Source organism: Pseudomonas sp. RIT-562, assembly GCF_026241895.1.
Classification (GTDB): domain Bacteria; phylum Pseudomonadota; class Gammaproteobacteria; order Pseudomonadales; family Pseudomonadaceae; genus Aquipseudomonas; species Aquipseudomonas mandelii_F.
This window is the reverse complement of the sequence record NZ_JAPJIV010000007.1, coordinates 1-54,290: the sequence shown is the minus strand read 5'-3', so window position 1 is coordinate 54,290 and position 54,290 is coordinate 1. Positions and strand designations below refer to the sequence as shown.

Here is a 54,290-nt window from a genome sequence, read left to right as displayed (position 1 = left end):
AATTCACGTAAAGTTAAGGCCGTACGCAAATCTTCTGGAAGTTGCTGGATGGTCCGATGGACGGTGCCTTCGATCTCATCCCGCAGCAATGCGCGTTCTGGGGACTCGAGATCCTTGAGGCCATGATCGCCATCGTAGAACTCTGCATCTTCGGAACTGACATCGCTATCCGGCGGCCGACGGCCGCGTGAAACCAGATAGTTCTTCGCCGTGTTGATGGCGATGCGGTAAAGCCACGTGTAAAACGCGCTGTCTCCGCGAAAATTACCAAGTGCACGGTACGCCTTGATAAAGGCTTCCTGTGCCACATCCTGGGCTTCATGGGTGTCGTGCACGAACCGCACGATCAACCCGAGAATTTTGTGCTGATATTTCAGCACTAACAGATCGAAAGCTCGCTTGTCGCCGCGTTGAACGCGCTCAACCAGCTGCTGATCCTCTTCCTGGGTTAGCATGAACACTCCTCGATAAGCTCGAAGGAGGCTTGCATAACTAAACGACCAGACTTGCAAACATAGACTCGGGCTTTTCGCAAAAGTTCTCCCCCTCCAAGCAAGTTTCCTGCGGGCTCTGATTTGGCACGCACGAAAAGCGCAGCGCGGGTCAACCCGGCTGCGCGAATAATCTTGTCGCCGGATTCACGTGGCAGGCCTGTGAAACACAAATCCTGCACTGAAGCCGACACTGTCCCTTGATTCGGGCAACGGTCTATTGATCTTGGCACTTTGGCAAAAGTTCCAATTATTTACAGCCTTGCACCCGCAACAATGGGCAATTGTGTACAGAAAACGACTGTTAAATCCACGATACAGTCGCCCTGTCGCCGAACCGGTGAAAAAAACATCCGACGAAGCGTCTGATTTTTCCTGTCACGGTAGTTTCACAATGCCATGCCACCTCGGCTATTGTGCCGCTCCCCCCCTCTATATACTAGTGGGCTGTGTGGCTGCCTCGACTCGCCGTTGCGGAGTCTTGCGCCAACCCCGACTCGGGTCGCTTTGTGCGGAATTCTGAAATGAGCCAACAGTTTCAACACGATGTTCTGGTAATTGGCAGCGGCGCTGCAGGCTTGAGCCTGGCGCTGACCTTGCCGGGTCATCTGCGCATTGCCGTTCTGAGCAAGGGCGACCTCGCCAACGGCTCGACATTCTGGGCCCAGGGTGGCGTCGCGGCGGTCCTGGATGATACCGATACTGTCGAATCCCACGTCGACGACACGCTGAATGCCGGTGGCGGCCTGTGCCACGAAGATGCCGTGCGTTTTACCGTCGAACACAGCAAGGAAGCCATCCAATGGCTGATCGACCAGGGCGTGCCCTTCACCCGGGATGAGCAGTCCGGCACCGAAGATGGCGGATTCGAATTCCATTTGACCCGCGAAGGCGGCCACAGCCATCGGCGCATCATCCATGCCGCTGATGCAACCGGCGCGGCGATTTTCCGCACCCTGCTCGCCCAGGCCAAGCAACGGCCGAATATCGAACTGCTGGAACAGCGGGTGGCGGTCGACCTGATCACCGAAAAACGCCTGGGCCTGGCCGGCGACCGCTGCCTGGGTGCCTACGTACTCAACCGCGGCACCGGGGAAGTCGACACCTACGGCGCGCGTTTCGTGATCCTCGCATCGGGCGGAGCCGCCAAGGTTTACCTCTATACCAGCAACCCCGATGGCGCCTGCGGCGACGGAATTGCCATGGCCTGGCGTTCAGGCTGCCGGGTGGCCAACCTGGAGTTTAACCAGTTCCACCCGACTTGCCTGTATCACCCCCAGGCCAAGAGCTTCCTGGTGACCGAAGCCCTGCGCGGTGAAGGTGCGCACCTGAAACTGCCCAATGGCGAACGGTTCATGCAGCGCTTCGACCCGCGTGCCGAACTGGCGCCCCGGGACATCGTGGCACGGGCCATCGACCATGAAATGAAGCGCCTGGGGGTGGACTGCGTCTACCTGGACATCAGCCACAAGCCGGAAGCGTTCATCAAGAGCCACTTCCCGACGGTCTACGAGCGCTGCCTCGAGTTTTCCATCGATATCACCAAACAACCGATCCCGGTCGTACCGGCTGCGCACTACACCTGCGGCGGCGTGATGGTCGACCAGCACGGTCGCACCGATGTGCCGGGCCTGTATGCCATCGGCGAAACCAGTTTCACCGGGCTGCACGGCGCCAACCGCATGGCCAGCAACTCGCTGCTGGAATGTTTTGTCTACGCGCGGTCAGCGGCGGCAGACATTCTCGAACAGCTGCCTGCGGTAGCCATCCCGATCGACCTGCCGGTCTGGGATGCCAGCCAGGTCACCGATTCGGACGAGGACGTGATCATTGCGCACAACTGGGATGAACTGCGGCGGTTCATGTGGGACTACGTAGGCATCGTGCGCACCAACAAGCGCCTGCAGCGGGCCCAGCACCGGGTACGCCTGCTGCTCGATGAAATCGACGAGTTCTACAGCAACTACCGAGTAAGCAGAGACTTGATTGAACTGAGGAACCTTGCTCAGGTAGCGGAACTGATGATCAGATCTGCCATGGAACGCAAGGAATCTCGGGGTCTGCACTACACGCTGGACTATCCAGAGATGCTGCCAGAGGCGAAGGATACGATCCTCACACCGGCCTTTGAGGCACGTTAGGAGACCGTAGCGTAGCACCATAAGGGCCCGTTTTGTAACAGCTTTGGCTCACATTTGTCCCATCGCTGGGGTCCTTATCGCCTGCCCATGAGGGTCTCTATGGCGCCTGTGCGGACCTGCGCGAGGGCACACGGGGGAATAGTGACGACTGTTCTTTATTAGATGGGGTCTCAGATTTTTGTGGCAAAACGCCAAGGGTCTTTACGGTGGCCTGTGCGCCCACAGCCAGAAGACCAGCCGGACAACAAGACAGACCCAGTAAAGGGCCTGTAAGTGGTCCATGAGGTTCTCCTATTGGTGGGTTATAGGTCGGTGGTGGTCATCCTTGAGGTGTTCTCCCCGGCAATCTCGACCACATAGCCGTGATCATCCTGTACGGCCTTTGGCTTAGCAGCCTCAGTGACAGCAGTGTTCATGGTCGAAGCTTTGGTCTTGAGCCACTCGTTGAGGCCCTTATGGGTGATCTTGAACAGGTGACCACCGTTCCTGGATACGACGAGATTGGAAGGCTTCAGGGTCTTGATGAATCCCGCTTGCTCGTATCGTGGATGAAGCTGGGTGTGACCTTGTGTTGTCTTGCGGGCTTTCCCTTGAGTGACCATCAAGGCCAGCAGCTTGTCAGGGTGGTCGATGTCAGCGAGGCGGCAGGCTTCACGCCAGCTATAACCCACTGTGCGCCCCTTATGAACGTGCTCATCGTAGACCGGGGCCATGGCGTCAACTCGACTCTGTAGATCCTTGAGGGTCTCAGTGATGGCCTGAGCGGCAAAGGCTGGATTAGCCGCCTGTTCCAGTTCGATCCAACGACCCACCACGTTGTGACGGAGGCCAGTGTCGTAGCCGGTGATCAACGTGAATGTCAGGTGCTTGTCGAGGACCAGCATGGGCTTTTCCCGACTACGACCATCGGTGTAGACCGTTTCAATGGCCTCAGATTTGAGGGCATTAACTTGAGAGACAACAGCTCTGGCATCTCGGAGAACGTTGTCATGACGCTTGCCAGTCAGCTCAGCGATTTCAACGGTGGTCATAGTTACGGTGTTGGACATATTCATTTCATGATTTCCTTTTGTTTGCTCTCTGAGTTCGCTCCCACGGACCAGCACACAGACCCCATGACGGGCTCTGATCGGTGGCGCAGAGAGCAAACAGAAAGACTGTGTTTGATGTAGACGCCCAGCGACGGGCAAGAGGGTGAAGCGAGTCCCTGCCGATCCCACATTGGGTCGGCCTTACGGGTCTCTTATAGCCGTCTATCAGTCAGGCCCTAAAGCCCAACCGCTTGATCTCGTTGCGTGCCATATAGGCGCCGCTGAGAGCCTTGGAGCCCTCCCATGAGTGCCCCTCAAGGAGGTTCATCAGAAGGGACTTCAAGTGATTCCGTTGACGGACTGTCATAGTCAGGCAGTCAGCTTCACGTTGGTGATCATCGGGAACGCCACCGTCTCAGTCTGAAGACCATCAGTGGTCAGCTTTACCTTGACCTTGCCGTTAGCCACGATGTCCACGCGAGCCATGATCTCAATGTCCCATGCTTGGGAACCTGCGTTACGGGTCGCTTGGATCTTCCACACGTCACCGTTGCGACCTTCACGGTAGCTCAGAGAGGTGAACATCTTTGGCAGCAGGAACAGACCGTAGTCAGTGCCAGTGTAAGGCTGCACAGAGGCGCCAATGAGGGCTTCGATATCCTCTACACCTGCACGCTGAGCAGCACGTTCAAGGACGGCCACCAGAGACACAGGCAGTAAGACCACGAAGTCAGCCAGCGAGACGCCAACGGTCTGGTTAACGTGCATCGTCAAGATGTCGATGAGGTCCTCAGCGATGGCCGCTGGTTTGCCGGTTGGCTTGGCCTCAGAGAATGTCTCAGTGCTTGGAGCAGTCGAGAGGATGCCTGCGATCTTGCCAGCGGCAGCGAACTCGATGTCACGCATTGCCTTATCAGCGGTCTGCATCAGTGCGCCTTCGGTGAAGCCTGCAATCAAGGTGTGATCGAGGATCGAGACACGATGGCTGATCATCAGAGCGGTATCAGTCGGCTCAGTGAAGATCACAGACCCAGCCAGGACTTCGCCCTTCGCGATGATCTCGTTATCCCAGTTCTTGCGAGGATCGAAGGTGACGGAGCGATCAGCAAGGGTAAAGATCTGTTGACCAGTGGCCTCAGAGTCAGCCGGACGGAACTCGCAAGGGGTTCTCTCAGCAGCTTCCTCACGCCACTCATCGCTGTTCAGGTAGCCCTCAACGGTGCTCACAAAAGCAGTCACATAGGTGCCCGCATCGGTGCCCGCAAGAGTCTCAGAGCGAACGTCAGCCACATTGAAGTGGATAGACCCACCGATATGGTCAGAGCCATCGTCACGGACGGTTACGCGGGAGGTGGTCGGTACTTCGTATTGGTTATGCAGTTTCATAGTTTGGTTCTCCTGAATTAGATGAATGGAGTGGAGTGATGGGGTCTTACCAGCCGGAGGACTTACGGGCAGCCATGATCTTGGCACCGTGCTCACGGATGGCAGCGGCTCGGTCTTCGCGTTGGCGCTTCGCATCGGCGATCTCACGTGGAGTGTCGATACGGCATCGCTCAGCGTTCGCGTTGGCTTCACGTTGGGCTTGCTCACGAGTCACTTCCTGTTGCCGTTTGGTCATGAAGTAGACCTGAGCGTCCTCTTGGATTGCCTTGAGGGACAGACCAGCTTCATCAAAGGCTTTGATAACGCCGAACTTAGCGGCGTTGTTGCGACCACATTGGGCCATCAGCAAGGGCAGCATTACGTCCTCGACATACTCACGGCTAAAAGGTTGACCAGAGACAGTGACTTCATTCTTCAGGACTTCGGTGATAGTGATTTTCATTGGGTTGGATCTCCTGTGAGGTGACCCTTTGATCGACCTTGGCGCCATAGACGCGCACGACAAGACGGCAAGGAGGGAGCCGCATGGGCATCTTCCAAGGTCGATCAAAAGGTTCTTGGTTTGGGTTTTGTGGCTGATGCTGATCACAGGACATGGCAAGCCTGAGAGGCATCTTTAAGGACAACCGTGGCGACGGTCGCTGTGAGCTGGCGAGCAGCTAACGGGTGTGGCGATGTAGCAAGGAGAGAATCTTTTTATTGGTTTGTGTGTCTCTCACAATAGTGAGGGGTTTTAAAGGTCACTTGACGGGCACCTTAAAGCCTGATCGAAATTGGCTCCTTGCCAGCCATCGGGATGTTCAGAGACGACTTGGCGAGCGCCTGGAGGTTGACCCCAAGGGAGACCAGTTCGGAGACCCTCAAGGCGGTCTTTGCGGAGCACTTCAAGGATGCTTCTCGAACCAGAGCGTCAATATCGAAGGAGACCATTCCGTTCTCATAGATTCTGTAGGCAGCTTTGCGGTTATTCAGAAGGTCTCGAAGGATGATCAGTTGTGGACGTGAAGCTGGTGGGAAGACCCGAGACAAGGTGATCAGGTCGTCTCCAGTGAGCGTTTCGTTTGCCAGATAGCCGGTCATGTGAGTTCTCCTTAAAGATGTCTTGAGAGATTCCTTTTGAGATGAGGGTTGTAATTAACAATTACCCTCTCCCTTTGAACTGGTCGATAAGCCTCAATGAGAAACTTGAAGTGGCCCTTTTATATATATAGGCAGTTTCGAGGGCCCACAGTGGCTATGGTCTCCAGCCATGTGTTGGTAGCAGTTTCGGAACCTTGACCTCAATCACCGCTGCCAATGCCGATCCAGTCACCAATATAGGACTGCCGACTCATCAGGTCGCCGCGCCAGCCATACCACGGATGCACAGCCACCTTGGTGGGCAACGTCTTCCCTTGTCGGGTCACACGGATTAAGCCAGCGCGGGTCAAGTCTCCGATCTCCCGCTTGGTCCCGATGTCGGCCAGCTTGCCAAACCAAATGTTCCGGCCAGCCAATCCAAGGAGGATCTGTCGGAATACCTTAACGGCGCCCGCTGTGATCTCTCCCGTTTCGAGTAGGTCCAGCAGCTTGTCAGCTTCGACGGTCAGGTTGTTGATCCACTGGTCGTGAACAGAAAGGCTCTCAAGGAGTTCCTCAGAGGTGCGGGCAGCGATTGGGAACCGGCATTGCGTGCCCACATCGGTGGTGATGGTGTGCTTCTTTATGGTGACCTTTTGGCTCTCAAGGATTTCACCTGTACGGATGTCGAACGTCAGTCCATGCCCCGTCCGGGTGTCGAGGGTGGTCTTGATTATGTTTTGAACGGTAGTCATTGGCTGGCCTCCTATTGCCTGATCGACAAGCTGGGTGCCTGTCGCAATAGTGAGGGTTTTTAAGTCACCGCCGTGTAACCTCTGGGTTCAAACAGCCGCGTCTCTCCTTGAATTCTCCAAGGCCAGGACCCAGCGAGCGCCCTGCTTTTCACGTACAGACGCGCCACGGAGCGCCTTGAGCTCATCCATGAGCCCCATTGCAATCGGGTTGGTGGACTGCTCAGCATCATACTTGCCGGTCTTGCGGATGGTCGGAAGGACTTCCTCGGTGACCCACTTACGGAAGGGCTCAGATTGTGGGGCACTGCCACGCATTAGGATCTGATAAACATCAGCCTCCACGAAGAGCATGGTGGAGTCTTGAAGGGCCTTTCTGTTTCCTGCAATGCTTTCCTGCAAGTCTCTACTTTCGGTATAGGCATCGACGATAGCGCTAACCGTTAGGAACTTACGCCCTGCATTTACCTTGAGGTGCCTGTACTTCGTGGCACTCATGTGCGGGTTCTTCAAGCCAGCCGCTCGGGCCACTTGAGTAGCCACAAACAACAGGTCGTGCTCAGGGTGGCCCACCAGAACGTCCAGCTCGATACCCATGAAATTGCGCTTTTCAAAGTAGGTCCACCGACAAGCGGCAGACCCTTCACCCATCAGAGCAGGGCTGTCTTCAGCGCCTCAGCCATTCTTGTAACCTCTACCCCACTGCCAGCCCCGTACAGGTCATAGCTGATTGACCCCGAAGCGTGACCCAAGATGGACTCAGCGGTGCCCACTGGGACCTCAGCGGCCTTCATTGCGCCTGCCAGCGAATGCCTCAAGGAATGGAAGGTCTGGGTCCGGTCTGCCTTCAAACCTAAGACATCCCGAAGGGTCCCATTGAGCAACACAGAGAACTGACCAGCGCCCAACGTGAACAACCGAGAGTCGGCCTTATCGACAAACTCAAGGAACGCCTGAAGATCAAACCCATACGCCCCATCGGTCAGCGGGACGACCCTCAAGGCGTTCTTGGTCTTGGCTGTCTTACCATCGTTTCGGTTGATGTCGATCACCCAAACACCAGCGACCTGCTTAACGTCAGCCTTGGTCAACTGCCGGAGTTCCTCAATGCGAGTCCCAGTGATAACCCCAAGGGACAGCGCCCAACGTTGCCATGCGTCCACCGGGAGAGTCTTAGCGTGGGCCATGAGGCTGTTGACCTGAACCTGAGAGAACGCCTCACGGGCACTGTCGGCCCCTTTGGTTGGCTTGAGACCCTCAGTAAGCGCCTTATTGAGATAGTCATTATTCACTGCCCATTTCATCACCGTTGACAGAGTGCCCAGAATCTTACCCACCGTCGAAGCCGTCCGACCCATCGAGAGCTTGGCCTTGAGGTTCTTCATGTCCTCCCGCGTGTGGGTCTTCAGGTCCAAGTCACCGAGGATCTCAGCGATGGTCTTACAAGAGGACTTCACGTCTCGTATGGTCCCTTTCCCCGCATGCTCCTTGTGCTCATCCAAGTAGAGCTCTGAGAGGGCCTTGAAGGTCAGCGCCTGAGACGGTAATACAGATAGGGACGGAGACAGGGCTACAGACGTGCCACAACCCTCAGCCTTGAGGTCCCTAACGATCCCTACCAGCTTTCCCGGTCTGCCCTTCATCCGATCCTGAGACGCCTCAATGATCTCCAGTGCCTTGCTCACAGCCCGTTGCTGATTGACGCTCAAGGGCATCTTAGCGCTCGCCTCACGGAGAGCCTGATGGTGCTCATCATTGATCATCTCGTAGGCGACCAGCGAGCTATCCCCGAAGGCCATCGTCAAGCTGTGCTCAGCGATGTCTATGAGGCGCTCACGGAGTTCGTCCCAAGTGGCCTCAGGGTTGTCGAAGTGGTACGCCTTGAGGGTCTGAAGGATTTCTTGGGAGATGGTCATTGCGGTGGCCTTGTCGGTCGTCCTGAGCGATAGCGTGAAGAAACCCTTAGCGGTGCCTTGAGGGCGAAGGCGAAGGTAATAGCGACCAGACCGGCGATAGTGGTACGGCTTGGCGAGGGCAGTTTGTAACAGGTTTGTCCCAGTTTGGGAGTGCTGGTTGATGGTCATCGGCTGAAACCCCTGTATCCATTGGGTTTAGCCTCAAAGAGTCGAGTTCTACAGCAACTATAAAGTCAGCCGGGACCTGATCGAATTACGCAACCTGGCCCAGGTTGCAGAACTGATGATCCGCTCAGCCATGGAACGCAAGGAAAGTCGCGGCCTGCACTACACGCTCGACCACCCGAACCTGTTGCCGCAGGCGCTGGACACTATTCTGGTGCCGCCCACCTACGCCGACTGAACGTCAGCCGGACCCGCAGGCGGCGATGGACATCCGCCGCCTGCGAATCCCGGGGCACGCACACCGAGCGAACCCGGCGCTCGCCGCGCAGGCGAAATCGCAGCACCACGATCAGCGGCAGCGCCAGGCTTTCCGGCCGCAACTGCACCGCTTGCCAGCCTCCAGCCTCACTCCATAATTGCCAGCCATCGGCATCACGGCGAAGCCCGCGAAAGGCTTGCGGGTGGCTAAACAGGATCTGCCGCGGCACCACCCAGATCGCCTGGGCCAAGTACAGCAGCACGCCAAGCGCAGTCGCCCAAAGTGGAATGGTCAGCAGCAACAACGAACCCAGCGCGAGCAGCTGGGCCAACAGATAGGCCGCCAGCAACTGCCTAGAGGCGTGCCAGCGGCATTCGAACAGATTACTTGGGCTGGACACGATCCAGGATCATTCGGACCATGCGCTGCAGCTCCGGGTCTTCCGATTCGGCGCGCTCCATGAACCAGCCGAACATGTCCTGGTCTTCGCACTCGAGCAATCGCACGTAGAGGTCGCGATCAACCTGGTTCAGCTGCGGATAAACCTCCTTGACGAACGGCACCAGCAACACGTCAAGTTCGAGCATACCGCGGCGGCTGTGCCAGTAAAGGCGATTGAGTTCAACTTGTTCGACCATGTAGCGCTCCTCAAATAGCCCGCAAGTATACAGACCCCTGCTCGGCGGGACACTGGGCTTTGGTCGGGCGTCCCCGGGCTTTTGTGAACTACCCATTTCGAGGGCACACCCTTATGATGTGCTCCAGACTCTTTACCCTGCGATGACCCATGGCCGATTCTGCTTTTTTCTGCACCCTGTCTCACGAAGGCGTACTCGCGGTCCGCGGCGTTGACGCCAGCAAATTCCTGCAAGGCCAGTTGACCTGCAACCTCAACTACCTCAGTGATAACCAGGCCAGCCTGGGTGCACGCTGCACGCAAAAAGGCCGGATGCAATCGAGCTTTCGCATCCTGCTGGAAGGTGACGGCGTGCTCATGGCCATGGCCAGCGAGCTGCTGGAGCCGCAGTTGGCGGACCTGAAAAAATACGCGGTGTTTTCCCAATCCAAGTTGACCGATGAAAGCGCCGCCTGGGCGCGCTTTGGCCTGGAGCATGGCGATGCTGCATTGAGCGCCTTGGGTCTCGACCTGCCGGCAGGCACCGACAGTGTCGCGCGCCACGGCGCGATCATTGCCATCCGGGTCTCGCCCGACCGCGCCGAACTCTGGGTACCTGCCGATCAGGCCGATGCGGTGAAAAACCAGCTGGGTTCGCTGCTGGCCGAGGGCGAGCTCAATCAGTGGCTGCTGGGCCAGATTCGCGCCGGGATCGGCCAGGTCATGGCCGGCACCCGCGAGCTGTTCATCCCGCAGATGCTCAACCTGCAAGCCATCGGTGGTGTGAGTTTCAAGAAAGGCTGCTACACCGGCCAGGAAATCGTCGCGCGCATGCAGTACCTGGGCAAACTCAAACGCCGCCTGTATCGCCTGCAATTGTCCGCCAGTGAATTGCCGGAACCTGGCGCACCGCTGTTTTCCCCGAGCCATGGCAGCGCCATCGGCGAAGTGGTAATCGCGGCACAGGCCGGGCAAAACATTGAACTACTGGCGGTATTGCAAGCCGAAGCAGCGGAAGGTGGTGAGATTCACCTGGGCAGCCTCGAAGGGCCTGCCCTGACCTTGCTGGACCTGCCTTACGAGCTGGATCGCGACCGCGAAATCCAGCGCTGAAGGCAGCACCTGTCGCAATACTTCCCCTGGATAGACGAAATGAGCAAGCTGGCGGAAAAGGTCCAACAGGATTTGGTTGCGGCCATCGATAACGATGACCTGGTTCTGCCAACGTTGCCGGAAGTGGCCTTGCAGATTCGCAAGGCTGCGGAAGATCCGGAAATCAGTGTCAGTGCCCTGAGCAAAGTGATTGGCCGTGATACGGCGTTGTCGGCGCGCCTGATCAAGGTCGTCAACAGCCCGCTGCTGCGCGCCACCCAGGAAGTCACCGACCTGCACACGGCGATCACCCGCCTGGGCGTCAACTACAGCAGCAACCTGGCCATCGGCCTGGTGATGGAACAGATCTTCAATGCCCGTTCCGAGGTGGTCGAACAGAAAATGCGCGAAGTCTGGCGCAAGAGCCTGGAAATCGCCGGCGTCAGCTATGCGTTGTGCCGTCGCTACACCCAGCTCAAGCCGGATCAGGCCGCGCTTGGCGGATTGGTGCACCAGATCGGCGTGCTGCCGATCCTGACCTATGCCGAAGACCACAATGAACTGCTCGCCGACTCGGTCAGCCTCAATCACGTGATCGACCAGATCCATCCGCTGATCGGCAACAAGCTGCTCAGGGTCTGGGAATTCCCCGAAAAGCTGGTGCAGATCCCTGGGCTGTACCTGGATCTGCAGCGCGATTCCGATCGCTTGGACTATGTCGATGTGGTGCAGGTCGCCAGTTTGTACTGCCACAAGAACAGCGACCATCCATTGGCCCGGGTCGATGCCTTCGAAGTCCCGGCGTTCAGGAAGCTGGGAATTGATCCGCAGAGCGAGACGCTGGCCAGGGACCTGGAAGAGTCGCGGTCGATGTTTTACTGATCAGGGCTGATAAAACTTACCCGCACTTTCAAACCTGCCTGTTCGCCATCATGCAGGCTGATCTGCGCCAGGTGCGCACGGCAGATCTCGCCGACAATCGCCAGGCCCAATCCCGACCCGGCGACTTGCTGGTTGCGTCGATAGAACCGCTCAAACACCCGCTCGCGTTCCTCAAGGGGAATTCCCGGGCCATCGTCCTCGACCTCCAACACCGCCGGCGCAGTGACCCGCAGAATCACATTACCGCCTGATGGCGTGTGAGCCAGCGCGTTATCCACCAGGTTACTCAGCAGTTCATTCAACAGCGTCGGCTCGCCGCGCAACCACACCGGCTCATCCGCCTCCAGCGCCAACGCGACGCCACGCGCATGGGCCAGGGGAGCCATGGCCATGCCCAATTCCCGGGCCAGCTGGCTGAGATCAAGCAGTTGCGCGCCGCCCTCGGCAATCGCCCGGGCGCCGTTTTCGACCCTGGCCAGTGACAGCAGCTGGTTAGCCAGATGGGTCAGGCGATCGGTGCCCTGGGCGGCGGTTTCCAGGGTGCTGCGCCAGGTCTGCGGCTCGCTCGCGCGCAAGCCCAGTTCCAGCCGCGCCTTGAGCGCTGCCAGCGGCGTGCGCAATTCATGGGCGGCATCGGCGATAAATTGCGCCTGGCGCTCGAACTGCCCGCGCAGGCGCTCGGTGAAATGGTTGAGCGCACGCACCAGGGGCCAGAGTTCGTGCTGTACCTCCACCAATGGCAGCGGTCGCAAGTCGTCTGGTTGCCGCTCTTCCACCGCCGTGCGCAAGCGCTCCAGCGGTCGCAACGCAGCGCTTACTGCAAACCACACCATCAACAGCGCCCCGATCGCCAGCATGCCCAAGCGCAGCAAGGTGTCTGCCGCGAGACTGCGGGCCATATCGACCCTGGCCTCATCGGTTTCGGCGACGCGGATCTCGGCCATGCCGTTCATGTTCGGCTCGCTCACCGGCTTGAGCAGGCTGACCACCCGCACATTCTGGCCCTGGTACTTGGCATTGTAGAACCGCGCGAGGGCAGGATAATCGTCGGTGCGCGGGGTGCCCGGAGGTGGGGGCGGCAGGTTTTCGTAGCCGGAGATCAGTTTCTGGTTGATGTCGTTGACCAGGTAGAAAATGCGTCCGGCGCTGTCGTAGGCGAAGGTGTCGAGGGCGACGTAGGGCACGTCCGCGCTGAGGGTGCCGTCGATCTGGGAGACCCCGGCCGCGATAGTCCGCGCCGAGGCCAGCAGGGTGCGGTCGTAGGCCGTGTCGGCGGCCTCGCGCCCATTCCAGTAAGCGCTCAGGCCGCTGGCCAGCATCAGCACCACCAGCAATAACGCCAGGTTCCACAGCAACCGCCAGCGCAGGCTGCTGGGCTTATGCATCGCGGCTTTCCAGCAAGTATCCGAGGCCGCGGAAGGTCACGATGGCGACCGGTTGGCCATCGAGTTTCTTACGCAGGCGATGTACGTAGATTTCGATTGCGTCGGGGCTGGCTTCCTCGTCCAGGCCGAATACCTGGGAGGCCAGTTGCTCCTTGCTCATCACCCGCCCCGGCCGGGCGATCAGCGCTTCGAGCACCGCCTGTTCACGGGAAGTCAGGGTCAGCAGTTCTTCGGCAAGGGTGAAGCGTCGAGTGTCGAGGTCGTAGGACAGCACGCCGCAGGTCTGCTGGCGCTCGCCGCCCAGCACGCTGCGACGCAACAGGGCTTTGACGCGGGCCTCGAGTTCGGTCAGCTCAAAGGGCTTGGCCAAGTAGTCGTCGGCGCCGAGGTTGAGGCCGTGCACCCGGTCCTTGACGTCGCTGCGCGCGGTCAGCATCAGCACGGGCAGGTTCTTGCCCCGGGAGCGCAGGCGCGCCAGCACTTCGAAGCCATCCATGCGCGGCAGCCCGACGTCGAGGATCGCCATGGCGTAATCCTCGCTGCTCAAGGCCAGGTCCGCCGCCACGCCATCGTGTAGCACGTCCACGGTCAGTCCCGTGCTTTTCAGCGCCTGGGCGACACTTTCGGCAAGCTGCAAATGGTCTTCGACGAGCAGGACACGCATGGATCTTTACCTCGTTCAGGGATGGTCGACGCCATTCTTTGGCGCGAAGTTTACAGCCCGATCCGGCGCTGTGAAGCAGCAAAACCGTGAAAGCTCGCTGAAAGGTTAGCGAAAGGTTGGCCCGTTACAGTCGGCCCACGGATGGTTTCGACTGCAAGCCATCCACCCGTGCTGTGAAATGTAGCTCCCGAAAAACGCCTTGAAGCGTTTTCGCCAATAAGAACAATAACCGAGGTACTGCACCATGCCCTCCCGATGCCGCCAGGCGCCTTCTATCCGCTTTAAAAAACCTATCGACACCGCTTGCCCGGTGCGAAACCGCTTCGCCTGAAACATTCCAAAAACAATAACTCCTGTGGAGACACCATGAATCGATCACTGCGCCGTTTTGCCCTCGCCGCCAGCTGCATGTTCTTTGCTGGCCAGCTCATGGCCGAGCCCAAGCGCCCGGAATGCATCGCCCCAGCCTCGCCCGGTGGCGGTTTCGACCTGACGTGCAAACTGGTGCAAAGCGCCCTGGTCAACCAGAAGCTGCTGAGCAAGCCGATGCGCGTGACCTACATGCCCGGCGGAGTCGGCGCAGTGGCGTACAACGCGGTGGTCGCCCAGCGTCCCGCCGACGCCGGCACGCTAGTGGCTTGGTCCAGCGGTTCGCTGCTGAACCTGGCCCAGGGCAAGTTCGGTCGCTTTGACGAGAACGCAGTGCGCTGGCTGGCAGCGGTCGGCACCAGCTATGGCGCGATCGCAGTGAAAAGCGATTCGCCCTACAAGACCCTCGACGATCTGGTCCAGGCGCTGAAAAAAGATCCGAGCAAAGTGGTGATTGGCTCCGGCGGCACCGTCGGCAGTCAGGACTGGATGCAAACCGCGCTGATCGCCAAGGCCGCCGGGATCAACCCGCGGGACCTGCGTTACGTCGCACTCGAAGGCGGTGGTGAAATCGCCACGGCATTGCTGGGCGGGCACATCCAGGTCGGCAGCACCGACATCTCCGACTCCATGCCGCATATCCAGAGTGGCGACATGCGCCTGCTGGCGGTGTTCTCCGAGAAGCGTTTGGACGAGCCGGAAATGAAAGACATTCCGACCGCCAAGGAACAAGGCTACGACATCGTCTGGCCAGTGGTTCGCGGCTTCTACCTGGGGCCGAAGGTCAGTGACGAAGATTACGCCTGGTGGAAAGACTCCTTCGACAAACTCCTGGCTTCCGACGAGTTCGCCAAGTTGCGCGATCAGCGCGAGCTCTTCCCCTTCGCCCTGACCGGCCCCGAGCTGGACACCTACGTGAAGAAGCAGGTGGCGGACTACAAAGTGCTGGCCAAAGAGTTCGGCCTGATCCAGTGATCGTCCCTGTCTAGCGGCTGCGACCCCGGTTCCGGGGTGGTGGCCCAGGAGTTTTCCATGCTCTTACAACGCATTTTTGCTTCAGTGCTGTTGCTGGCTTGCGTCGGCCTGGCACTCATGGCGTGGCCGTACCAGGCGGCTTTTTCCTACGAACCGGTGGGCCCGCGAGCCTTTCCGCTGCTGATGCTCGGCTTGATGGGGCTGGGCCTGCTGTACATGCTGTTTCGCCCGACGCCGATCGTGCACAGCGACGATGACCCCAAGCTCGACCGCGAAACCCTGAACAAGATCGGCATCTGCGTGGTGTTGCTGCTGATCTTCGCCGGCCTGTTCGAACCGCTGGGCTTCATCCTCAGCAGCATCCTCATCGGCATTCCGATGGCGCGCCTGTACGGCGGTCGCTGGGGGCCGAGCATCATGGTGACGACGCTGATGAGCATTGGTCTCTACCTGCTGTTCGACAAGTTGATGGACGTGCCGTTGCCCCTGGGCCTGCTCGACGTTCTGGAGAACTGATATGGATACTTTCGGCTATTTGGGCCAGGGCTTCGGCGTCGCGCTGAGCCCGTACAACCTGGTGACTGCGCTGTGCGGCACGCTGATCGGCACCGTCGTCGGCCTGTTGCCGGGCCTGGGCCCGATCAATGGCGTAGCGTTGCTGATCCCGATCGCGTTTGCCCTCGGCCTGCCGCCGGAGTCGGCGCTGATCCTGCTGGCGGCGGTGTACCTGGGTTGCGAATACGGCGGTCGGATCAGTTCGATTCTGCTGAACATCCCGGGCGAAGCCTCCACCGTGATGACCACCCTCGACGGCTACCCGATGGCACGCAAAGGCCTGGCCGGTGTGGCACTGTCGCTGTCGGCCTGGAGTTCGTTCATCGGCGCGTTTATCGCCACCTGCGGCATGGTGTTGTTCGCGCCACTATTGGCGAAATGGGCCATCGCCTTCGGCCCGGCGGAATACTTCGTGCTGATGGTGTTTGCGATTGTCTGCCTCGGCGGTATGGCAGGCAACAGGCCGCTGAAGACCTTTATTGCGGCGTTGATCGGCCTGTTCCTGTCCACGGTCGGCATCGACGCCAACAGCGGGGTCTATCGATTCACCGGAGACAACATCCACCTCACCGACGGCATTCAATTCGTGGTGCTGGTGCTGGGCCTGTTCTCCATCAGTGAAATCCTCCTGCTGCTGGAAAAAACCCATCGCGGCCAGGAAGCGGTGAAAGCCACCGGGCGCATGATGTTCAATTTCAAGGAAGCGTCTTCGGTGTTCGTGGTGAACATTCGTTGCGGCCTGCTTGGTTTCATCATGGGCGTGTTGCCGGGTGCCGGCGCCACCCTGGCCAGCGCCGTGGCCTACATGACCGAAAAGCGTATCGCCGGGGCCAAGGGGACTTTTGGCCAGGGCGACATGCGCGGCCTGGCGGCACCGGAAACTGCCATCGGCGCTTCGGCGTGCGGCGCGCTGGTGCCGATGCTGACCCTGGGCGTTCCCGGTTCAGGCACCACGGCGGTGATGATCGGCGCCTTGTCGCTGTACAACATCACCCCTGGCCCCCTGCTGTTCCAGCAACAGCCAGACATCGTCTGGGGGCTGATCGCGTCGTTGTTCATCGCCAACATCATGCTGGTGATCCTCAACATCCCGATGATCCGCATCTTCACCCGCATCCTGTCCGTGCCGAACTGGGCACTGGTGCCGGTGATCGCCATCATCACCGGGATCGGTGTCTACGCGGTGCACGCCACCACCTTCGACCTGTTCCTGATGATCGGCATCGGCATCTTCGGCTACATCCTGCGCAAGCTGGACTTCCCGCTGTCGCCGGTACTGTTGGGTTTCATCCTCGGTGGCCTGATGGAGCAGAATCTGCGGCGCGCGCTGTCGATCTCCAATGGCGCGCTGGAAATCCTCTGGTCCAGCCCGATCACCTTCGGTGTCTGGATACTCACGGCGCTGATGCTGTTGATGCCGTTGCTGCGGATCTGGCGCAAACGTTCGGTCGCTCGTCGCGCAGTCGCCGATGTCTGATCGACCACCTTTCACCGCCTGGTGGGGTACGCCGCTGGTTGGCGCGCTGGGCGGTTATCTTGCCAGTCTGGTTGGCTGGCCGTTGCCGTGGATGGTCGGCTCGTTGCTGGCGATCATCCTGGTGCGCTGCCTGACGCCGTGGCAGTTGGCGGAGATCCCTGGCGGCCGCAAATGCGGCCAGTGGATCATCGGTATCGGTATCGGCCTGCACTTCACCCCGGTGGTGATGGAACAGGTGCTCAGTCACTTTGGCCTGATCTTCTTTGGCGCACTGGTCACCAGCCTGTCTGCGGTAGTCGGCGTCTGGCTGATGCGGCGCACCGGTGAGGATCGCGCCACTGCGTTCTTTTCCAGCATGCCCGGTGGTTCTGGCGAGATGGTCAATCTCGGCGCACGCAATGGCGCGGTGTTGAGCCGTGTTGCTGCGGGGCAGAGTCTGCGGGTACTGGTGGTGGTGCTGTGTGTGCCGGCGGCGTTCAAGTATCTGCTGGGCGACGCAGCACCGGTGTTTCATCCGGCGGCAGTCAGCTGGTGGTGGCTGGCCCTGCTGTTCCCGGCAGGCGCCGCAGCCGCCTGGGTCTGGGAGTTTTTGCGCCAACCCAACCCGTGGCTGTTCGGCCCATTGCTGGTCACCTCAGCCGTGAGTATCGGTTGGGACCTGCACATCGGCCTGCCGGACGGCGGCAGTCAGATCGGCCAATGGTTGATCGGCAGCGGCCTGGGCTGTCATTTCAACCGGCAGTTTTTTCGGCGTGCGCCATCGTTCATGGGCCGTACCTTGATCGGTACCGTCCTGACCATGCTGATCGCCACGCTGGCGGCACTGGGGCTCAGTGCCCTGACCCACCTGGACTTGCGTTCGCTGACCCTGGGGATGATGCCCGGCGGGATTGCCGAGATGAGCCTGACCGCCGAAACCCTGCAGCTGTCGGTGCCGCTGGTGACGGCGATGCAGGTGATGCGGTTGTTGTTTGTGCTGTTTCTGGCGGAGCCGTTGTTCAGGTATTGGAATCGGCAGCCGGGTTCTGTCTGAATAGACCGGGTTGCCCCGATCGCGAGCAGGCTCACTCCTACATGAGCCTGCTCGCGATCGGGGCCAACTCGGTTTATCCCATCAAACCGGCGGCAACCGCCACTCGATCGGCGTCTCGCCGTTCTGCTGCAGAAATTTGTTGGTCCGGCTGAAGTGTCCGCACCCGAGAAACCCGCGATAAGCCGACAAAGGCGAAGGATGCACCGACGTCAGCACCAGGTGCTTGGTCGCATCAATCAGCTTCTGTTTGCTCTGCGCATGCGCGCCCCACAGCATGAACACCAGGTGCGGCTGCTGCTGGCTGACCACTTCGATGATCCGGTCGGTGAAAAACTGCCAGCCCTTGTCCTTGTGCGCATTGGCATTGGCGCGTTCGACCGTCATGGTGGTATTGAGCATCAGCACGCCCTGGTCGGCCCAGCTTTGCAGATAGCCGTGGTTGGGGATGTCGATGTTCAGGTCGCGCTTCAACTCTTTATAGATGTTCACCAGCGACGGCGGCGCCGGTACGCCCGGTTGCACCGAGAAGCACAGGCCATGGGCCTGGCCCGGGCCGTGATACGGATCCTGGCCGAGGATCACCACTTTGACCTTATCCAGTGGCGTCGAGTTGAGCGCGTTAAAAATCATCGGGCCGGGTGGATAGATCTCCTTGCCCGCCGCCCGCTCCTGCTGCAGGAAATTGCGCAACTCTGCCATGTAAGGCTGGTCGAACTCAGCACGCAGTGCCTCCTTCCAGCTCGGTTCGAGTTTGATACGGTCGTCAGCAGTCATGATTACACCCGGCAAAAACAATGGGGGGAACCCTAAGAAGGCCCGTCACGCTTGTCAATTGATCTGACGCAGAACCGGCACTTTCCTGCACAGCGATCATACTGAACGCTCAAATTCCTGATCGAGGTCACGATGAATCTGCACTTCGAAGAACTTACCGGTACCGACGGCGCGCGCATCGGCGTGGCCACCCTGGATGCCGAAAAGTCCCTGAACGCCCTGTCCTTGCCGATGATCAACGCACTGAGCCATCAACTGGACGTCTGGGCCAAGGAACCCCAAATAGTCTGCGTCCTGTTGCGCGGCAATGGCGCCAAAGCTTTTTGTGCCGGCGGCGAAGTGCGCAGCCTGGTGCAAGCTTGCCGCGAACACCCTGGCGAAGTACCGCCCTTGGCTGCGCATTTTTTCGCGGCTGAATATCGACTCGACTTCAATCTGCATACCTATCCCAAGCCATTGATCTGCTGGGGCCACGGCTACGTGCTCGGCGGCGGCATGGGCCTGCTGCAAGGCGCCAGCCTGCGCATCGTGACACCGAGTAGCCGCCTGGCAATGCCGGAAATCAGCATTGGCCTGTATCCGGACGTCGGCGCCAGCTGGTTCCTGGCGCGCCTGCCGGGCAAGCTCGGGCTGTTTCTCGGCCTGACTGGCGCGCCTATGAACGCTCGCGATGCGATCGACCTCGATCTGGCCGACCGTTTCCTGCTCGATGAACAACAGGAAGCATTACTGGAAGGTCTGTTGCAGATCAACTGGCAGGAGCAGACGGCCATGCAGCTCAACAGTCTGCTCAAGGCCTTGCAGCAGGAGGCCGTGGCGCAGATGCCCGAGGCACAATGGTTGCCGCGTCGCCAGCAGATCGACGAGCTGCTGGATGTCAGCGACGTGCGCTGTGCCTGGAAAGCTATCAGCCAGCAAACCGAGCACAGCGACCCGCTGATTAGCCGAGCGGCCAAAACCATGAGCGAAGGCTCGCCGCTGACGGCGCATCTGGTGTGGGAGCAGATCGCCCGAGCGCGGCACATGTCGCTGGCCGAGGTGTTCCAGATGGAATACACCCTGAGCCTCAACTGCTGCCGTCATCCCGAGTTCAGCGAAGGGGTGCGTGCGCGTTTGATCGACAAGGACCAGAAGCCGCATTGGCACTGGCCAGATATCAACAACGTGCCGGAGGCGGTGGTGGAGGCGCATTTCCAGAAAGCCTGGGAAGGCCGGCATCCGCTGGCGGATCTCTCGCAGTACTGAGATTATTGGAACTCTGAACCGACTGTGGGAGCGAGCCTGCTCGCGATTGGGTGTATCAGACGCAATTGATGCCATCTGGTACACCGCTATCGCGAGCAGGCTCACTCCCACAGGTTTATCCGCCTCGTGATACTTATCGGCGGCCACCCCGGCCATCGTGATCACCGCGACCATTATGATCGCCTCGCCCGCCGTGGCGTCCGCCCCCGCGATAGTCATTATTGCTGCCGCCGCGATTGCGCCCGTCCCAGCGCTGGTTCTGATGAGCCCGATAATCGGCTCGCGGTGAAGAGTGGTAATAACGCGGAGCCGGTTGATAGACCCGCGGTTGGTAGTAGTACCGCGGAGTCGGCTGGTAATAACGTGCAGGTGGCGCGTAGTACCTGCGTGGCTGGGTGTAATAACCAGCGCCGCCCGAGTAGTAGGTGCCGCCGGAATAATAGGCAGGCGCGGGCGAGGTATAGACCTCGGAACTGTAGTAGCTGGCTCCTCCATCGGAATAAGGCACGCATGCGCCCAGAGATAATCCCAATACAGCAATCAGAAGAATTCGGCGTTTTATTCGAGAGAGCATGGCGGCCTCCTGGACCGCGAGTGAGCCATACCAGCGACGCTGGCAGGCGACAGTCAATTATTCGGTGACTGTCGATAGATCAGACATCGATTCCGGAATCTGGTGCGGTCTCGCAATACGTTGAAACATCTCGCCGATGAAAGGTTATTCATCTTTCTGCCCCCTGATCGGCGCCATTGCAGTGCACGGCTGCACCATCACAATGCGTGCCCGACTCCCATGCCCTGAATATATATCTTGCAAAACCCCGTCCCAGAGCGCTCCGGCCGACTTGGCACGCCTCTCGCTTTAACAAACCTGTGCAGGAGTCAATCACCGGTTCGCGGCACCACAATTTGCAATGGCTGACTAGGGTTCCGGCTCGCTACGGCGAGTGACTGGTCCGAGAGTTGGCGACCTCCAGTTGAGGTTACACGGCGGGACAAAAGCCCGGGAGACAAGCCACCGTTCGCGCGGTGCCGCGTTGCCTTCCTGTCCGCCCTTGATCAACTGGAGAACCACCCATGTCCCAGCCCCGTTTACCCGCCCTGCTCGCCGCTGCCTTCGCAGCCGTCGTGAGCTTCTCGTCCCAGGCCGCGCAAAAAGACCACTTCAGCGTCTGCTGGACCATCTACGCCGGCTGGATGCCCTGGGAATACGCAGGCAGCCAGGGCATCGTCGATAAATGGGCGAAGAAGTACGGCATCACGATCGATGTGGTGCAGCTCAACGACTATGTCGAATCCATCAATCAGTACACCGCCGGCCAGTTCGACGGCTGCACCATGACCAACATGGACGCGCTGACCATCCCGGCCGCCGGCGGCGTCGACAGCACCGCGCTGATCGTCAGCGACTTCTCCAACGGCAACGACGGCATCGTGCTCAAGGGCGCAGGCAAGCAAGTCAGCGACCTCAAGGGCATGGACGTCAACCTGGTCGAGCTGTCGGTGTCCCACTACCTGCTGGCCCGCGCGCTGGACTCGGTGGACTTGACCGAGAAAGACCTGAAAGTGGTCAACACCTCCGATGCCGATATCTCCGCAGCCTTCAACACCGACCAGGTCACCGCCGTGACCACCTGGAACCCGATGCTCTCGGACATCAAGGCCAAGCCCGGCGTGAGCGAGGTATTCAATTCCAGCCAGATCCCCGGCGAGATCATGGACATGATGGTCGTCAACAGCGCCACCCTCAAAGACAACCCGGCCCTGGGCAAGGCACTGACAGGTGCCTGGTTCGAAGTGGTCGAGTTGATGAACGGGAACAACGCCGCAGGTAACTCCGCGCTTGAACATATGGCCAAAGCGTCGGGCACTGACCTGGCCGGTTTCCAGGCGCAACTGGACACCACCAAATTGTTCGCCACGCCGCGCGAAGCGCTCGACTTCGCCACCAGCAAACAACTGCCGGAGACCATGCGCAAGGTCGCCGAATTCTCCTTCCAGCATGGCTTGCTTGGCGAAGGCGCGAAGGACACCAGCGCCGTCGGCATGGCCTTCGCCAACGGTGTGACCAGCGGCGACAAGGGCAATCTCAAGCTGCGTTTCGACCCGACCTACGTACAGATGGCCGCCGACGCCAAGCTGTAATCAGGAGGACTGGCCATGCGCCTGATCAATCGTCACCCGGACCGCCCGAGTCGCCTGCTGCTGGTGATCCTGCCGTTCGCCCTGGTGCTGTTCGCCTACTTCATGGGCTCGGCCGAGCGCCTGGCGGATAACCCCAACGACAAGCTGCTGCCCAGCGCCGTACAGATGACCGACGCGGTGAAACGCCTGGCGTTCAACGCCGATAGCCGCACCGGGGACTACCTGCTGTGGCAGGACACGGCTTCCAGCTTGCGCCGCCTGGCCATCGGCCTGGGCATCAGCGCGCTGGCCGGCCTGTGCCTGGGTATCGCCGCCGGGACTTTGCCGCTGTTCGGGGCGCCGTTGTCGCCCCTGCTGACGGTGCTGTCGATGGTGCCGCCGCTGGCGATCCTGCCGATTCTGTTCATCGTCTTCGGGCTTGGCGAGCTGTCCAAGGTGATGCTGATCGTTATCGGCATCACGCCCTGCCTGGCCCGCGACCTGGAACAGCGCGCTCGGGAAATTCCCGTGGAACTGCTGATCAAGGCCCAGACCCTGGGCGCTTCGACTTGGACTCTGATGCTGCGGGTGGTGCTCCCGCAATTGCTGCCGCGCCTGCTGATCTCCTTGCGGCTGATGCTCGGCTCGGCCTGGTTGTTCCTGATCGCCGCCGAAGCCATCGCCTCCACCGACGGCCTCGGCTACCGCATTTTCCTCGTGCGTCGCTACCTGGCGATGGACGTGATCCTGCCCTACGTGGTGTGGATCACCCTGCTCGCCTGGCTGATGGACTGGGGGCTCAAGCGCCTGACCCAGCGTGCTTTCCCCTGGTACGAAGGAGCACGGGCATGAGTTTTATCAGCGTGAAAAACGTCTGGCAGCAATACGCCGACCAGGTGGTGCTCGAAGGCCTGAACCTCAACGTCAACGAGGGTGAATTCTGCACCCTGGTCGGCGCATCGGGTTGCGGCAAATCGACCTTCCTGCGCCTGCTGCTCGGTCAGGAGCGCGCCAGTCGCGGCGAGATCCTGCTCGATGGCCAGGCCCTGGCCGGCGAACCGGATTCGAGCCGTGGTGTGGTGTTCCAGCGTTACTCGGTGTTCCCGCATTTGACCGTGCTGGACAACGTTGCACTCGGCCTCGAACTGCCGCGCTCGCCATTGCTCGGGCGCCTGTTCGGCAGCGCCAAGAAGGATGCCCGCGAACAGGCGTCAGTGTTGCTGCACAAGGTTGGCCTCGGTCACTCGCTGGACAAGTACCCGGCGCAGTTGTCCGGCGGCATGCAACAACGGCTGGCCATCGCCCAGGCACTGATCATGAAGCCTCGGGTGTTGCTGCTCGACGAACCCTTCGGCGCCCTCGACCCCGGCATCCGCAAGGACATGCACAGCCTGTTGCTGGGGCTGTGGCGCGAGACGCAACTGACGGTGTTCATGGTCACCCACGACCTGTCCGAAGGCTTCAGCCTCGGCACTCGTTTGCTGGTGTTCGACAAGGTTCGCGTCGACCCTCACGCCCCCGGTGCCTATGGCGCACGCATTACCTACGACATCCCTTTGAACAGCGACCGCCGCGTCCAGCGCGCCGCCGTCGACGCTCTGCCGGCCACGCTGGCAGGCACGCTCCGTATCGCTTAGAGGAAATTGCCCATGACTGATTCGACTCAACTGTTCCCCGTGTTCGCCGAAGAAACCCTGCCCGGTGGTGGTCATCGCTCGTTCATCCTCAAGCGCGAACAACTGCTGCGCCTGACCGACCTGCGCGGCGGCGCCAACGTCAGCCTGACGCTGCTCAACGCCAACGAGAAGACCGAGCGCCTGAACCTGCCCGACAGCCTCAAGTGCCAACACACCGCCAAGCTCACCAGCGGCCATTGCCTGTATTCGGACATGGGTCGCGTACTGGCCGCCATCACGGCCGACACCTGCGGCTGGAGCGACAGCCTCGGCGGCGTGCTGTGCGCTGAAGAAGTCGCGCAAAAGTACGGCGCCGGACGCTATCAGGAATTGCGCAACGGTTTCTTCCGCAACGGTACCGACAACCTGTTGGTGGAGCTGGGCAAGTGGGGACTGGGCCTGTCCGACCTGCTGATGACCCTCAACCTGTTCAGCCGGGTCAACGTCGACGAGACCGGGAGCTTTCACTTCGTCGAAGGCAATTCCAAAGCCGGTGACTACATCGAACTGTACGCCCCCATGGACACCCTGGTAGTGCTGACCGCCCTGCAACATCCGCTGGACCCGGCGCCGGACTATGCGCCCAAACCCCTGAAGCTCAGCTGGATGCACGCCGACGCCAGCGTCGCCGAGCACTGCCGCACCTCGCGCCCGGAAAACGAGCGCGGCTTCATCAACACCGACCGCCTGTTCGCCTGAGGATCGCTGCCATGTCACTCGCTATCGCCACTGCGCAACACCTGCCCGAAACCGCGGCGTACCGTGCCACCATCCCGGCCGGCGAACCCTTCCTGCTGGAGGTCAAGGCCGGCCAGACCCTGCGCATTCTTGACCTTGAGGGAAACCAGGCCGTCGACACCCTGTTCTACAGCCTCGCCAACCCCAGAGAGCGTTACGACGTGCAGCGCACTTTGCGCCGGCAGAACAGCGTCTACCTGGGCACCGGCAGCGTGCTGTATTCCAACCTCGGCAAACCGATGCTGACCATCGTCGCCGACACCTGCGGCCGGCACGACACCCTCGGCGGCGCCTGCGCGCAAGAGAGCAACACCGTGCGCTACGCCCTGGAAAAACGCTACATGCACAGCTGCCGCGACAACTACCTGCGCGCCTGCGCCCACGACGGTCGACTGGGCAAGGGCGACATCGGCCCGAACATCAATTTCTTCATGAATGTGCCAGTCACGGCGGACGGCGGCTTGACCTTCGCAGACGGCATTTCAGCGCCGGGCAAGTACGTCGAACTGCGGGCGGAAATGGACGTGATCATGCTGATTTCCAACTGCCCGCAACTGAACAACCCATGCAACGCCTACAACCCTACTCCTGCGCAGGTGCTGGTATGGAACTGAAAATGGCGCGGTTGCGCAAATGGCTGTTCGCCCTGTGCCAGGCACGGTCGGGTCAGTGCCTGAAATCTCCGGAACACCGTTGAACCCTACTGTGGGAGCGGGCTTGCTCGCGAAGAGGCCATGCCAGTCGATATTGACTTGTCAGCCAGAACGCTTTCGCGAGCAAGCCCGCTCCACAGTGAATCATCGGTGCTCTGAAGAGAATTGATTCTGCCGTCGGGGACGACCCCGGCGCCTGTCGAAAAACTGCGGGACGGCCCGCATCCCCTCCAGGGGTTTGCCATGTTCGAAAAAGTCCTGATTGCCAACCGTGGCGCCATTGCCTGTCGCATCCTGCGCACCCTGCGCGAGCTACAGGTGAAGGGCGTTGCCGTTTACTCCGAAGCCGATGCCGCCAGCCTGCACATCCTGCAGGCAGACGAAGCCCACAGCCTGGGTGAAGGCGCTGCCGCCGGTACCTATCTCGTCGTCGAGAAAATCCTCGCCATCGCCAAGGCCAGTGGCGCCACGGCGATTCATCCCGGCTACGGCTTCCTTTCGGAAAACGCCGCATTTGCGCAAGCCTGTGAAGCGGCAGACATCGCCTTCATCGGCCCCACGCCCGAGCAACTGCGGGTGTTCGGCCTCAAGCACACGGCGCGCGCCCTGGCCAGGGAGCACGCCGTGCCAATGCTCGAAGGCACCGAACTGCTCGACAGCCTCGACGCCGCCCTGCTTGCCGGCAAACAGGTCGGTTACCCGGTGATGCTCAAGAGTACTGCCGGTGGTGGCGGCATTGGCATGCGGGTCTGCCGCAGTGCCGCCGAGTTGAGTGAATCGTTTGAAGCGGTCAAACGCTTGGGCCAGAACAATTTCAGCGACGCCGGGGTGTTCATCGAGAAGTACATCCAGCGCGCCCGGCATCTGGAAGTCCAGGTGTTCGGCGACGGTCGCGGGGACGTGATCGCGCTCGGTGTGCGCGACTGCTCGGTGCAGCGGCGCAACCAGAAGGTCCTCGAAGAAACCCCCGCGCCCAACTTGCCCGAGGGCATGGCAGAGGAACTCTGCGCAGCGGCAATCAAACTGGCGAAGGCGGTGAACTATCGCAGCGCCGGCACCGTGGAATTTGTCTTCGACAGCGCCGACCAGCGTTTCTATTTTCTCGAAGTGAACACCCGCCTGCAGGTGGAACATGGCGTCACCGAGCAGGTGTGGGGCGTCGATCTGGTGCGCTGGATGATCGAACTGGCGGCCGGTGACCTGCCGCCGCTGAGCGAGTTGAGCCGCGGTTTGCAGGCCCAGGGGCACGCGATCCAGGCGCGGCTGTATGCAGAAGATCCGGGCCGGGACTTTCAACCGAGCCCGGGCTTGCTCACCGCCGTGAACTTCCCGGCCGCCGATGGCAAACACCTGCGGATCGACACCTGGGTCGAAGCCGGTTGCGAGATTCCACCCTACTTCGACCCGATGATCGCCAAGCTCATCTGCTGGGCACCCAGCCGCGAAGAAGCCGCCGTCGGCCTGCATCAGGCCCTGGGCGACAGCCTGCTGTACGGCGTGGAAACCAACCGCGACTACTTGCGCCAGATCCTGCTCGACGCACCGTTCGCCAGCGGCCAGCCATGGACCCGTTGCCTTGAAGACCTGGTCTATCAGGCCAACACTTTCGAAGTGCTCAGTGCCGGTACCCAGACCAGCGTGCAAGACTATCCCGGACGTCTGGGTTACTGGGCCGTGGGCGTGCCGCCGTCCGGGCCGATGGACAGTCGCGCGTTGCGCCTGGGCAACCTCCTGCTGGGTAACGACGAAGGCGCCGCCGCCCTGGAAATCACCATGAGCGGGCCGCTGCTGCGCTTCAATTGCGACGCCGTGGTGGCGGTCACCGGGGCAGTGATTCCGCTGACCCTGAACGGTGAAGCGGCTGCGATGAATACTTCGCTGCTGATCACGGCGGGATCCACCCTGAACCTCGGCACTATCGCCGGCGCGGGTGCCCGCAGCTATCTATGCCTGCGGGGCGGGCTGCAGGTGCCGGAGTACCTGGGCAGCAAAAGCACCTTCACCCTCGGTCAGTTTGGCGGCCACGGCGGTCGTGCATTGCGCGCTGGCGATGTGTTGCACGTGCCGGCCCTGAACGAGCGCAGCACGGGCATTACGCTGCCTGAGGAACAACTCGCCGAGCTACCTGCCGTTCGGCAGATCCGAGTAATTTATGGCCCCCATGGCGCTCCGGAATACTTCACCGAAAACTACATCGGCAAGTTCTTCGCGACTCAGTGGGAAGTGCATTTCAATTCCAGCCGCACCGGCGTGCGCCTGATCGGGCCGAAGCCTGAATGGGTGCGCGCCGACGGTGGCGAGGCGGGCTTGCACCCGTCGAACATCCACGACAATCCGTATGCCATTGGCGCGGTGGATTTTACCGGGGACATGCCGGTGATTCTCGGGCCGGACGGGCCGAGCCTCGGCGGTTTCGTGTGCCCGGTGACGGTGATCGAGGCGGACCTGTGGCAGCTGGGCCAGCTCAAGGCCGGGGACAGAGTACAGTTCCACCCGGTTGATCTGCAGACCGCCCGCAGGCTTGCCTTGAAATGGACTAGCCCTGGTGATGAGGACAGATCGGATACCGCGTCGACTTCATCGCGAGCAGGCTCACTCCTACAGGGGGGTGCCACACAGGGCATCGTGTCGCCTGTTGTGATGGAGTTGGGTGACGGGGATAAGAAGCTGGTTGCGCGACTGTCAGGCGACACCCATCTGCTCCTGGAAATCGGCGCCCCCGAGCTCGACCTGGTGCTGCGCTTCCGCGCCCACGCCCTGATGCAAGCCCTGGAAGGTAAAAACCTGCACGGCGTGATCGACCTGACGCCGGGCATCCGCTCGCTGCAAGTGCACTACCAACCCGAGCAATTGCCTCTCGCCGACCTGCTGGGCATCGTCGCCGGGGAATGGGACGCTGTGTGCGCCGCCAAGGACCTGCAAGTGCCCTCGCGCATCGTCCATCTGCCATTGTCCTGGGACGATCCGGCCTGCCAGCTGGCTATCGAGAAATACATGACCACCGTGCGCAAGGACGCACCATGGTGCCCGAGCAACCTGGAGTTCATTCGTCGTATCAACGACCTGCCCAACCTAGACGAAGTGCAGCGCACGGTGTTCGATGCCAGCTATCTGGTGATGGGGTTGGGCGACGTGTACCTGGGTGCTCCCGTCGCCACCCCGCTCGACCCGCGCCATCGCCTGGTGACCACCAAATACAATCCCGCGCGCACCTGGACCGCGGAAAACTCGGTGGGCATCGGCGGTGCCTACATGTGCGTCTACGGCATGGAAGGCCCCGGCGGTTACCAGTTCGTCGGTCGTACTTTGCAGATGTGGAACCGCTATCGCGAAGTCGCCGCGTTCGGTGGCAAACCATGGCTGCTGCGCTTCTTCGACCAGATCCGCTTTTACCCGGTCAGCGCCGCCGAACTGCTGCGCATACGCCGGGATTTCCCCCTGGGTCGCTTCGAGCTGAACATCGAGCACAGCCAGCTGAACCTCGCCGACTACCAGGACTTTCTCGCGAAAGAAGCCGGCAGCATCGCGGCATTTCGCAATCAACAGCAAGGGGCGTTCAACGCCGAGCGCGAACGCTGGATCGCCAGCGGCCAGGCGCATTTCGACAGTGATGAACCGGCCCCGCAAGTGAGCGAAGACGCTGCGCTGGCCAGCGGTGAAATGAGCGTCGACAGCCATATTGCCGGCAACCTGTGGCAGGTGCAGGTCGAGGCCGGCAACCGGGTTCAGGCCGGCGATGTGCTGGTGATTCTGGAGTCGATGAAGATGGAAATTCCGCTGCTCGCGCCCATGCCCGGCATCGTCCGCGAGGTCCGCGTGCAACCGGGCTCGCCGGTCCGCGCCGGACAGCGCGTGGTGGTACTGGAACTCGACTGAATCTATTTTGCAAAAGGACTGACAGCATGACTATCAACCTGCAACTCGACGCCCTGCGCAGTGCCTACCGCGACGGCAGCCTGACCCCGCGCCAACTGCTCCCCGCCCTGCGCGACAAGGCTGCGGCGCTGAACCCGGATTACCACCTGTTCATCCATTTGCTCAGCGCCGAAGAGCTCGAGCCTTACCTCGCCGCGCTCGACGATCGCGACATCGACAGCCTGCCGCTCTACGGCGTGCCGTTCGCGATCAAGGACAACATCGATCTGGCCGGCATTCCGACCACGGCGGCGTGCCCGGCATTTGCCTATGTGCCGCAGTGCTCGGCGACCATCGTCGAGCAGTTGCTGGCGCTGGGCGCGATTCCCCTGGGCAAGACCAATCTCGATCAGTTCGCCACCGGACTCAATGGCAGTCGTTCGCCTTACGGTGCGTGCCCCAACAGCGTGCTGCCGGAATATCCATCGGGCGGCTCCAGCGCCGGATCTTCGCTGGCGGTGGCCCTGGGTGTGGCGAGTTTTGCCTTGGGCACCGACACTGCGGGTTCTGGCCGCGTGCCCGCCGCGCTGAACAATCTGGTCGGGATGAAAGCCAGCAAAGGCTTGATCTCCACCGCAGGCGTAGTCCCGGCCTGTCGCACTCTGGATTGCGTCACCACCTTTACCGCCACCGCCCGGGAAGCCAGCCAGCTGCTGGCGCTGACGGCGCAGCTGGACCCACGGGACGCCTACAGCCGCAGCAATCCCCAGTGGAACGACGGCTCGGCGTTCGGTGCTCCGCGACCGTTTCGCTTCGGCGTACCGCGAACCCAGGACCTCGAGTTCTTTGGCTGCGCGGAAGGCCCGCGGCTGTTCGCCGATGCCATCGAGCGGCTCAAGGCACTGGGCGGCGAGGCGGTCGAGCTGGACCTGTCGCCCTTCCTCGAAGCGGCGCGCCTGCTGTATGAAGGCCCGTGGGTGGCCGAGCGCTACAGCGTCGCCGGCGACTTGCTGGAGCACAATCCAGAAGCGGTGTTGCCGGTAATCCGCGCAGTGCTGGCCAAGGCGCCCGGGGTCGACGGAGTGCAAACCTTCCGCGCGCAGTATCGCCTGCAAGCCTTGAAAGCCCTGTGCGACAAGGCCCTGGAAAACCTCGACTGCGTCGTTACCCCATCCATCGGCCGTCCGGTGACCCTGGCCGAACTGGAAGCGGAACCGGTGCTGCGCAACTCGGAATTGGGTTACTACACCAACTTCATGAACCTGCTCGACTACGCCGCAGTCGCCGTGCCCAGCGCCTTCATGGGCAACGGCCTGCCATGGGGCGTGACGCTGTTTGGCCGCGCGTTTACCGATCAATACCTGCTGAGCGTGGCACAGGCTTTCCAGCAGCCGGCCGATGCAGGCCCTGCTACCACGATCGCGCGCAACGATCGAGCCCGGCTGGTGGTGTGCGGCGCGCATCTGGACGGGTTGGCACTGAACTGGCAGCTTAAGCGCCGGGGCGCGACGCTGGTCGAGACGACTTTCAGTTCGCCGGACTACCAACTGTATGCACTGGCCGGCGGCCCACCGTTTCGCCCGGGCATGGTGCGGGTGAAGAAAGGCGGCGTGGCCATTGCGGTGGAAGTCTGGGAGTTGCCGAGCAGCGAACTGGGCTCGTTCCTATCCGGAATTCCGGCGCCGCTGGGCTTGGGTAAAGTGCAGCTGGCAGATTGTCGTTGGGAGAGTGGGTTTATCTGTGAAGGGTATGGGTTGGAGGGTGCGGTGGACATCAGCCATTTGGGTGGATGGCGTGCGTATCTGTTAGATCGGGGGTGACCTTTCGAATCGCTGGCAAGCCAGACTCCTACAGAGGCCGGGGTGAACGCGAGATGGCGGTAGTGCACATGACACCGCCATCCGCATCGCGGCCAATTCACCCCACAAATCATGCAGTTATTTCCCCGCAGTGCCTTTAGAATGCCTTGCATCGGATCCTTGCCAACGGAATTGTCATGCCGCTTCGCTCGCCGCTGTATTCGCAACGTTCGTTGGTTCTCACACTGATTGCGCTGCTGGGCGCCGGCTTTCTGGCCACGTCGCTGCTCAGCTATTACGCCTCGCGAGCGTCGATCCGCGACAGCATCGTCAACACCGAGCTGCCGCTGACCTCCGACACCGTCTATTCGGAAATTCAGAAAGACCTGGTCCGGCCAATCCTGATTTCCTCAATGATGTCCCGCGACACCTTCATGCGAGACTGGGTGGTAAACGGCGAGCAGAACCCCGAGCAGATGACCCGCTACCTCAACGAGGTGATGACGCATTACGGCGCCTACACCGCGTTTTTCGTTTCCAACGCCAGCCTCACCTACTGCCACGCCAAGGGTGTGCTCAAGCAGATCAAGGTCACCGAGCCCCGGGATGCCTGGTACTTTCGCGTGCGCGACATGGCCGAGCCCTACGAGATCAACGTCGATCCGGACCTGGCCAACAAGGACAACCTGACGTTCTTCATCAACTACAAAGTCTATGACTACAACAACCGGTTCATCGGCGCTGCAGGCGTCGGTCTGACCGTCGATGCAGTGATCAAGCTGATCGACCGCTACCAGCAGCGCTACCAGCGCAGCGTGTATTTCGTCGACACCTTCGGCCGCCTGGTACTGACCGGCGCCGAAGGCGGGCCGCAAGGTGCGCACATCGGGCAGACCCTGGGCGAGCTCGACAGCATGAAGAGCCTGGTCAGCCAATTGCCCAAGCCCCACAGCGGCAGCTACGAATACACCGTCCAGGGCCAGGGCCATTTTCTCAACGTGCGGTTTATCCCGGAGCTCAACTGGTACCTGTTCGTCGACAAGCGCGAAGACGGTGCCCTGAGCGAAATTCGCCATTCGCTGTACCTCAATTTGCTGATCTGCCTGCTCGTCACCCTGATCGTGCTGGCCCTGCTGAACCGCGTGATCAAGCGCTACCAGAGCCGCATCCATGCCCAGGCCACTCTCGACAGCCTGACCGAACTGCCCAACCGCCGCGGCTTCGACCTGCTGGCCGCGCAAGCCATGCACGAAGCCCAGCGCGAGCCGAAACCATTGACCGCGATGCTGCTGGACCTGGATCACTTCAAGGCATTGAACGACACCTATGGCCACCTTGCCGGTGACCAGGTGCTGATCGGCTTCGCTCGGGACCTGGAAAGCTGCCTGCGGCATTCCGACATCGTCTGCCGCTGGGGCGGTGAAGAATTCATCGTCTTGCTCAAGGACACCGATGGCGCAACCGGCCAGAAGATCGCTGAAAAAATTCGCCAGCACGTCGAGCAGCAGGACTACGCCTACAACGGTCACTCGCTGAAACTCACCGTGAGCATCGGCCTCACCACTCTGCAACCCGAAGACACCTTGCACACGCTACTGTCCCGGGCGGATCATGCGATGTATCGGGCCAAGCAAACCGGCCGCAACCGCACCTGCATCGAAAAGCCTCACTGCGCATATGAATAAACCAGATACCTGCCCGGCCTGCGGCGCGCCCAACGCCTGCACCCTGGCCGACCCTCGCACCGCCGCGCGAGCGTGCTGGTGCTTCGGCGTCAGCATCGACCCGGCCGTCCTCGAAGCCTTGCCAACTGAACTGCGTAACGCCTCCTGCCTCTGCCCGCGCTGCGCCGGAGTCGAGGCGCAACTGCAAGCAGCCGCCCGGCCGATCACGTAAGATACGCGACCGTTTCCTGCCGATCCGCCGTCATGCGTGTAGACCGTTTCCTCAGCAACCTGCCGCGCTTCAACCGTAAGCAGGTGCGCCTGTTGCTGGTTGAAAAACGCGTGCGCATCGATGGCAAGGTTGTCAGCGACCCGCATGCCGAAGTCCGTGAGTTCAGCCGCGTTGAAGTCGACGGCGAGGTGCTGCAGGCGGGCAAACCCGTGCGTCACTACATGCTGCACAAACCGCCTGGCTGCGTCAGCGCCACTCGCGATCCGGAGCATCCGACCGTCCTCAATCTGCTCCACGAACCGGACAAGGACGACCTGCACATCGCCGGACGCCTGGATTTCAACACCACCGGCCTGCTGCTGATCACCAACGACGGCAGCTGGTCGCGACGGCTGACCCAGCCCCAGACCAAACTGCCCAAGGTCTACTACGTCGAGACCGAGCAGATAATCGGCCCTGAGTACGCGCAGAAATTCACCGAGGGCCTGTACTTCGCGTTCGAGGACCTGACCACCCTGCCCGCCGATCTGCTCGTCCTTGGGCCCAGGTCTGCGCGCCTGAGCATCGTCGAGGGCCGCTATCACCAGGTGAAGCGCATGTTCGGCCACTTCGACAACAAGGTGCTGCGCCTGCACCGCGAAAGCATGGGGCCGCTGGTGCTCGACGCATCGCTGAAACCGGGGGAATACCGCCCGCTCAGCGCTGAAGAGATCGAAATGATCTAAGCGGCCTACCGCTGAGCAGAAGTTGTAGAACAATTTACGAATGGCACTTGCGCGATGCCCTCGCCCCTGCTTGAATCAGGTCGTCAGCCGAAATGTGACTGACGAGTCACAACATACTTCTAAGAAACTTTTTGCCGGTTAGTGAACCCTCAGGTTCCGCCTCAGACCGGCAGACTGCCCGCCAATAATAATACCCGTCGACCTGCCGTACCGGATCGACATGGGCCTCGCAAAATTCCAGGCATATGCCTACCTGTCACAAAGCTCGTGCAATCTCATTTGCGCGCATACCCGCTTGCCAGGAGTCTTATGACATGAGGCCAGAAATCGCTGTGCTGGATATACAAGGTCAGTATCGGGTTTACACGGAGTTCTATCGCGCAGACGCCGCAGAGAAGACCATTATCTTGGTCAACGGCTCGATGGCCACGACTGCGTCGTTTGCACAAACCGTGAAAAATCTGCATCCGCAGTTCAATGTGGTGTGCTACGACCAGCCCTACGCGGGCAAGTCGAAGGCCCACAACCTGCACGAGAAACTGCTGACCAAGGAAGTCGAAGGGCAGATCCTCCTCGAGTTGATCGACCACTTCGCCGCCGAACACGTGCTGTCGTTCTCCTGGGGCGGCGCCGCCACCCTGGTGGCCCTGGCGCAACAGCCACGGCGCATCGAGAAAGCCGTGATCAGCTCGTTCTCCCCGGAGATCAATGCGCACATGCTCGACTACCTCGAGCGCGGCATCGATTACCTCGGCAGCCGCGATGGCGACCGCGTCGGCAACCTGGTCAACAGCACCATCGGCAAACACCTGCCAACGCTGTTCAAGCGCTTCAACTACCGGCACGTCAGCAGCCTGGCCGAACACGAGTACGGGCAGATGCACTTCCACATCAGCGACCTGCTCAACAGCGATCGCCAGTGCTTCCTCAAGGCATCCGAGAAGATCAAGGTACCAGTGCTGTTCATGAACGGCGAATGGGACGAATACACCGCCACCGACGGCGCACGACTGTTCGCCAACCACGTACAGCACAGCACCTTCACCACCCTGGAAGCGACTGGCCACTTCCTCGACATGGAACACAAGGCCGCCTGCCGCGACAGCCGCAATGCCCTGCTCGGTTTCCTCAAACCCGCGCAACATGAGAGCCGACCGCGTTACCACTACGTCCAGGATCACCATGCACTGGCAATCTGAAACAGAGTCATCGCGAGCAAGCCCCTCCCCCGCAGGAGCAAGGCTTGCCCGCGATAGACCGCCACATGGTTTTTTTTACCCGGTTTCGCCCGTATTAAAGCGCTGGGCTTAAAGAAAAACTTCATTTCCCCGCGCACATCTGGTACAAAGTCAGCCGCTCTGAGCGGGTGTCGTATAATGGCATTACTCCAGCTTCCCAAGCTGATAACGAGGGTTCGATTCCCTTCACCCGCTCCACTCAGATTTCGCTCTCACGTTGGTTTTTGACGGGGGATGCAGGTAAAGAAAAACCGGCCTTGATGGCCGGTTTTTTTGTGTCCGGGGTTTGGACGATAGAAGTCGGAACCCTCATTATCCGAACGATAGCGCATAGCCTTGCAGGAAGTCCGACGTTGCATCACGGCAAGGCGTAGACCAAATTCCCTACGAAAGCTTGCTTGCAGGTGTTGTCTGAGGAGGTAAGTTCTCTACGACGTGCGCCTCGATCAAGTTCACAGCCGCCCGTGCTAACCAACGCAACAGAGCCCCTCGAACATGACCCAAAACATCTACGACGATCTCGAATTCTTCCACGCCTACAGCCAGTTGGGCCGGTCGGTCGGTGGCCTTGATGCAGCCCCGGAGTGGCCTGCCCTCAAAGCCATGCTGCCACCCATGAAAGGCCTGAAGGTAGTGGACCTGGGCTGTGGGTATGGCTGGTTCAGTCGCTGGGCCAGTGAACAAGGCGCGGCCAGTGTGCTGGGGCTCGACGTATCGGAAAAAATGCTCGAACGGGCTCGTCAGACTACCTCTGGTGCCACTGTGCGATACGAACGCGCCGACCTGGAACAGCTCGATCTGCCGCCGGCGCAGTTCGAGCTGGCTTACAGCTCGTTGGCGCTGCACTACATCAAGGATCTGCCGAGGTTATTTGCGACGATTCATGCAGCGCTGAAGCCGGGTTCGCGTTTTGTTTTCTCGATTGAACACCCGATTTTCATGGCCCCGCGCAACCCCGGCTGGCTGACGGACAGCGAAGGTCGCAAGCGCTGGCCGGTGGACAGTTATCAGCGCGAAGGCGAACGGGTGACCAATTGGCTGGCGGATGGGGTGATCAAGCAGCATCGAACTGTCGGCACTTTGCTTAATACATTGATCGCAGCGGGCTTCATTATCCGCCACGTTAACGAATGGGGCCCGAGCGATGCCGATGTCGCGGCTCTGCCGGCGCTGGCTGAAGAGCGTGAGAGACCGATGATGATGCTGGTGGGTGTGGAGCGTTGAAGCGTGCGCGCCGAATAACCTGAATTCACTACAACACTGTAGGAGCAAAGCTTGCTCGCGATTGCATACCGTCAGCTGGCATCAATGCTGATGTCAGTGCACAAATCGCGAGCAAGCTTTGCTCCCACAATTACTGCCACAAGTGATCCCACAAGGTGTGGGTTCCAGTTTTGATCGCCACTGGATTCAGATCCGGAAAAGTTGGCGAGCTACCGAGTCGCGACAATAAACAACCGCGGAAACGGCAGCAGCACCGACCCATCCTCCAGCGCCGGATAAGCCTGTTCGACGCCCGCCAGATACTCCTGCAAATAGGCTTCCTGCTCGCGCTCGTTCAGCGGCTTGAGAAACGGTCGCAAGCCACTGCCCTTGAACCACTCGACAACGCCCGAAGGTCCCGCAGCCAGGGGATGATGATAAGTGGTCAGCCAGATGTCGACCCGCGAACAATGCGGGCGCAGCACGGAGTAATAATCGCTGGCGCTGGCGACCTCGGTGCGTAGCCCGGCCGCACCGGCGAGTTTTTTCGCCCAAGGCCCAGCAGCGGCAACCTCGCGCATCAGGCGGTGCGATGGCTGGTTAAGGGTGTCGGGCATCTGCACCGCCAGAGTGCCGCCTGGCGCCAGCTTGTCGACCAGTGCCGGCAGCAATGGAGCGTGATCAGGCAACCACTGCAACACCGCGTTGGCGAAGATCACATCGAACGGGCCGGTCTCGCTCCATTGATCGATATCGGCGACATCGAACCGCACCTGGGGCAAGCGCTTGCGCGCGGCTTCGATCATGTCGCTGGAACTGTCCAGCCCGCGCACCGTAGCGTTGGGAAAACGCTCCACCAGCAGCTCCGTGGAGTTGCCCGGACCGCAACCGATATCGATGGCCGCATGCACTTGCGCTGGCGGTATCGCGGCCAGCAAGTCACGGGCGGGACGCGTACGCTCATCTTCAAAAGCAACGTATTGCCTGGCAGACCAACTCATTGCGTTCTCCTATGGGTGCGCACGCGCCCCGGACAATTCATGGCAATCGCGCACCTGCAAAAATAGCACGGACCTACTTGTCCGCCGCCTCCTTGTCCTGCATCTGCACCGAAGACTTGGTGCCATCGGTATTGTCCTGGGTTTCGTTATCGGAATTATCAAAGCAGCCTTGCAGCGCGAACAGGCAGCAGGAAAGACACAGGGTGCGCACGATGTTCATGGGGTTCTCCAACTTCAGGGGATTTAACTAGTGACCCTCCAGAGCGGGCAATGGTTGCGACTTTCCCGCCATCGACGCCGAGCTTTTTTCACCGCCGGCAAAATGTAAGCAGAATTTTCCGCATACCGGCGCTGTCACAAATTCAGGCGCATCCCAATAAGGAATACGGCAATGAAATTTGCAAAGATCTCGCAGAAGCTCGCCCTGTGGGCCGGCAGTCCCAAGACATTCATGGGCGCCTTGATCCTGATATTTCTCTGGGGCTTGAGCGGTCCGATTTTCGGCTACAACGACACTTGGCAACTGATCATCAACACGTCCACCACCATCATCACGTTCCTCATGGTGTTCCTGATCCAGAACACGCAAAACCGTGACACCGACATCCTGCACCTGAAAATCGACGAGTTATTACGGGTCAACAAGGAAGCGCAAAACGCCATGCTGGGGCTCGAATCGCTCGACCTCAAGCAACTGGAGGCCTTGCGCAGACATTACAGGGCGATGGGCGAAAAAGACGTGCATGCCCTCGAGGGCCTGGCCACGGCAAGCAAGCGCAAACAGGATTGGAACGAATGCTGAGCAAAAAAAAACGGCGCCGGATGGGCGCCGTTTTTTATGCCTGTGCGTTATCGACTGGCTTGCAGGGCCCTGGCCATCTGCAGGTGATTCTGCAGCTTAGGCAGGGTTTCTTCGGCAAATGCCTTGATTTCCGGCACCTCGGTGGACTGCGCCTGTTGCTGCAATTGCTGGATGGCTTCTTCAGTGGTTTTCACCTGACTGGCCGCGTAGGCCTGGTCGAACGAAGCACCATCCTGCACTTCAGGCATCAGGGTCTTGGCCTTATCAACCACCTCTTCACGCGGAGCCACTGGCAAATCCAGCTGCTTGGCGATCTTGGCCAGATGCTGGTTGGCGGTGGTGCGGTCATTGATCACCACGATGGTGTAATCCTTGACCTCCTTGGATTCGGTTTTCTGGTGCGCCAGGCGGCTGGCTTCGATATCGGCCATGCCTTTGGCGGACGCATCGTTGATGAATTCGGCTGGCGACTGGGCGAAGGCTTGGGTGGCAAACAGCCCCAGTAACGTGGCAAAACTGATGTGGCGTAAACGGGTGGCCATCCGGCTCATGGTCGCGCCCTCCTCTTGAAGAATTCCAGCGCGAGCATGGGTTCGCGCCTCTGGGTGATGACTGCGGTAGACAGCAGTCCGCATCCCATAGGAAATTCAAGAGCTTGAAAGGTTTAGTAAAGCTGGGGCCGGTGCGACGAACGGTGGCGCTGCGCTTCAATCAAAACCCTGTCACCCGGCGGAAGAATCGCTGAAGGCGTCTTCGCGAAACTGCATGCCCGCATACGGTCGCTGGCGACAGGCTGCCAACCTTGAGGCCAGATCGCCAACATGAGCTTCGAGCTTGTGACCGTCAGGATCGAGGAAATAAAACGATGCGCCTTCACTGCTGTTATCGCGCCACTCCCCTACGTTTGCGGCCCGGAGGTGCTCAACGAAACACGGGAAGTCTGCTTCGCTGATCGTGAAGGCGTAATGGGTGTAGTCAGCGGCAGGTTCGGTTGTGCGTAGCGGATCTAGCGAGAGACACAACCACAGGCCTGGCAGGGAGAGGTAGGCACCGCACTCCCAAGTCGCATCGACCTGAAAATGCAGCAGATCACGATAGAACACCAGGCTGCGGTCCAGGTCCGTCACGGCTAAGGTCAGGTGGTTGAGGCCGGTTAGCACATTGTTCTCCTCATGAGTGAATCGCGCTCAGGTCCTGCGCACTATCCCCTCCCCAATCCGCCCGTTCAACCAGTTCAACGCCTGATCCCCGCCCCGCCGCTTGTGCCACGCCAACACAAATGTGAACGACGGAATATGAAACGGCGGCGGGACGACCGTCAGCGTCCGCTCGTCGATGTCGCGGACCGCACGAGAGGCAACCGTGAGGATCAGGTCTGTGCCCCTGATGAATTCCGGCGCCACGCTCCAGTGCGGCAGGCTGACCGCGACTCGGCGGCGCTCGCGCAACGCGGTCAGTGCCCGTTCGATCTCCGGGGTGCCGCTGCCGCGCATTTCCAGTAGGACATGCGGGCGGGCCAAGTAGGTCGGCAGGTCGAGGACGCCATCGGCGCCAAGGCTCGCGCGGTCGACGAGACAGACGTAGCGCTCTTCGAACAACGACGTGCTACGCAGTTCGTTCGGCAGCTCTGGAAACACCCCCGCCGCCAAATCGATGTCGCCATTGAGCACGGCGTCGAGCATGCCTTCGCGGCTGCCGTGGCTGATTTGCAAATCGATGCCTGGCGCTTCCCGACGCAACGTGCGCACAAGCTCAGGCAAGACAATTGCCGCCCCGTAGTCCGACATCGCCAGGCGAAAGGTGCGCTGAGCGGTGCCCGGGTCAAAGGCATTGGGCGCTAGCAGCGCTTGCACCTGGGCCAGGGCTTCGGCCAGCGGCCCGATCAGTTCAAGGGCCCGCGGCGTGGCCACCAGACCGGAACCGGCACGCACCAGCAAGGGGTCACCGAGCAAGTCGCGCAGGCGCGCCAGGGCATGACTGACCGCCGGTTGGCTCAGGTGCAAGCGCTCGGCGGCGCGGGTGACGTGCTGCTCGCTGAGCAGGGCGTCGAGGATCACCAGCAAATTTAAATCGACGCGCCTTAGATCATTCATCTGGTGCATGTTCTAGATAGGAATTCAGAATTTAAATCTGCGCGACGAATACTCTAGAGTCCAGCAAAACCTGTTGGAGAATGTTCATGAGTACGTTGCATTGGGCCGGCCTGTTGCTGCTGGCCGTGATAGCCGGGGCGGTGGTGCCTTTCCAGAGTGCGATCAACGCCAACCTCACCCGCGGCTTGGGGCATCCGTTATGGGCGACCCTGGCCTCCTTGCTGGTGAGTGTGCTGGTGTTGCTGCCAATTATCCTGGCGCTGCGCTTGCCCCTGCCGTCGCTGGCCTTCATCGCCAGGGCGCCGCTGTGGATGTGGGCCGGTGGAGCGTTTGGGGTGTGTTTTATTTCATTGGCACTGATGCTGCTGCCCAAGCTAGGCGCCTCGGGGTTTATTGCCTTGGCATTGGCAGGTCAGGTGGTGGCTTCGCTGGTGCTGGATCACTTCGGCTGGTTCGGTTTGGTGGAGCGGCACATGACACTGCCGCGGGTGTTGGGGGCCGTGTTGCTGATTGCCGGGGTGGTGTTGATTCAGTTCAGCAGTATGCCGGCGAAAGCGTTGGTGACGGTGGATTGAGGGGCATTTGCGGCCGCCGCAGATGCTTTCTTCATTATGAGCCGAGCTTGCTCTGGGCGGCGTTTGGACAAAGGACTTCAGACGCCGCGTTTATTTAGGATCCCAGCATCACAGTTTGGGCTCACTGTAAGCTATCTCGCTTTAACATGTGACGGGGGGACAATATCTTAGATGGGGGTCGGACAGCGCCTAGTAGGTCCACCGGTGTAACCCTCAACATCAATGGGAATCGTCCTACAACCAAAACTCTTGTAACACTCAATTTTATCGGAATCGGCCTATTTTAGGCAGATTACGTCCCCTGTACAGTTCAAGGCGATCGACAACGGCCAATTGCACAGGTATGAATAGAAAAATGGATACGACCCCACAAACTGCAAACACTTATACCAACTACCGCAAACTTATCTCGATAGCTGATCACGATTGGGAGACTGCCGAAGCGGGAAAAATCGCTGATTTAAATGTCGACATCAAGGGTATCAATCAGTTGGTAGACCAACACGGTCGTGTTCTTCATCACTTCTGCACAACATCGTACTTAGGCTTGGACCATCATCCTGAAATTATCAAAGGCGCCATGGATACTCTGAAAGAAATTGGAACTTTGAGAGTCGCAAACTCAAAAAACCGCTGCAAACTTGGAATACTGGAACAATATGAACTCGAACTATCTGAGTTACTCGACGCAACATGCCTTAGCGCCTTATCATGCAGTGCGGCAAGCGCTGGGATTTTGCCATTGTTGGCAAGCGGAGTTTTTACCGGAAACCGTCCCCCGGCGATGGTGTTTGACCGGTCAGCACACTACTCGATGAATCATTTAAAAGCAGCGTGCGCTGACGAAACGGTAGTTATTACATCCCCCCATAACGACATGGATTTTTTGGAGCTGCAGTGCCGAAAGAACAGCTCAGTAGCATATATCGCTGACGGTGCCTACAGTATGGGCGGAGTCGCAGACTTGGCTGGTCTTGTATATTTAAGGGATCGCTATGGTTTATTTCTTTATCTCGACGACTCCCACGCGCTTACTGCCATCGGCAAGTCAGGCGCTGGGCTCGTACGCCCTCAGATAAATTCACTTGAAGATAACTGCATCATTGTCGCGTCACTCGCAAAATCATTTGGTGCAAGCGGGGGGCTTGTGATGCTGGGAAATCAACGTCACAAAAAGCTGATTCAACGCTATGGCGGGCCGAGCAACTGGTCACAAAGCCTGAATAGTGCAGCTATAGGCGCAGGGCGAGCGTCGATCAAACTACACAAAACTCCAGAATTAGCTTTCTTACAACAAAAACTCCAAATCAACATCCAACTTTTCGATAGCATGATTCGAACCGAACAACATGGCAGTAGCATGGCAATTCGGCTGATCCACTGCGGTGAGGCATCTCTCGCGAACAAAATTACCATTGATCTGGCCGATCGCGGTTTTTTTACGTCAGCGGTATTTTTTCCGGTGGTCGCACAAGGCTGTGCAGCCGTCAGAATCACCTTGCGAGCCGACATGGAACCTGCACTAGTCCACAGCTTTTGTGATCTCGTGACCATGTTGCTAAGCGAATACATTGTTAATGCGGGCCATTGAATACAAGGACGCTAGATGAAAAGCAGCACCACCCTTCTCGTCACCTGTACCACGGTGTTCCTCGCGCAGTTGGGCATGAGCATTTACCTGCCCGCGTTGCCGGAGATTGCCGGGGCTCTGTCTGCGCAGGTGTCGCAGGTGTCCTGGGGATTGGCGGTGTACCTGATCGGTATGGCGCTGCCAATGTTGTTCTGGGGCAGCCTGGGTCAGCGCTTTGGTCGCAAGCCGGTGCTGCTGGCGGCGCTGGGAATTTACGGGTTGGGCAACCTTGCATTGCCCCTGAGCCAGACACTCGAATCCTTTCTGCTTTTGCGCCTGGTACAGGGCATTGGCGCCAGCGGCATTTCGGTCATGGCCCGGGTGTTGATTCGTGACAGCTTCAAGGGTGACTTGCTGGCCAAGGCGTTGTCCTGGCTGTCGATCTCCTTCGTGGTGGCGTTGGGTATCGGGCAGTACCTGGGGTCGGTGATCCAGGCAGCGGCAGGCTGGTCGGCAATTTTCTACGTGCTGGGTTCTGTCAGCCTGGTACAGGCGCTGGTCGTGGCGCAAGTCGCGTTCCCTGCACGCGCCGAGGACAACATTCGCGCGTCCGCCTGGCCGAGCTACTGGCAAATTCTGCGACATCGAGCCTTCCTGCTCCCGGCTCTCGCCGGTGGGCTCGGTTATGGGGTCATCATTGCGTTCAACACTGGCGCCCCGCTGATTCTCCAGGGACCGTTCAACTGGTCAGCCGTTGAATATGGGCTGTTGGGGTGGCCGATCAGTGCGGCGTATTTCCTCGGCGCATTGGCCGTCAATACTCTGGTGTTGCGTACGGGTCAGCGGCGACTGATGACCGTTGGCGTAGGGCTGGCACTGGCAGGTAGCGCGGTGATGTTGCTGGGCAGCATCGCCGGCAGTTCAATCGCGCTGCTGTTCTGGATACCTTACTGCGTTGCCGTGTTTGGTCAGTCGTTGAACTACCCAATCAGTCTGGCGCTGGCCAACGACGGCTCGCCGGTCGGCGGTGCTTACGCGATGGCGTTGAGCGGCTTCATTCATCAGCTGATGGCGGCTGCCATTGGCGGCATCGCCAGCCTGATCGCGAGCCCGCACGCATGGCCTTTATCGCTGTTATGCACCTTGTTGGCCATGGGTGCGATGCTCTGCGTATTCCTCGCACCCGGGCGCAAGGCAGCTTAAAAGGCGCTGCGGAATATCTCTTCGATCTGGCGCTGGTCCGCCGCTCTTGGGTTGGTCAGGCCGCAGGCATCTTTCAAGGCATTGGTGGCCAGGATCGGGATGTCGCTGAGTTTGGCACCCAGGTCGCGCAGGCCGGCGGGGATCTCGACGTCATGGGCCAGGGCACGAATCGCGGTGATGGCGGCCTGGGCGCCCTCTTCCGGGCTGAAGCCACGGATGTCGGCGCCCATGGCGTGGGCCACGTCGGTAAGGCGGCCGGCGCAGACCAACGCGTTGAAGCTCTGCACGTGGGGCAGCAGTACGGCGTTGCACACGCCATGGGGCAAGTCGTAAAAGCCACCCAACTGGTGCGCCATCGCGTGGACGAATCCCAGGGACGCATTGTTGAACGCCATGCCCGCGAGGAACTGCGCGTAAGCCATGTTTTCCCGGGCAGCCAGATCGTTGCCGTCGCGCACGGCCAGACGCAGGTTGTTGCTGATCAGGGTGACGGCTTTCAGCGCGCAGGCATCGGTGATCGGGTTGGCGGCGGTCGACACGTAGGCTTCGATGGCGTGCGTCAGCGCGTCCATGCCGGTGGCGGCGGTCAGGCTCTTGGGCATCGCGACCATCAGTGCGGGATCGTTGACTGACAGCAGCGGTGTAACGTTGCGGTCGACGATGGCCATTTTCACGTGCCGCGATTCATCGGTGATGATGCAGAAACGGGTCATCTCGCTGGCGGTGCCGGCGGTGGTGTTGATGGCGATCAGCGGCAGTTGCGGCTGGCTGGATTGATCAACGCCTTCGTAGTCGCGAATCTGCCCGCCGTTGGTGGCGCACAGGGCGATGCCCTTGGCGCAGTCGTGGGGCGAGCCGCCACCCAGTGACACCACAAAATCGCACTGGCTTTCCTTGAGCAGGCCCAGGCCAAGCTCGACGTTGGCAATGCTCGGGTTCGGTTTGGCTCCGTCGAAAATCACCGACTCGATGTCCAGCTGCGCCAGCTTCCCGGCGATCATGCCGGCGACGCCCGCCTTGGCCAACCCGGTATCGGTGACGATCAGCGCCTTGCGAAACCCGTACTTGCCGATCGCGACCATGGCTTCGTCGAGGCAGCCAATGCCCATGATGTTCACCGCGGGGATAAAAAATGTGCTGCTCATGAGCAAATCTCCTGACAGGGGCCGAACCGGCGATGCCGATCCAGCGGATACCCACAGGATCGACCCATCGGCGATGCGTTAACTTGATCTAGCTCAACGTCGGAGCATGATAAAGTCGCCGCCCATCCGACCTTTCGCTTCGAGACTTTCACCGCAATGACCGATTTCCAGGATGTTGATGCCCAACTTGAAGACTGGAATGCCTTGCGCGCCGCCACTACGCTGGATGGCCTGCTGGTAGGCAATGGCGCCAGTCGCGCCGTGTGGGACGATTTCGGCTACGACTCGCTGTTTGAAAATGCCCGCACCGTCGAAGAAAAACCCTTGAGCCAATCCGAGCTGAGCGTTTTCGAGGCGCTGCAGACCCGCAGTTTCGAACAGGTACTCAGCGCGCTGAAAACCACCAGCCGGGTAAACAAGGCCCTGGCGGTCAGCTCCGCTGCTCCGCGCAATCGTTATTACGCGATCAAGGAAGCGCTGATCAACACCGTGCATGCGGTGCACATTCCCTGGCGCCTGGTCGTGCCGGCGACACTGGCGGCGATCAGTGAGGAGCTCGGCCGCTATCGGACGGTGTTCACCACTAACTACGATCTGCTCAACCACTGGGCGATCCAGCACCAACCCGAATCGATCAGCGACCTGTTCCAGGGCGCCGAGCCGCGCTTTGACCTGAGCGCCACGGCGGCGGACAAAACCCGTTTGCTGTACCTGCACGGCGGCCTGCACCTGGTGCGCAACCAGGACGGAACCGCGCGCAAGTTGATGACGACCGAGGGCACGTTGCTGGGCAGTTTTGCCATCAACAACACCATCAAGACCCTTGATGATGTGCCGCTGTTCGTCAACGAGGGGCAGTCCCAGGACAAGCTCAGGACCATCCGCAGTTCGGATTACCTGTCGTTCTGCTATGACCAGCTACTGGGGCACGGCGAGGGTTTGTGCATATTTGGCCATGCCTTGGGCGAGCAGGACGCGCACATCATCCAGGCGCTGCGCCAGGCCCGACCGAAGGTGGTGGCGATCTCTATCTATCCGCGCAGCAAGGCGTTCATCCAGCATCAGAAGCGCCACTACGCAAAAGTGTTCGAGGGGACTGGATCGCAGTTGCGGTTTTTTGATTCGAAGACTCATGCGTTGGGTAGTTCGAAGCTGACAGTGCCGGTCGAGGTTTAGCGACGACTCGACTGACGCTATCTCGAGCAAGGAATGCATTCCCATGTGGGAGTGAGCCTGCTCGCGACGGCGTCAGCATGGCTGCCTCACTCGTCCGCGCTATGCACCACCACCAGCAACTGCGCCTGAACCTCGCCAACCGAGCGGATCCGGTGCGGTTTCTGCGAGTTGAAGTGCAGCGCATCGCCGCGCTCGAGCAGCACTCGCTCATTCATGAAATCCACTTCCACCCGGCCTTCATGGACAAATAGAAACTCTTCCCCCGTGTGCTCCTTGAACGCTTTGTCCACGAACTCCGTCGGCGGATAGATGATGAACGGCAGCAGGTTGCGCTCGCTGACTTGATGGGCCAGCACCGCGTAACCCGGACTCTGGTCGTTGGCAGCCAGGGATTGGCGCTCGTTGCAGCGCACCAGGCTGTAGCTGTCGAGGCTGACATTGTCCTCCGAGAACAGCTCCTCGACCTTCACGTTCAGCGCCTTGGCCAATTTCAGCGCAGCGGCAATCGACGGCGTATTCAACCCGCGTTCGACTTTCGACAGGTAACTCTTGGTCATGCCGGATTTCTCCGCCAGCGACTCCAAGGTCACCCCAAGTTTCTTTCTTAGTAATTTCAATCGGATAGACATGCGCAGCGGTTAATCCATCAAGGAGGCAACGATTTGTCCTTGCCAATGACACAAAGTGTCATATAGCATCTTTAGTGTCATTTGAATGAACCGACCGAGGACACACTCATGGCCAAGACATTAGCAGTACCCAAGGAGCAACTGGTCAGGCAGGCGCTGACCCAGATGCAAAATACCCTGGCAGATAATACGTGGACCGACCGGCAAAAGCTGGCCCTCACCTGCCGAATTCTGTTCGAGAACGGTCACGATTCAGGTCTGGCCGGGCAAATCACCTCGCGCGGCCCGACCCCAGGCACTTACTACACTCAACAGCTGGGTCTTGGCTTCGACGAAATCACCGCGAGCAATCTGCTGCTGGTCAACGAAGACCTTGAGGTGCTGGAAGGCCACGGCATGCCCAACCCGGCCAACCGTTTCCACAGCTGGGTGTATCGCGCCCGACCCGACGTGAACTGCATCATCCACACGCATCCGACCCACGTCGCGGCGCTGTCGATGCTGGAGGTTCCGCTGCAGATCTCCCACATGGACCTCTGCCCGCTTTACGACGACTGCGCATTTCTCGAAGGCTGGCCGGGCGTGCCGGTCGGTAACGAAGAGGGTGAATTGATCGCCGGTGCTTTGGGCGACAAGCGGGCGATCCTGCTTTCCCATCATGGTCAGTTGTCCACCGGGACGACTATCGAGCAAGCCTGTGTCATCGCCCAACTGATCGAACGCGCGGCGAAGCTGCAGTTGCTGGCGATGAGCGCCGGGACCATCAAGCCGATCCTGCCGGAACTGGGCCGTGAAGCCCACGACTGGATCGCCAGACCCAAACGCCATGCCGCCGCTTTCAATTATTACGCCCGGCAAAACCTGCGCCAGCACGCTGATTGCCTGAACTGACCGCCTTCAACTCATTACGGAGACACAACATGTCGACCCCAACCATTCACGGCATCATCGGCTACACCATCACTCCTTTTACCGCCAATGGCGAAGGCGTTGACCTCGACGCTCTGGGGCGTTCCATCGATCGCCTGATTGACTCAGGCGTGCACGCGATCGCCCCACTGGGCAGCACTGGCGAAGGTGCTTACCTGAGCGACGCCGAGTGGGACCAAGTCAGCGAATTCAGCATCAAGCACGTCGCCAGACGCGTGCCCACCGTCGTCAGCGTGTCCGATCTGACCACCGCCAAGGCCGTGCGACGTGCGCGCTTCGCCGAAGCCCAGGGTGCTGACGTGGTGATGGTATTGCCGGCGTCCTACTGGAAGCTCAGCGAAGCGGAAATCCTTGCCCACTATCGCGCTATCGGCGAAAGCGTCGGCGTGCCGATCATGCTCTACAACAATCCGGCCACCAGCGGCACTGACATGTCGGTGGAGCTGATCCTGCGAATCTTCAACTCCGTGGACAACGTGACCATGGTCAAGGAGAGCACCGGCGATATCCAGCGCATGCACCGCCTGCAAGTGCTCGGCGAGGGGCAGGTGCCGTTCTACAACGGATGCAATCCGCTGGCACTCGAAGCTTTTGCGGCGGGAGCCAAAGGCTGGTGCACGGCGGCGCCAAATCTTATTCCACAGCTCAACCTGGATTTATATGAGGCCGTTTTGGCCAACGACCTGGGCAAGGCGCGCGAGCTGTTCTATCGCCAGTTGCCGCTGCTGGACTTCATTCTCAAAGGCGGCTTGCCGGCGACGATCAAGGCGGGATTACGCGCGACCGGGCTGGAAGTGGGTGACCCGCGGTTGCCGGTGTTTGCGCTGGGTGATGCGGGTGTCAGCCAGTTGCAGGATTTGCTGAAGGTACTGCGCTGAACTAACAAACACCCCGCAGTAGGAGTGAGCCTGCTCAGGGCGGCGTTCCGACGATAAGGGCATAACATCCACCATTAACGGTGACTGTCAGTCCCTCATCGTCGGAACGCCGCCCGGAGCAGGCTCACTCCTACAATGGGGCGGGGTTGTGTTGGAGTTGATCAGAGCACCAGCAAAGTCTTGTCCTTGATCACCGTAGTCGGCCCGTTCGCCTTGACACTGGCGATGCCTTTTTCCAGCGCAGAAGCATTGGCGTAGGCTTCGCTGCTGCCAATGACCTCATGATTGCCGGCCTTGAGGTTGAAGTAAGGATGACCGTCCTTGGTGGTTTTCCTTTCGTAGCGTTCGTCCAGCGGGCTGTTGCTCTGCACCGCCGCAATGCCCTTGTCGGCTGCGGCGCGGGTGGTGTACAGCTCGCTGGTCAGAATGGTTTCGGCATTGGCGGCCTTCAGGACAAATCGGAACTGACCGCTGCTGCTCTTGCTCACTTCGTACCATCCGGACATGCTGGTTCTCCTGGGCGATTGAAAGGTTTCGCGCTTCAGAGTAAAGACCAGCAGTGGATCTTTGTCGCCTGTGCAGACCTCATCGCGGGCAAGCTTTGCTCCCACAGTTGGAACTGCGCACCACTACTGTGGGAGCAAGGCTTGCCCGCGATGGCGGCGACTCGGTCTGCGCTACTTCGCCACCGCGCGCACCACCGACAACCCAGGCGCCGACACCCTACGCTGACTCAGATACCGCGTACAACTCACCCGTAGAAACGAAGCAAAGTTGACCACCTCGCCGCGATAGTCCATCACCTCTTCATACAGCTTGGTGATCAACTGGTTGGTGGTCATGCCATCGGCTTCGGCGATTTCGCCGAGGATGTCCCAGAACTGGTTTTCCAGGCGCAGCGTGGTCACCACCCCGCAGATGCGCAACGAGCGGGAGCGCGACTCGTAGAGAATCGGATCGGCTTTGACGTAAAGCTCGCACATGGGAACTTCCCTCGTTACAGCGTGATTTTAGTGCCGAGCAACCCGAGGAATCCCGCCAACCAACTCGGGTGCGCGGGCCAGGCAGGCGCCGTGGCCAAGTTGCCTTGAACGTGCCCTTGCGTCACCGGGATATCGATGAACGTACCGCCGGCCAGGCGCACTTCCGGAGCGCAGGCCGGGTACGCGCTGCACTCGCGACCTTGAAGAACACCGGCGGCGGCCAGCAATTGTGCACCGTGGCACACGGCAGCGATCGGTTTGCCGGCCTGGTCGAACGCACGCACCAGTTCCAGGACCTGTTCATTGAGGCGCAGATATTCCGGGGCACGGCCGCCAGGAATGACCAGTGCGTCGTAGTCTTGTGCCCTGACCTGGGCGAAATCGAAGTTCAGGGCGAACAGGTGCCCGGGTTTTTCACTGTAGGTCTGGTCGCCTTCGAAGTCATGAATCGCCGTGCGCACGGTCTGGCCGGCGGTTTTGTCTGGACACACTGCGTGTACCGTGTGGCCGACCATCAGCAGTGCCTGGAATGGCACCATGACTTCGTAGTCTTCGACGTAATCGCCGACCAGCAGCAGGATTTTCTTGGCAGGCATGGGGGAATCCTTGGAGTGGGACTGGGGAGTATTGAAGGTAGTCCTTATATTTGGGGGTGGGTAATAGCCAAGTATTACGCAAGAAGATCGCCGCCTCTGGCCGCTCCCACGGGTGGACGCCAGCTGCCCAAGGATCGGACGATCTTTCAGGGATTAGCTCAGATACCCGTCAGCCCGGAGCAAGGTCTCCAGACAATGCTCGCTGACCTGATAAAAAGCCTTCAATTCCTGGATCTTCAGCAGCAACTGCGCCGAATCCACAGGCTCTGCACGCTTGACCGCGAGGATCATCTTGTTCTTGTTGGTGTGGTCCAGTGAAATGAACTCGAACACCTTGGTCTCATAACCGCAGGCTTCGAGGAACAGCGCACGCAGGCTATCGGTGACCATTTCCGCCTGCTGCCCCAGGTGCAAACCATATTGCAGCATCGGCTTCAGCAGCGCAGGGCTCTGGATCTGCAAGCGGATCTGTTTGTGGCAGCACGGCGAGCACATGATGATCGATGCGCCGGAGCGGATGCCGGTATGGATTGCATAATCGGTGGCGATGTCGCAGGCATGCAACGCGATCATCACGTCCAGTTCGCTCGGCGCCACGCTGCGCACATCACCACACTTGAACACCAGCCCCGGATGCTCCAGCTTGGCCGCCGCAGCATTGCACAGGGTCACCATGTCTTCACGCAACTCGACCCCCGTGACCTCGCCTTCGGCCTTGAGCGTGTTGCGCAGGTAATCGTGAATCGCAAAGGTCAGGTAGCCCTTGCCGGAGCCAAAATCGGCAACCCTGATCGGTTTGTCCACCGCCAGTGGCGAGGTCGTCAGCGCGTGGCTGAACACTTCGATGAACTTGTTGATCTGCTTCCACTTGCGCGACATCGCAGGGATGAGCTCGTGCTTTGCAGTGGTGACCCCGAGATCGGCCAGAAACGGTCGACTCAGGTCCAGGAAACGGTTTTTCTCGCGGTTGTGTTCGGCGGACGGCACTTCGCGCAATTGCTGGGGCTTGCTCTTGAACAGCGAACTCTTGCCCTTTTTGCTGTATTCGAGCTGGGCTTCATCAGTCAACGACAGCAAGTGTGCATTCTTGAACGAACCTGGCAGCAACGCGGCAATGCTGGCAACGCCCTCCCCCAGCGCCAGGTTCTTGGTGATATCACGAGTCTTGTAGCGGTAAACAAAGGACAGGCAAGGCTGATCCTTCACAGTCAGCTGCTTGATGATCAGCCGTTGCAGATCTGGTTCGTCACCCACGTACTTGGCCAGCACCAGCTTGATGAACGCATTCTGTTCAAGGCTCGACTGCAGCAGGTCAATGAACTGCGCGTGGTGATCCGGCGCAAGGCTTTCGGGGGTGGCAACAATGGACATGGCAGAGACGGCCTCGGGCGGAGCGAAACAGGGAATGCCGGTATTTTAAGGGGGATGGTCACTTTGGGCACGGGGTTATTTGCCACAGGTCCTGGTAACGCAGCCAGGACCCGGGATCAGGCGCGTGTGTCAGGGTTCGACCAGGCGCATTTTTCGATTGATCGGCGAATTGATGACGTATTTGACGATCAGCCCTACCGGCACTGCCCATGTCAGGCCACTGGCCGGATCGGTGACCACGGCGATGGTTTCCGAGCTGGCAGCGAGGTCCAGGCGGCGGCGATCGTTGCAGGATTTGAGTGTTCCGTAGGCATGACTGACCAGTTTTTCCGCCTGGTGCATGGGCACGTCCAGGTCCTGCAGGTGTTTTACGGCACGACAAAAAAGCACCTGATCATCTTTCAAGGCCTGGCTTTCATGGCGAGCGAGAAACGCCTCGGCAATGTCCAGCAGATCCTTATTCATTTCGAAATAATCATCGTCCATGCTCATTCGCCGATTTCCTCTGGCGGCTCGACTGCTACTACGGGGCGGGCTGCACTGCGCAAGTCAGACCCGGCAGAAGGCAGGCGCACTGCCGGATTGGGCATTCCGCTGGGGGACAGTTCGTGGGTCATTTCGAACTCCGCGCGAACCGACCATCCGCAGGCTTCCGAGGTGCATTGCAAATAGGCGACCCGCAGGAAAATATGCCGCCCCTCACTGGTACGGATGCGCATTCGGCTCAGGCAATGCGGGCAGACCATTTTATAGGTACTCACGAGAGGCTCCCCGAAGTCAGCTGGTGGTAATCAACTTGAGCAAAAGCAATACTGCCGGATGCATTGATCGCATTGCCGTGGTCAAGGGTTAAACGTTTGCCAGACGCAAGGAAGGGCGACGCGCAGCCGCGCAGCGGGTACAAGCCAAGCTTGTAGGAAATCACCCTGATACCATTAGGAAGTTTCGACATCGTATTCTTCTGATTCATAGTTGAAGTCTGATTACTCACAAGATAAAAACAACTCAATACGCATACGTTAATTACTCGAAATGCATGTGTCAAAAGCCAGAGGCTCCAATTGCGTAACAAAAAATCCCAAGCCGTTCTGGCGCGCCTGAAACAGATCACCGGCACCCGCACCGACGCGGCCCTGTCGTCTGCGCTAAAGATCAGCCCTCAGACCCTAAGCAGTTGGAAAGGCCGAGACAGCACGCCATACTCAATATGCGTAGAACTAGCCCAAACCAAGGGCATTTCCCTGGACTGGCTTCTGCTCGGTGAAGGGCCAATGTTGCGGCCATTAACCGACGATTGCGTTGACGTCACTCCAGAGCGAACCCTGCAGGAAGATGCCGTACTGGCTTTGTGGCGACGGCTCAAGGAAGAGGACCGAGTGGTTGTGCAGAGCGTGCTGGAAGACAAGCGCCGCCTGCGAGACCTTGAACTCAAACTGGAGCAAATGTCCGCAACCCTGTCTGCATTGCAGCAATCGGACCACGGGTAAGCACAACAGAGGCGCTACTTCATGGCGCTCCACAGCAGCATGATGTTGCCGCGACTGCGGGCAATCAGGACACAGGCGAGGATACTGAGTCCTGCGTGCCACGGGCTGACCGAGGCTGCAGTCAGGAGAATGTCCATGCCGGCAAGGCAAAACGTGCCTCCGCACAAACTGTTCACCAGACCGTTGCGCCACCAGTTGCCCCCCTCCTCCCGCCGATGACACGCCAGCCACAATGCGCTCAACAAATGAGCAATGGCTGTGGCGAACACCAGGACCATCGACACACTCCCCATCAGCCGCGCCCCCTCAGGTGTCGGATGATCTCGCCGATGCCGGCACCATCGATCCACTGCATGAGCTTGATGCTGACAGGAATGACGATCAGCGCGCAGAGAAACGCCGTAACTCCACCCGTCAACGAAGGAACCAGCGGCAACGCCACAGGCGTGAACAGGTAGCCGACGCCGGCTGATAGCAGCAGAGAACCAAGGCGCTGCCACGCCTTGAAGTTGACGCGGGTGGTGGTGACCAGCCAGGCGCCGAGCGCCGCACCGAACAACGCCTCGCCGTCAATCAAGGGCAGCGTGCCGATTCCCAGTCCCAACAGCAATCCGCCGAGGCTGTTGTAGGTGGAATCAGCCATGCTCATGCGCGCCTCCAGGGTTGCTCCTGGCAACGATGATGACGCCGCTTTCAATGGCCTTGTACAAAGCGGCCATGCGCGAATGCACGGCAAATTTGCGGCGGATATTAGTGAAGTGAAAATTGACCGTGGACACCGAGCAATTCTGAATCTTGGCGATCTCCCAGGAAGTCTTTCCGTAGAAGCACCATTGCAGGATTTGTGTCTCTTTGGCCGTCAGTTTGGCAGGCGGGTGCGCGGCGGTGCCGAGCGCCCCTTGCGAGACAGGCGTGAGCGGTTGATGAGCTGACATGACAAGAACTCCTTCCTGGTCAGAACACCCGATACGGGGCGTTCGCTATTGGAGAGAGATGTTGAAGACAAGCCGAAACTCGAACAATGCGCAGCGTTTGTAGCGCTGCGACATACAAACAAAGGGGTTAAAACCTACCCCAATACCACCAGGCGATTGGGCAATTCGTTCCTGGCGTGGGTCACCGGTACGTGCACCTTGAGCAATTCGCCACAGGCTTCGACGCAGGTCACGAACCCCTGCAATGTCTGCCCCTGCTTCACCTGCCGGGTAAAGGCCGAGACAATTGCCTCCCAATTCTTGTCATCCAGGCGACTGGAAATCCCTTCATCCACCAGGATCTCCACATACCGCTCGGCTTCGCAGACGAAAATCAGCATGCCGGTGCTGCCTGCCGTGTGATGCAGGTTTTGCTCGAGGAACTGCCGGCGCGCCAGGTTTGAGGCGCGCCAGTGCCGCACCGACCGCGGGACGAGGTGAGTGGTGACGCGCGGGATGCGAAACAACAGGCACAACACGATGAAACTGGCCCATTGCACCAGCAACAGGCTGTGCATGGTCAGCCAGCCGGTCAGGTAGTGCACGACACCCGGCACGACCAGCGCCAGCAGGCTGGCCCACAGCAACGGGATGTAGGCATAGTCGTCAGCACGAGCGGCAAGCACGGTGACCAGTTCGGCGTCGGTATCGCGCTCCACCCGGGCGATTGCTTCGGCGACCTTGCGCTGTTCGTGTTCATTCA

Annotated in this window: 60 protein-coding genes, 1 tRNA gene, 1 pseudogene and 1 riboswitch (1 of these 63 running past the window's edge); of the genes and pseudogenes, 30 read left to right on the top strand and 32 right to left on the bottom strand. The window is 59.9% G+C overall.

Annotated elements, in window-relative coordinates; all coding sequences use genetic code 11:
* Positions 1-455 carry the 5' portion of an RNA polymerase sigma factor RpoE/AlgU gene (gene rpoE / locus ORL50_RS11210; protein WP_007944079.1) on the bottom strand. It extends 127 nt beyond the left edge of the window, so 455 of the gene's 582 nt are visible here — the first part of the coding sequence; its start codon is at positions 453-455; the stop codon falls past the left edge of the window.
* 560 nt (positions 456-1,015) lie between these two features.
* On the opposite strand from rpoE, the gene nadB reads away from it, so the two are divergent.
* Positions 1,016-2,632, top strand: a complete 1,617-nt coding sequence (gene nadB / locus ORL50_RS11205) for an L-aspartate oxidase (RefSeq protein ID WP_266014157.1) — start codon at positions 1,016-1,018, stop codon at positions 2,630-2,632.
* A 302-nt stretch (positions 2,633-2,934) separates the two neighbouring features.
* On the opposite strand, the gene ORL50_RS11200 is transcribed toward nadB, so the two are convergent.
* From ORL50_RS11200 to ORL50_RS11170, 7 genes are all read right to left on the bottom strand, one after another.
* Positions 2,935-3,687 (bottom strand): Rha family transcriptional regulator, encoded by a 753-nt coding sequence (locus ORL50_RS11200; RefSeq protein WP_266014153.1) that lies wholly within the window; start codon positions 3,685-3,687, stop codon positions 2,935-2,937.
* A gap of 345 nt (positions 3,688-4,032) precedes the next feature.
* The gene (locus ORL50_RS11195; RefSeq protein ID WP_266014150.1) at positions 4,033-5,049 is read right to left on the bottom strand and encodes a hypothetical protein; all 1,017 of its coding nucleotides are present in this window, start codon (positions 5,047-5,049) and stop codon (positions 4,033-4,035) included.
* Positions 5,050-5,095: 46 nt separating this feature from the next.
* Entirely contained in the window at positions 5,096-5,491 is a 396-nt protein-coding gene (locus ORL50_RS11190) for a hypothetical protein (RefSeq protein ID WP_266014148.1), read from the bottom strand.
* Positions 5,492-5,805: 314 nt separating this feature from the next.
* Complete coding sequence (locus ORL50_RS11185; RefSeq protein ID WP_266014145.1) at positions 5,806-6,129, bottom strand: hypothetical protein; 324 nt, start codon at positions 6,127-6,129, stop codon at positions 5,806-5,808.
* A gap of 200 nt (positions 6,130-6,329) precedes the next feature.
* Positions 6,330-6,863, bottom strand: coding sequence for a hypothetical protein (locus tag ORL50_RS11180; protein WP_266014142.1), 534 nt, complete (start codon positions 6,861-6,863; stop codon positions 6,330-6,332).
* An 87-nt stretch (positions 6,864-6,950) separates the two neighbouring features.
* The gene (locus tag ORL50_RS11175; RefSeq protein WP_266014140.1) at positions 6,951-7,457 is read right to left on the bottom strand and encodes a BRO-N domain-containing protein; all 507 of its coding nucleotides are present in this window, start codon (positions 7,455-7,457) and stop codon (positions 6,951-6,953) included.
* A gap of 53 nt (positions 7,458-7,510) precedes the next feature.
* Positions 7,511-8,944 (bottom strand): tyrosine-type recombinase/integrase, encoded by a 1,434-nt coding sequence (locus ORL50_RS11170; RefSeq protein WP_323055223.1) that lies wholly within the window; start codon positions 8,942-8,944, stop codon positions 7,511-7,513.
* A 43-nt stretch (positions 8,945-8,987) separates the two neighbouring features.
* Here ORL50_RS11170 and ORL50_RS11165 point away from each other — a divergent pair.
* Positions 8,988-9,179 (top strand): annotated as a pseudogene (locus ORL50_RS11165) (L-aspartate oxidase); the annotation flags it as partial.
* Here ORL50_RS11165 and ORL50_RS11160 read toward each other — a convergent pair.
* Both ORL50_RS11160 and ORL50_RS11155 read right to left on the bottom strand, forming a co-directional pair.
* Positions 9,148-9,600 (bottom strand): protein YgfX, encoded by a 453-nt coding sequence (locus ORL50_RS11160; RefSeq protein ID WP_266014135.1) that lies wholly within the window; start codon positions 9,598-9,600, stop codon positions 9,148-9,150. The pseudogene ORL50_RS11165 and the gene ORL50_RS11160 sit on opposite strands and share 32 nt — an antisense overlap.
* Positions 9,584-9,838, bottom strand: coding sequence for an FAD assembly factor SdhE (locus tag ORL50_RS11155; RefSeq protein ID WP_266014132.1), 255 nt, complete (start codon positions 9,836-9,838; stop codon positions 9,584-9,586). Before ORL50_RS11155 ends, ORL50_RS11160 begins: the two co-directional genes overlap by 17 nt.
* 149 nt (positions 9,839-9,987) lie before the next feature.
* On the opposite strand from ORL50_RS11155, the gene ygfZ reads away from it, so the two are divergent.
* Together ygfZ and ORL50_RS11145 are read left to right on the top strand one after the other, a co-directional pair.
* Positions 9,988-10,929 carry a CAF17-like 4Fe-4S cluster assembly/insertion protein YgfZ gene (gene ygfZ, locus ORL50_RS11150; RefSeq protein ID WP_266014129.1) on the top strand — a complete coding sequence of 314 codons (942 nt, stop codon included), beginning with the start codon at positions 9,988-9,990 and terminating at the stop codon, positions 10,927-10,929.
* 39 nt (positions 10,930-10,968) lie between these two features.
* Positions 10,969-11,790, top strand: a complete 822-nt coding sequence (locus ORL50_RS11145) for an HDOD domain-containing protein (RefSeq protein ID WP_266014126.1) — start codon at positions 10,969-10,971, stop codon at positions 11,788-11,790.
* Here ORL50_RS11145 and ORL50_RS11140 read toward each other — a convergent pair.
* Together ORL50_RS11140 and ORL50_RS11135 are read right to left on the bottom strand one after the other, a co-directional pair.
* Complete coding sequence (locus ORL50_RS11140; protein ID WP_266014123.1) at positions 11,784-13,175, bottom strand: sensor histidine kinase; 1,392 nt, start codon at positions 13,173-13,175, stop codon at positions 11,784-11,786. The two genes, ORL50_RS11145 and ORL50_RS11140, sit on opposite strands and share 7 nt — an antisense overlap.
* Positions 13,168-13,839 carry a response regulator gene (locus tag ORL50_RS11135; protein ID WP_247289143.1) on the bottom strand — a complete coding sequence of 224 codons (672 nt, stop codon included), beginning with the start codon at positions 13,837-13,839 and terminating at the stop codon, positions 13,168-13,170. The genes ORL50_RS11140 and ORL50_RS11135 overlap by 8 nt, the downstream gene beginning before the upstream one ends.
* Positions 13,840-14,205: 366 nt before the next feature.
* Between ORL50_RS11135 and ORL50_RS11130 the strand changes: the two genes are divergently transcribed.
* From ORL50_RS11130 to ORL50_RS11115, 4 genes are read left to right on the top strand one after another with little or no spacing between them, the layout of a single operon-like run.
* Positions 14,206-15,183: a Bug family tripartite tricarboxylate transporter substrate binding protein gene (locus ORL50_RS11130; protein WP_416236019.1), complete on the top strand. Its 978-nt coding sequence runs from the start codon at positions 14,206-14,208 to the stop codon at positions 15,181-15,183.
* A gap of 57 nt (positions 15,184-15,240) precedes the next feature.
* Positions 15,241-15,699, top strand: a complete 459-nt coding sequence (locus ORL50_RS11125) for a tripartite tricarboxylate transporter TctB family protein (RefSeq protein ID WP_266014116.1) — start codon at positions 15,241-15,243, stop codon at positions 15,697-15,699.
* A gap of 1 nt (position 15,700) precedes the next feature.
* On the top strand, positions 15,701-17,215 hold the full coding sequence (locus tag ORL50_RS11120; RefSeq protein WP_266014113.1) for a tripartite tricarboxylate transporter permease: 1,515 nt from the start codon (positions 15,701-15,703) through the stop codon (positions 17,213-17,215).
* Positions 17,208-18,248: an AbrB family transcriptional regulator gene (locus ORL50_RS11115; protein WP_266014110.1), complete on the top strand. Its 1,041-nt coding sequence runs from the start codon at positions 17,208-17,210 to the stop codon at positions 18,246-18,248. The genes ORL50_RS11120 and ORL50_RS11115 overlap by 8 nt, the downstream gene beginning before the upstream one ends.
* A gap of 81 nt (positions 18,249-18,329) precedes the next feature.
* On the opposite strand, the gene ung is transcribed toward ORL50_RS11115, so the two are convergent.
* Positions 18,330-19,022 carry a uracil-DNA glycosylase gene (gene ung, locus ORL50_RS11110; RefSeq protein ID WP_266014107.1) on the bottom strand — a complete coding sequence of 231 codons (693 nt, stop codon included), beginning with the start codon at positions 19,020-19,022 and terminating at the stop codon, positions 18,330-18,332.
* 132 nt (positions 19,023-19,154) lie between these two features.
* On the opposite strand from ung, the gene dspII reads away from it, so the two are divergent.
* Positions 19,155-20,267, top strand: coding sequence for an enoyl-CoA hydratase/isomerase DspII (dspII, locus tag ORL50_RS11105; protein ID WP_266014104.1), 1,113 nt, complete (start codon positions 19,155-19,157; stop codon positions 20,265-20,267).
* A gap of 133 nt (positions 20,268-20,400) precedes the next feature.
* Here the strand turns inward: dspII and ORL50_RS11100 are convergent, their stop codons facing one another.
* Positions 20,401-20,841, bottom strand: coding sequence for a hypothetical protein (locus ORL50_RS11100; protein WP_266014101.1), 441 nt, complete (start codon positions 20,839-20,841; stop codon positions 20,401-20,403).
* Positions 20,842-21,178: 337 nt separating this feature from the next.
* Positions 21,179-21,279, top strand: a riboswitch (guanidine-I (ykkC/yxkD leader).
* A 65-nt stretch (positions 21,280-21,344) separates the two neighbouring features.
* Between ORL50_RS11100 and ORL50_RS11095 the strand changes: the two genes are divergently transcribed.
* The 13 genes from ORL50_RS11095 to ORL50_RS11035 all read left to right on the top strand — a co-directional run bounded on the left by ORL50_RS11095 (position 21,345) and on the right by ORL50_RS11035 (position 36,195).
* On the top strand, positions 21,345-22,412 hold the full coding sequence (locus tag ORL50_RS11095; RefSeq protein ID WP_266014098.1) for a putative urea ABC transporter substrate-binding protein: 1,068 nt from the start codon (positions 21,345-21,347) through the stop codon (positions 22,410-22,412).
* A gap of 15 nt (positions 22,413-22,427) precedes the next feature.
* On the top strand, positions 22,428-23,243 hold the full coding sequence (locus ORL50_RS11090) for an ABC transporter permease (RefSeq protein WP_266014095.1): 816 nt from the start codon (positions 22,428-22,430) through the stop codon (positions 23,241-23,243).
* Complete coding sequence (locus ORL50_RS11085; protein ID WP_266014092.1) at positions 23,240-24,028, top strand: ABC transporter ATP-binding protein; 789 nt, start codon at positions 23,240-23,242, stop codon at positions 24,026-24,028. The genes ORL50_RS11090 and ORL50_RS11085 overlap by 4 nt, the downstream gene beginning before the upstream one ends.
* Positions 24,029-24,040: 12 nt before the next feature.
* A complete protein-coding gene (locus tag ORL50_RS11080; RefSeq protein WP_266014089.1) occupies positions 24,041-24,766 on the top strand; it encodes an urea amidolyase associated protein UAAP1 in 726 nt (241 codons plus the stop codon).
* A gap of 11 nt (positions 24,767-24,777) precedes the next feature.
* Positions 24,778-25,419, top strand: coding sequence for an urea amidolyase associated protein UAAP2 (locus tag ORL50_RS11075; protein WP_266014086.1), 642 nt, complete (start codon positions 24,778-24,780; stop codon positions 25,417-25,419).
* 282 nt (positions 25,420-25,701) lie between these two features.
* Complete coding sequence (gene uca, locus ORL50_RS11070) at positions 25,702-29,334, top strand: urea carboxylase (RefSeq protein WP_266014084.1); 3,633 nt, start codon at positions 25,702-25,704, stop codon at positions 29,332-29,334.
* Positions 29,335-29,360: 26 nt separating this feature from the next.
* Positions 29,361-31,133, top strand: a complete 1,773-nt coding sequence (gene atzF / locus ORL50_RS11065; protein WP_266014081.1) for an allophanate hydrolase — start codon at positions 29,361-29,363, stop codon at positions 31,131-31,133.
* 176 nt (positions 31,134-31,309) lie between these two features.
* Entirely contained in the window at positions 31,310-32,797 is a 1,488-nt protein-coding gene (locus tag ORL50_RS11060; RefSeq protein ID WP_266014078.1) for a sensor domain-containing diguanylate cyclase, read from the top strand.
* On the top strand, positions 32,790-33,008 hold the full coding sequence (locus tag ORL50_RS11055) for a cysteine-rich CWC family protein (protein ID WP_266014075.1): 219 nt from the start codon (positions 32,790-32,792) through the stop codon (positions 33,006-33,008). Before ORL50_RS11060 ends, ORL50_RS11055 begins: the two co-directional genes overlap by 8 nt.
* A 32-nt stretch (positions 33,009-33,040) precedes the next feature.
* A complete protein-coding gene (locus ORL50_RS11050) occupies positions 33,041-33,733 on the top strand; it encodes a pseudouridine synthase (RefSeq protein ID WP_266014073.1) in 693 nt (230 codons plus the stop codon).
* Between the two features lie 314 nt (positions 33,734-34,047).
* The gene (locus ORL50_RS11045) at positions 34,048-34,932 is read left to right on the top strand and encodes an alpha/beta fold hydrolase (protein ID WP_266014071.1); all 885 of its coding nucleotides are present in this window, start codon (positions 34,048-34,050) and stop codon (positions 34,930-34,932) included.
* A 163-nt stretch (positions 34,933-35,095) separates the two neighbouring features.
* A tRNA-Gly gene (locus tag ORL50_RS11040) sits at positions 35,096-35,169 on the top strand.
* A gap of 297 nt (positions 35,170-35,466) precedes the next feature.
* Positions 35,467-36,195, top strand: a complete 729-nt coding sequence (locus tag ORL50_RS11035) for a class I SAM-dependent methyltransferase (protein WP_266014068.1) — start codon at positions 35,467-35,469, stop codon at positions 36,193-36,195.
* Between the two features lie 209 nt (positions 36,196-36,404).
* Here ORL50_RS11035 and tam read toward each other — a convergent pair whose 3' ends face one another.
* Positions 36,405-37,175 (bottom strand): trans-aconitate 2-methyltransferase, encoded by a 771-nt coding sequence (gene tam, locus ORL50_RS11030; protein ID WP_266014065.1) that lies wholly within the window; start codon positions 37,173-37,175, stop codon positions 36,405-36,407.
* 73 nt (positions 37,176-37,248) lie between these two features.
* Positions 37,249-37,395, bottom strand: a complete 147-nt coding sequence (locus tag ORL50_RS11025; RefSeq protein ID WP_266014062.1) for a hypothetical protein — start codon at positions 37,393-37,395, stop codon at positions 37,249-37,251.
* Positions 37,396-37,566: 171 nt separating this feature from the next.
* Between ORL50_RS11025 and ORL50_RS11020 the strand changes: the two genes are divergently transcribed.
* Positions 37,567-37,977 (top strand): low affinity iron permease family protein, encoded by a 411-nt coding sequence (locus ORL50_RS11020; RefSeq protein ID WP_266014059.1) that lies wholly within the window; start codon positions 37,567-37,569, stop codon positions 37,975-37,977.
* Between the two features lie 47 nt (positions 37,978-38,024).
* On the opposite strand, the gene ORL50_RS11015 is transcribed toward ORL50_RS11020, so the two are convergent.
* The 3 genes from ORL50_RS11015 to ORL50_RS11005 all read right to left on the bottom strand — a co-directional run bounded on the left by ORL50_RS11015 (position 38,025) and on the right by ORL50_RS11005 (position 40,079).
* Positions 38,025-38,528 carry a DUF4142 domain-containing protein gene (locus ORL50_RS11015; protein WP_266014056.1) on the bottom strand — a complete coding sequence of 168 codons (504 nt, stop codon included), beginning with the start codon at positions 38,526-38,528 and terminating at the stop codon, positions 38,025-38,027.
* A gap of 171 nt (positions 38,529-38,699) precedes the next feature.
* Positions 38,700-39,137, bottom strand: coding sequence for a fosfomycin resistance glutathione transferase (gene fos / locus ORL50_RS11010; protein ID WP_266014053.1), 438 nt, complete (start codon positions 39,135-39,137; stop codon positions 38,700-38,702).
* A 27-nt stretch (positions 39,138-39,164) separates the two neighbouring features.
* Positions 39,165-40,079 carry a LysR family transcriptional regulator gene (locus tag ORL50_RS11005; protein WP_266014050.1) on the bottom strand — a complete coding sequence of 305 codons (915 nt, stop codon included), beginning with the start codon at positions 40,077-40,079 and terminating at the stop codon, positions 39,165-39,167.
* Positions 40,080-40,156: 77 nt separating this feature from the next.
* Between ORL50_RS11005 and ORL50_RS11000 the strand changes: the two genes are divergently transcribed.
* The 3 genes from ORL50_RS11000 to ORL50_RS10990 all read left to right on the top strand — a co-directional run bounded on the left by ORL50_RS11000 (position 40,157) and on the right by ORL50_RS10990 (position 43,418).
* The gene (locus ORL50_RS11000) at positions 40,157-40,645 is read left to right on the top strand and encodes a DMT family transporter (protein WP_266014047.1); all 489 of its coding nucleotides are present in this window, start codon (positions 40,157-40,159) and stop codon (positions 40,643-40,645) included.
* 355 nt (positions 40,646-41,000) lie between these two features.
* The gene (locus ORL50_RS10995) at positions 41,001-42,236 is read left to right on the top strand and encodes an aminotransferase class I/II-fold pyridoxal phosphate-dependent enzyme (RefSeq protein ID WP_266014044.1); all 1,236 of its coding nucleotides are present in this window, start codon (positions 41,001-41,003) and stop codon (positions 42,234-42,236) included.
* Between the two features lie 15 nt (positions 42,237-42,251).
* Positions 42,252-43,418 (top strand): MFS transporter, encoded by a 1,167-nt coding sequence (locus ORL50_RS10990; protein ID WP_266014041.1) that lies wholly within the window; start codon positions 42,252-42,254, stop codon positions 43,416-43,418.
* Here ORL50_RS10990 and yiaY read toward each other — a convergent pair.
* Positions 43,415-44,563 (bottom strand): L-threonine dehydrogenase, encoded by a 1,149-nt coding sequence (gene yiaY, locus ORL50_RS10985; protein ID WP_266014038.1) that lies wholly within the window; start codon positions 44,561-44,563, stop codon positions 43,415-43,417. The two genes, ORL50_RS10990 and yiaY, sit on opposite strands and share 4 nt — an antisense overlap.
* 156 nt (positions 44,564-44,719) lie before the next feature.
* Between yiaY and ORL50_RS10980 the strand changes: the two genes are divergently transcribed.
* On the top strand, positions 44,720-45,739 hold the full coding sequence (locus ORL50_RS10980) for a DUF4917 family protein (RefSeq protein ID WP_266014035.1): 1,020 nt from the start codon (positions 44,720-44,722) through the stop codon (positions 45,737-45,739).
* A gap of 86 nt (positions 45,740-45,825) precedes the next feature.
* On the opposite strand, the gene ORL50_RS10975 is transcribed toward ORL50_RS10980, so the two are convergent.
* Positions 45,826-46,368 (bottom strand): helix-turn-helix domain-containing protein, encoded by a 543-nt coding sequence (locus ORL50_RS10975; protein WP_266014032.1) that lies wholly within the window; start codon positions 46,366-46,368, stop codon positions 45,826-45,828.
* Between the two features lie 108 nt (positions 46,369-46,476).
* Between ORL50_RS10975 and ORL50_RS10970 the strand changes: the two genes are divergently transcribed.
* Positions 46,477-47,259 carry an aldolase gene (locus tag ORL50_RS10970; RefSeq protein ID WP_266014029.1) on the top strand — a complete coding sequence of 261 codons (783 nt, stop codon included), beginning with the start codon at positions 46,477-46,479 and terminating at the stop codon, positions 47,257-47,259.
* 29 nt (positions 47,260-47,288) lie between these two features.
* The gene (locus ORL50_RS10965) at positions 47,289-48,176 is read left to right on the top strand and encodes a dihydrodipicolinate synthase family protein (protein ID WP_266014026.1); all 888 of its coding nucleotides are present in this window, start codon (positions 47,289-47,291) and stop codon (positions 48,174-48,176) included.
* Between the two features lie 161 nt (positions 48,177-48,337).
* Here the strand turns inward: ORL50_RS10965 and ORL50_RS10960 are convergent, their stop codons facing one another.
* The 7 genes from ORL50_RS10960 to ORL50_RS10930 form a co-directional block, all read right to left on the bottom strand.
* Entirely contained in the window at positions 48,338-48,682 is a 345-nt protein-coding gene (locus ORL50_RS10960) for a YegP family protein (RefSeq protein ID WP_266014024.1), read from the bottom strand.
* A gap of 171 nt (positions 48,683-48,853) precedes the next feature.
* Positions 48,854-49,159, bottom strand: a complete 306-nt coding sequence (locus ORL50_RS10955; protein ID WP_266014021.1) for a ribbon-helix-helix domain-containing protein — start codon at positions 49,157-49,159, stop codon at positions 48,854-48,856.
* A 14-nt stretch (positions 49,160-49,173) separates the two neighbouring features.
* Positions 49,174-49,755 (bottom strand): DJ-1/PfpI family protein, encoded by a 582-nt coding sequence (locus ORL50_RS10950; RefSeq protein WP_266014018.1) that lies wholly within the window; start codon positions 49,753-49,755, stop codon positions 49,174-49,176.
* A gap of 153 nt (positions 49,756-49,908) precedes the next feature.
* Positions 49,909-51,126, bottom strand: a complete 1,218-nt coding sequence (locus ORL50_RS10945) for a class I SAM-dependent methyltransferase (RefSeq protein WP_266014015.1) — start codon at positions 51,124-51,126, stop codon at positions 49,909-49,911.
* 129 nt (positions 51,127-51,255) lie between these two features.
* A complete protein-coding gene (locus tag ORL50_RS10940; protein ID WP_266014012.1) occupies positions 51,256-51,618 on the bottom strand; it encodes a hypothetical protein in 363 nt (120 codons plus the stop codon).
* Positions 51,615-51,887 (bottom strand): Ogr/Delta-like zinc finger protein, encoded by a 273-nt coding sequence (locus tag ORL50_RS10935; RefSeq protein ID WP_266014009.1) that lies wholly within the window; start codon positions 51,885-51,887, stop codon positions 51,615-51,617. Before ORL50_RS10935 ends, ORL50_RS10940 begins: the two co-directional genes overlap by 4 nt.
* Complete coding sequence (locus ORL50_RS10930) at positions 51,884-52,078, bottom strand: hypothetical protein (RefSeq protein WP_266014006.1); 195 nt, start codon at positions 52,076-52,078, stop codon at positions 51,884-51,886. Before ORL50_RS10930 ends, ORL50_RS10935 begins: the two co-directional genes overlap by 4 nt.
* 109 nt (positions 52,079-52,187) lie before the next feature.
* On the opposite strand from ORL50_RS10930, the gene ORL50_RS10925 reads away from it, so the two are divergent.
* Entirely contained in the window at positions 52,188-52,613 is a 426-nt protein-coding gene (locus tag ORL50_RS10925; protein ID WP_266014003.1) for a helix-turn-helix domain-containing protein, read from the top strand.
* 14 nt (positions 52,614-52,627) lie between these two features.
* Here ORL50_RS10925 and ORL50_RS10920 read toward each other — a convergent pair whose 3' ends face one another.
* From ORL50_RS10920 to ORL50_RS10905, 4 genes are all read right to left on the bottom strand, one after another.
* The gene (locus ORL50_RS10920) at positions 52,628-52,891 is read right to left on the bottom strand and encodes a phage holin family protein (RefSeq protein WP_266014000.1); all 264 of its coding nucleotides are present in this window, start codon (positions 52,889-52,891) and stop codon (positions 52,628-52,630) included.
* 14 nt (positions 52,892-52,905) lie between these two features.
* Entirely contained in the window at positions 52,906-53,262 is a 357-nt protein-coding gene (locus tag ORL50_RS10915) for a putative holin (protein ID WP_266013997.1), read from the bottom strand.
* Entirely contained in the window at positions 53,249-53,548 is a 300-nt protein-coding gene (locus tag ORL50_RS10910; RefSeq protein WP_266013993.1) for a helix-turn-helix transcriptional regulator, read from the bottom strand. Before ORL50_RS10910 ends, ORL50_RS10915 begins: the two co-directional genes overlap by 14 nt.
* A 134-nt stretch (positions 53,549-53,682) precedes the next feature.
* A partial coding sequence (locus ORL50_RS10905) for a TPM domain-containing protein (protein WP_266013989.1) occupies positions 53,683-54,290 on the bottom strand: 608 nt, incomplete at its 5' end.

Excerpts from the sequence above, each read along its gene's own strand:
- ORL50_RS11155 (WP_266014132.1), bottom strand. The coding sequence starts at position 9,838 with ATGGTCGAACAAGTTGAACTCAATCGCCTTTACTGGCACAGCCGCCGC.
- ORL50_RS10930 (WP_266014006.1), bottom strand. The coding sequence starts at position 52,078 with ATGTCGAAACTTCCTAATGGTATCAGGGTGATTTCCTACAAGCTTGGC.
- ORL50_RS11060 (WP_266014078.1), top strand. The coding sequence starts at position 31,310 with ATGCCGCTTCGCTCGCCGCTGTATTCGCAACGTTCGTTGGTTCTCACA.
- ORL50_RS11120 (WP_266014113.1), top strand. The coding sequence starts at position 15,701 with ATGGATACTTTCGGCTATTTGGGCCAGGGCTTCGGCGTCGCGCTGAGC.
- tam (WP_266014065.1), bottom strand. The coding sequence starts at position 37,175 with ATGAGTTGGTCTGCCAGGCAATACGTTGCTTTTGAAGATGAGCGTACG.
- nadB (WP_266014157.1), top strand. The coding sequence starts at position 1,016 with ATGAGCCAACAGTTTCAACACGATGTTCTGGTAATTGGCAGCGGCGCT.
- ORL50_RS10995 (WP_266014044.1), top strand. The coding sequence starts at position 41,001 with ATGGATACGACCCCACAAACTGCAAACACTTATACCAACTACCGCAAA.
- ORL50_RS10940 (WP_266014012.1), bottom strand. The coding sequence starts at position 51,618 with ATGAGCATGGACGATGATTATTTCGAAATGAATAAGGATCTGCTGGAC.
- ORL50_RS10960 (WP_266014024.1), bottom strand. The coding sequence starts at position 48,682 with ATGTCCGGATGGTACGAAGTGAGCAAGAGCAGCAGCGGTCAGTTCCGA.
- ORL50_RS11115 (WP_266014110.1), top strand. The coding sequence starts at position 17,208 with ATGTCTGATCGACCACCTTTCACCGCCTGGTGGGGTACGCCGCTGGTT.
- ORL50_RS11035 (WP_266014068.1), top strand. The coding sequence starts at position 35,467 with ATGACCCAAAACATCTACGACGATCTCGAATTCTTCCACGCCTACAGC.
- ORL50_RS10965 (WP_266014026.1), top strand. The coding sequence starts at position 47,289 with ATGTCGACCCCAACCATTCACGGCATCATCGGCTACACCATCACTCCT.
- ORL50_RS11180 (WP_266014142.1), bottom strand. The coding sequence starts at position 6,863 with ATGACTACCGTTCAAAACATAATCAAGACCACCCTCGACACCCGGACG.
- atzF (WP_266014081.1), top strand. The coding sequence starts at position 29,361 with ATGACTATCAACCTGCAACTCGACGCCCTGCGCAGTGCCTACCGCGAC.
- ORL50_RS11175 (WP_266014140.1), bottom strand. The coding sequence starts at position 7,457 with ATGGGTATCGAGCTGGACGTTCTGGTGGGCCACCCTGAGCACGACCTG.
- ORL50_RS11145 (WP_266014126.1), top strand. The coding sequence starts at position 10,969 with ATGAGCAAGCTGGCGGAAAAGGTCCAACAGGATTTGGTTGCGGCCATC.
- dspII (WP_266014104.1), top strand. The coding sequence starts at position 19,155 with ATGAATCTGCACTTCGAAGAACTTACCGGTACCGACGGCGCGCGCATC.
- ygfZ (WP_266014129.1), top strand. The coding sequence starts at position 9,988 with ATGGCCGATTCTGCTTTTTTCTGCACCCTGTCTCACGAAGGCGTACTC.
- ORL50_RS11125 (WP_266014116.1), top strand. The coding sequence starts at position 15,241 with ATGCTCTTACAACGCATTTTTGCTTCAGTGCTGTTGCTGGCTTGCGTC.
- ung (WP_266014107.1), bottom strand. The coding sequence starts at position 19,022 with ATGACTGCTGACGACCGTATCAAACTCGAACCGAGCTGGAAGGAGGCA.
- ORL50_RS10950 (WP_266014018.1), bottom strand. The coding sequence starts at position 49,755 with ATGCCTGCCAAGAAAATCCTGCTGCTGGTCGGCGATTACGTCGAAGAC.
- ORL50_RS10945 (WP_266014015.1), bottom strand. The coding sequence starts at position 51,126 with ATGTCCATTGTTGCCACCCCCGAAAGCCTTGCGCCGGATCACCACGCG.
- ORL50_RS11045 (WP_266014071.1), top strand. The coding sequence starts at position 34,048 with ATGAGGCCAGAAATCGCTGTGCTGGATATACAAGGTCAGTATCGGGTT.
- ORL50_RS11090 (WP_266014095.1), top strand. The coding sequence starts at position 22,428 with ATGCGCCTGATCAATCGTCACCCGGACCGCCCGAGTCGCCTGCTGCTG.
- ORL50_RS11100 (WP_266014101.1), bottom strand. The coding sequence starts at position 20,841 with ATGCTCTCTCGAATAAAACGCCGAATTCTTCTGATTGCTGTATTGGGA.
- ORL50_RS11135 (WP_247289143.1), bottom strand. The coding sequence starts at position 13,839 with ATGCGTGTCCTGCTCGTCGAAGACCATTTGCAGCTTGCCGAAAGTGTC.
- ORL50_RS11190 (WP_266014148.1), bottom strand. The coding sequence starts at position 5,491 with ATGAAAATCACTATCACCGAAGTCCTGAAGAATGAAGTCACTGTCTCT.
- ORL50_RS11085 (WP_266014092.1), top strand. The coding sequence starts at position 23,240 with ATGAGTTTTATCAGCGTGAAAAACGTCTGGCAGCAATACGCCGACCAG.
- ORL50_RS11050 (WP_266014073.1), top strand. The coding sequence starts at position 33,041 with ATGCGTGTAGACCGTTTCCTCAGCAACCTGCCGCGCTTCAACCGTAAG.
- ORL50_RS11130 (WP_416236019.1), top strand. The coding sequence starts at position 14,206 with ATGAATCGATCACTGCGCCGTTTTGCCCTCGCCGCCAGCTGCATGTTC.
- ORL50_RS10915 (WP_266013997.1), bottom strand. The coding sequence starts at position 53,262 with ATGAGCATGGCTGATTCCACCTACAACAGCCTCGGCGGATTGCTGTTG.
- ORL50_RS10920 (WP_266014000.1), bottom strand. The coding sequence starts at position 52,891 with ATGGTCCTGGTGTTCGCCACAGCCATTGCTCATTTGTTGAGCGCATTG.
- ORL50_RS11000 (WP_266014047.1), top strand. The coding sequence starts at position 40,157 with ATGAGTACGTTGCATTGGGCCGGCCTGTTGCTGCTGGCCGTGATAGCC.
- ORL50_RS10910 (WP_266013993.1), bottom strand. The coding sequence starts at position 53,548 with ATGTCAGCTCATCAACCGCTCACGCCTGTCTCGCAAGGGGCGCTCGGC.
- ORL50_RS10975 (WP_266014032.1), bottom strand. The coding sequence starts at position 46,368 with ATGTCTATCCGATTGAAATTACTAAGAAAGAAACTTGGGGTGACCTTG.
- ORL50_RS11185 (WP_266014145.1), bottom strand. The coding sequence starts at position 6,129 with ATGACCGGCTATCTGGCAAACGAAACGCTCACTGGAGACGACCTGATC.
- ORL50_RS11080 (WP_266014089.1), top strand. The coding sequence starts at position 24,041 with ATGACTGATTCGACTCAACTGTTCCCCGTGTTCGCCGAAGAAACCCTG.
- ORL50_RS11170 (WP_323055223.1), bottom strand. The coding sequence starts at position 8,944 with ATGACCATCAACCAGCACTCCCAAACTGGGACAAACCTGTTACAAACT.
- ORL50_RS10980 (WP_266014035.1), top strand. The coding sequence starts at position 44,720 with ATGACCGATTTCCAGGATGTTGATGCCCAACTTGAAGACTGGAATGCC.
- ORL50_RS11015 (WP_266014056.1), bottom strand. The coding sequence starts at position 38,528 with ATGAGCCGGATGGCCACCCGTTTACGCCACATCAGTTTTGCCACGTTA.
- ORL50_RS11025 (WP_266014062.1), bottom strand. The coding sequence starts at position 37,395 with ATGAACATCGTGCGCACCCTGTGTCTTTCCTGCTGCCTGTTCGCGCTG.
- ORL50_RS11140 (WP_266014123.1), bottom strand. The coding sequence starts at position 13,175 with ATGCATAAGCCCAGCAGCCTGCGCTGGCGGTTGCTGTGGAACCTGGCG.
- ORL50_RS11055 (WP_266014075.1), top strand. The coding sequence starts at position 32,790 with ATGAATAAACCAGATACCTGCCCGGCCTGCGGCGCGCCCAACGCCTGC.
- yiaY (WP_266014038.1), bottom strand. The coding sequence starts at position 44,563 with ATGAGCAGCACATTTTTTATCCCCGCGGTGAACATCATGGGCATTGGC.
- ORL50_RS11195 (WP_266014150.1), bottom strand. The coding sequence starts at position 5,049 with ATGAAACTGCATAACCAATACGAAGTACCGACCACCTCCCGCGTAACC.
- ORL50_RS10990 (WP_266014041.1), top strand. The coding sequence starts at position 42,252 with ATGAAAAGCAGCACCACCCTTCTCGTCACCTGTACCACGGTGTTCCTC.
- ORL50_RS11020 (WP_266014059.1), top strand. The coding sequence starts at position 37,567 with ATGAAATTTGCAAAGATCTCGCAGAAGCTCGCCCTGTGGGCCGGCAGT.
- ORL50_RS11200 (WP_266014153.1), bottom strand. The coding sequence starts at position 3,687 with ATGAATATGTCCAACACCGTAACTATGACCACCGTTGAAATCGCTGAG.
- ORL50_RS10970 (WP_266014029.1), top strand. The coding sequence starts at position 46,477 with ATGGCCAAGACATTAGCAGTACCCAAGGAGCAACTGGTCAGGCAGGCG.
- ORL50_RS11005 (WP_266014050.1), bottom strand. The coding sequence starts at position 40,079 with ATGCACCAGATGAATGATCTAAGGCGCGTCGATTTAAATTTGCTGGTG.
- ORL50_RS11075 (WP_266014086.1), top strand. The coding sequence starts at position 24,778 with ATGTCACTCGCTATCGCCACTGCGCAACACCTGCCCGAAACCGCGGCG.
- ORL50_RS11095 (WP_266014098.1), top strand. The coding sequence starts at position 21,345 with ATGTCCCAGCCCCGTTTACCCGCCCTGCTCGCCGCTGCCTTCGCAGCC.
- uca (WP_266014084.1), top strand. The coding sequence starts at position 25,702 with ATGTTCGAAAAAGTCCTGATTGCCAACCGTGGCGCCATTGCCTGTCGC.
- ORL50_RS10955 (WP_266014021.1), bottom strand. The coding sequence starts at position 49,159 with ATGTGCGAGCTTTACGTCAAAGCCGATCCGATTCTCTACGAGTCGCGC.